Source organism: Streptomyces sp. NPDC104309 (assembly GCF_055584025.1).
In genome coordinates this window covers 284,993-342,663 of sequence record NZ_JBVJMV010000001.1, presented here as the reverse complement: position 1 = coordinate 342,663, position 57,671 = coordinate 284,993, and the positions used below count along the sequence as shown (strand labels likewise).

The window sequence follows — 57,671 nt, the reverse complement described above, 5'->3', positions numbered from 1 at the left end:
GCACCCAGCAACGGGTGCTCCCCCGCGCTCTGCCCCAGCGCCCGTGCATCACTCAACCCGACCGGCGACGACACCAGCCAGAACTGCTCATGCTGGAAGGTATAGGTGGGCAGATCCACGCGACGGGCACCGGCACCGGCGAAGTACGCCGACCAGTCAACCACCCGGCCACGCACATGAAGTTCAGCGAGAGCGGCGAGAAGGGCATCGGGCTCGCCGCGGTTCTTGCGCAGAGCGGGTACGAAGGCGAGCTCATCACCGTCCTCGGAGCCGGACGTCACACAGTCCTGCGCCATCGCGGACAGCACACCGTCCGGGCCCAGCTCCAGGAACGCGGTCACACCTTCCGCTTCCAGCGTGCGAATGCCGTCCAGGAACCGGACAGCCTCACGGACGTGGCGCACCCAGTACTCCGGGTCCTGGACCTCATCCGCCGACAGAATCTCACCCGTCACGTCCGAGACAATGGCCAGCTGCGGCGCGTTGAAGCTCAGCCCCTGCGCGACCGTGCGGAAGTCGTCCAGCATCGCGTCCATACGCGGCGAGTGGAAGGCATGGCTCACTCGCAGACGCTTGGTCTTACGACCTTCGATCTCGAAGTGCGCGGCGATCTCAAGAACCGCCGCCACGTCACCCGAAATCACGGTGGAGCGCGGTCCGTTGAGGGCGGCGATCGAGACGCCGTCGACCAGCAGCGGGAGCACCTCGTCCTCCGCGGCCTGCAACGACACCATCGCCCCACCGGTCGGGAGCGCCTGCATCAGACGACCCCGCGCGGCTACGAGAGCGGCAGCGTCTTCGAGGGACAGCGCCCCGGCGACGTACGCGGCCGACAGCTCACCGATCGAGTGACCCAGCAGGTAATCCGGCTTCACGCCCCATGACGTCACCAGCTCGAACAGCGCGACTTCGAGGGCGAACAGACCGGCCTGGGTGAACTGGGTCTGATCCAGCAGTTCACCCCCCTCGAAGACCACCCCGCGAAGAGGCGTCTCCAGGTGCCGGTCCAGCTCCGCACACACCGCGTCGAACGCCTGGCTGAAGGCGGGATACGACTCGTACAACTCACGGCCCATGCCCGCCCGCTGCGAACCCTGACCCGAGAACAGCACACCCGTCCTGCCGGGCGAAACAGAACCCTCGGCCACCCGCTCGCCGCCGAGCAGCACCACCCGGTGCTCCAGCGCCGCACGCGATGTCACCAGCGAGAAACCGACATCCACCGGCGACAGCTCCGGGCGCCCGGCAACGAACGACCGCAGCCGCTCCACCTGCCCCGACAGCCCTGCCTCCGACTTCGCCGACACCACCCACGGCACCACCGGCAATGCCACCGGAGCCACAACCGCCGCCGGCTCCTCCGCCTCCGGCGCCTCCTCCAGCACCACATGCGCGTTCGTGCCGCTCACACCGAACGACGAGACACCCGCGCGACGCGCGTCCCCCGTCTCCGGCCACGCCACGGACTCCGTCAGCAGCTCAACAGCACCCGCCGACCAGTCCACCTGCGGCGTCGGCTCGTCCACGTGCAGGGTCTGCGGCAGCACACCCTCCCGCATCGCCATGACCATCTTGATGATCCCGGCGACGCCCGCGGCGGCCTGCGTGTGACCGATGTTCGACTTCAGCGAACCGAGCCACAGCGGCCGGTCCTCCGGACGGTCCTGACCGTACGTCGCAATGAGCGCCTGCGCCTCGATCGGGTCACCCAGCGTCGTACCCGTACCGTGCGCCTCCACCGCGTCCACCTGCGAGGCCAGCAGACCGGAGTCGGCCAGGGCCTGGCGGATGACACGCTGCTGGGACGGGCCGTTCGGAGCCGTCAGTCCGTTGGACGCACCGTCCTGGTTCACCGCACTGCCGCGCACGACGGCCAGCACCTCGTGGCCCAGGCGCCGCGCGTCGGAAAGGCGCTCCACCAGGAGCACGCCCACGCCCTCGGACCAGCCCGTGCCGTCCGCACCCGCCGCGAACGACTTGCAGCGGCCGTCGGAGGCGAGGCCGCCCTGGCGGGAGAACTCGATGAACGCGCCAGGGGTGGACATCACCGTCACACCGCCGGCCAGCGCCATCGTGCACTCGCCCTTGCGCAGGGCCTGGACGGCCAGGTGGAGGGCGACCAGCGACGACGAGCACGCCGTGTCGATCGTCATCGTCGGTCCCTCAAGACCGAAGGTGTACGCCACTCGGCCGGACAGGACGCTGCCCGACGTACCAATTCCGAGGAAGCCCTCGACGCCTTCCGGCACGGAGGCGACCTGCGAGGCGTAGTCGTGGTACATCATTCCGGCGAAGACGCCGGTACGGCTGCCGCGCAGGGACGTCGGGTCGATGCCGGCCCGCTCGATGGCCTCCCAGGTCGCTTCGAGGAGGAGCCGCTGCTGCGGGTCCATCGCCAGCGCCTCGTTCGGCGAGATGCCGAAGAACGCCGGGTCGAACTTCCCCGCGTCGTAGAGGAATCCGCCCTCAGCCGTGTACGACGTGTCGTGGCTGTCCGGGTCGGGGTCGTACAGGCTGCTGACGTCCCAGCCGCGGTCGGTCGGGAACGGCGCGATGCCGTCGCGGCCGTTCACTGCCAGCTGCCACAGGTCCTCCGGGCTGAGCACCCCGCCCGGGTAGCGGCAGCTCATGCCGACGATCGCGATGGGTTCGTCCGTCGCGCCCAGCACCGCGGGGAGCCCATGGTCCAGGTCGTCCTCGCGGGGCGCGACCTCGTCCAGGATGAACTCGGCCAGCGCTTCGGGCGTGGGGTAATCGAAGACGAGCGTCGCGGGCAGCCGCAGGCCGGTCGCGGCGTTGAGCCGATTGCGCAGCTCCACCGCCGTGAGCGAGTCGAAGCCGAGCTCCTTGAACGCCTGCCCCGGCACGACGGCGTCTCGCGACGCGTGACCGAGCACGAGGGCGACCTCACCGCGCACGAGCTCCATGACCATGGCTGTACGGTCAGCCTCGCCAAGGCCACCAAGCCGGTCGGCGAGCGCCGACTCTGCCACGGCCGACTTCGCGGCACGGCGGTTCGGGACGCGTACAAGGCCGCGCAGCAGCGGCGCCACACCGTTGGACGCGGCCCCCCGGCGGAGCACCGCGAGGTCGAGCCGGAGCGGAAGCACCGCTCCCCAGCCCGTGTGCTCGGCGGCGTCGAAGAGGGCAAGGCCTTGCTCCGCCGTGAGAGCGGGGAGACCTGCGCGGGCCATGCGCTGCAGGTCGGCGTCGCCGAGCTGCCCCAGCATGCCGCCTTCGGCCCACGGTCCCCAGGCCAACGACTGACCCGCCAGACCCTCACCACGCCGCACCTCGGCCAACGCATCCAGGAACGCATTCGCCGCCGCGTAGTTCGCCTGGCCCGCCGAACCCAGCGTCGCCGCAGCGGAGGAGAACAGCACGAACATCGACAGATCCAGGCCACGCGTCAGCTCATGCAGATGCCACGCCGCGTCCACCTTCGGACGCAACACCGCACCCACCCGCTCCGAAGTCAGGGAGGACAGCACACCATCGTCCAGCACACCGGCCGTGTGCACGACGCCTACGAGCGGATGCTCGACGGATACGTCTGCCAGTACCGCCGCCAGCGCCTCACGGTCGGCCACGTCACACGCGGCCACCCGCACCGCAGCACCCAGATCCACGAGCTCCGCCACCAAATCGGCAGCACCCGGAGCCTGCTCCCCACGACGCGACACCAGAAGCAGATGACGCACACCCCGCTCCGTCACCAGGTGCCGGGCCACCAGACCACCCAGCGCACCACTGGCACCCGTCACCAGGACCGTGCCCGCACCATCAAGATCACCCACCGGCCGCCCGGCGTCGACAGCCGCCCTCGCCAGGCGCGGCACAAACACCTCACCACGCCGCACCGCCACCTGCGGCTCACCCGAAGCCACAACGGCAGCCAGCACCGCACGCGACGCCTCACCCCCATCAAGATCGACCAGGACGAAACGATCCGGGTTCTCCGACTGCGCCGTCCTCAGCAGACCCCACACCGCAGCCTGCACCGGATCCGGCACCTCGCCATCAGCACAGGCCACCGCACCACGCGTCACCACCACCAACCGCCCCTGACCAGCCCCTTCATCCACCAGCCAGCCCTGCGCCACCTCCAACGCCCGGACTACTGCCTCATGCGTCCGCGCGACCACACCCTCCCCGACACCCACGCCCAGGCCCTCGACCACCCGCAGCCCAGACGCATCCACATCCACGACCACAGGCACAGACACCGCCGACCACTCCACCCGGAACAACGCATCCCGAGCCACATCACCACCACCAGCACCCCGCAACTGCTCCGCAGTCACCGGACGCAACGCCAACGACTCCACCGATGCCACATGCGCACCCGAACCATCGGCCAACAACAACGACACACCCGAACCCGAACGCACGATCCGCACCCGCAACACCCGCGCACCCACCGCCGAGAGCGACACCCCCGACCATGCGAACGGCAGACCCGGCGAACCACCCTCGCTCGTCCCGCTGTCTTTGGACGTCAGTCCCATGGCGTGCAGCGCGGCGTCCAGCAGGGCGGGGTGCACGCCGAACCCGTCGACGTCTCCGCCCTCGGGGAGGGACACCTCCGCGAACACCTCGTCGTCGCGCTTCCAGACGGACTGCAGCCCCTGGAACACCGGGCCGTACCCGTATCCCAGTCCGGCGAGTCCTTCGTAGAAGCCCTCGACGTCCACGGCCACCGCGTCGCGCGGGGGCCATACCTCAAGCCCCTCACCCGCAGCCCCGGCCTCGGCCTCGGCCTCGGCCGACAGCGCACCCCGGGCATGACACACCCACTCGCCCTCGGCATCATCAGCCGGCCGCGAATGCACACTCACCACACGACGACCGTCCGCACCCGCCGCCGCCACCGACAACTGAACCGACACCCCACCACGCTCAGGCAGCACCAACGGCGCCTCCAGCGTCAACTCCTCAAGCCCCCCACAACCAACCCGCTCACCCGCATACAACGCCAAATCCACAAAAGCCGTACCCGGCAACAACACCGAACCCAGCACCACGTGATCCGCAAGCCACGCATGCGACTGAAGTGAGAGGCGGCCCGTCAGCACGAGCCCGTCACCCTCGGCCAGCGATATCGCCGCGCCCAGGAGCGGGTGCTCCGTGGAGTGCTGACCGACACCGGTCATGTCGCCGAGAAGCGTCGTCGGCGCCGCAGCCCAGTACCACTGCCGCTGGAAGGCGTAGGTGGGCAGTTCGACCCGGCGCGCACCGGTACCGGTGAAGTACGCCGGCCAGTCAACTCCCGCACCCTGGACGTACAGCTCGGCCAACGCGGTGACCAGCGAGCCCGGCTCCTCACGGTCCTTCCGGAGCACAGGAACGAAGGTGGCCTCGCCGGAGCCGGAGTCAGAGGTGACGACGCAGTCCTGCGCCATCGCGGAAAGCACACCGTCCGGACCCAGCTCCAGGAACCTGGTCACACCCTCCGTCTCCAGCATCCGGACGCCGTCCAGGAACCGCACAGCCTCGCGGACATGGCGAACCCAGTACTCCGGGTCCTGGACCTCATCCGCCGACAGAACCTCACCCGTCACGTCCGAGACGATGGCCAACTGCGGGACGTTGAACGTCAGCCCCTGCGCGACCGCCCGGAAATCGTCCAGCATGGCGTCCATGCGCGGCGAGTGGAAGGCATGGCTCACCCGCAGACGCTTGGTCTTGCGGCCCTCGCCCTCGAAGTGCGCGGCGATCCGCAGGACGGCCGCCTCGTCACCCGAGACAACCGTGGAACGCGGGCCATTGAGCGCAGCGATCGAGACGCCCTCGACCAGCAGCGGGAGCACCTCGCCCTCCGCCGCCAGCAAGGAAACCATCGCCCCGTCCGTCGGGAGCGCCTGCATCAGACGGCCCCGGGCCGCCACGAGAGCGGCAGCGTCTTCGAGAGACAACACCCCGGCCACGTACGCGGCCGACAGCTCACCAATGGAGTGGCCCAGCAGGTAATCCGGCTTAACGCCCCATGATGTCACCAGCTCGAACAGCGCTACTTCGAGGGCGAACAGACCGGCCTGGGTGAACTGAGTCTGATCCAGCAGCTCACCATCCTCGAAGACGACCTCGCGCAGAGGCGTTTCCAGGTGGCGGTCCAGCTCCGCGCAGACCGCGTCGAACGCATCCGCGAAGACGGGATACGACTCGTACAACTCCCGGCCCATGCCCGCCCGCTGCGAACCCTGGCCCGAGAACAGCACACCTGTCCTGCCAGCCGAGGCCACACCCCGCGCCACCCGGTCCCCGACCAGTACCGCCCGGTGCCCCAGCCCCGCACGCGACGTCACCAGCGAGAAGCCCACATCCACCGGCGACAGCTCAGGGCGCCCGGCAACGAACGACCGCAGCCGCTCCACCTGCCCCGACAGCCCCGCCTCCGACTTCGCCGACACCACCCACGGCACCACCGGCAACCCCACCGGAGCCACAACCGCCTCCAGCTCCGTCTCCACCGGCGCCTGCTCCAGCAGCACATGCGCATTCGTGCCGCTGATGCCGAAGGACGAGACGCCCGCACGACGCGGCTCACCCGTCTCCGGCCACGCCACCGACTCCGTCAGCAGCTCAACAGCACCCGCCGACCAGTCGACGTGCGTGGACGGCTCGTCCACGTGGAGTGTCTGCGGCAGGACGCCCTCCCGCATCGCCATGACCATCTTGATGATGCCGCCCACGCCGGCCGCCGCCGCGGCGTGGCCGATGTTGGACTTGATCGAACCCAGCCACAGCGGACGGCCGTCGGCCCGTTCCTGACCGTAGGTCGCGATGAGCGCCTGGGCCTCGATCGGGTCGCCGAGGCGGGTGCCCGTGCCGTGTGCCTCCACCGCGTCCACCTGCGACGCGGACAGGCCGGCGTTCGCCAGGGCCTGGCGGATCACGCGCTGCTGGGACGGGCCGTTCGGGGCCGTCAGGCCGTTGGACGCACCGTCCTGGTTGATCGCGCTGCCCCGGACCACCGCCAGGACCTCGTGGCCGAGGCGCCGTGCGTCGGAGAGGCGCTCCACGAGGAGCACGCCCACGCCCTCGGACCAGCCGGTGCCGTCCGCCGCCTCCGCGAAGGGCTTGCAGCGGCCGTCGGCCGCGAGGCCGCGCTGGCGGGAGAACTCCACGAACGCGGCCGGGGTCGCGAGGAGCGCGACGCCGCCCGCGAGCGCCATGCTGCACTCGCCCTGGCGCAGGGCCTGCGCGGCGAAGTGCAGGGCGACCAGGGACGACGAGCACGCGGTGTCGACCGTCACCGCGGGGCCCTCCAGGCCCATCATGTACGCGATGCGGCCGGATACCACGCTGGTCGCGGTGCCCGTGATGAGGTGGCCCTCGCCGCCCTCGGGGGTCTGGGCGGCGCCGGCGCCGTAGCCGGACGAGGAGGCTCCGGCGAAGACGCCGATCTGCTCGCCGCGCACCGACGTCGGGTCGATGCCCGCACGCTCGAAGACCTCCCAGGAGGCTTCGAGGAGCAGCCGCTGCTGCGGGTCCATCGCCAGGGCCTCGCGCGGGGAGATCCCGAAGAAGCCGGCGTCGAAATCGCCCGCCCCGTGCAGGAAGCCGCCTTGGAGGGTGTAGCTCGTACCGGGGTTGGCCGGGTCGGGGTCGTAGATGCCTTCCAGGTCCCAGCCGCGGGCCGTGGGGAAGCCGGTGATGCCGTCGCCGCCTGCGGCGAGGAACCGCCACAGGTCCTCGGGGCTCTCGACCTCGCCGGGGTAGCGGCAGCTCATGCCGACGATGGCGATCAGGTCGTCGTCCTCGGCGGCCGCGGTGTTGCCGGCCGGAGCGCGGGTGCCCGCGGCGGATACCTGGCGGGTGTCGGACGCGCCGTACGCGTCCCCGAGTCCGGAGGTGAGCTCGGCGTCGAGGAACCGAGCGAGGACGGCCGGCGTCGGGTGGTCGAAGACCATGGTGCTCGGGAGGCTCAGGCCCGTCTCGGCGGCAAGCCTGTTACGCAGTTCGACGGCGGTGAGCGAGTCGAAGCCGAGCTCGCGGAACGCCCGGTCGGGCTCGACTCCGTCCACCGAGCCGTGTCCGAGTACGACGGCGGCCTGGCCCCTGACGAGTTCGGTCAGTGCCTCGGTGCGCTCGGCCGCGCCCAGGTGCCCGAGCCGTTCGCCCAGCGGGGACGTGCCCTCTGCCGGGCCGGTCGTCCCGTCGGGTCCCGCGGGGGTCGTCAGCGCCTCGCGCGCCTCGGCGAGGTCACCGATCAGCGGGCGCGGGCGGGCCGCGGTGAAGACCGGCACGAAGCGCGCCCAGTCCACGTCCGCGACCGTCACCAGGGTGTCGTCGCAGTCGAGTGCCCGCTGCAGCGCGGTGATCGCGGGGGCGGGCGCCATGGAGCGGATGCCCAGGCGCAGCAGCTGCTCACCCTCCTCGCCGTCGGCCATGCCGCCGCCGGCCCAGGCGCCCCAGGCGACCGCGGTCGCGGGGACGCCGCGTGCCCTGCGGCGCTGGACGAGTCCGTCGAGGTAGGCGTTGGCGGCGGCGTAGCCGCTCTGGCCGCCGCTTCCCCAGACTCCGGCGACGGAGGAGAAGACGACGAAGGCGTCGAGGTCGTGGCCTTCGAGCAGTTCGTCCAGGTGGACGGCGCCGGCGACCTTGGCGGACAGCTCCGCGGCGAGTGTCTCCGTGGTGGCTTCGGACAGCAGCGTGGCCGTACCGACGCCCGCGGCGTGCACGACGGTCCGCAGGGCGCTCTCCTCGCCGTCCGTGTCCGGCGTGGCGGTGGTCTGCTCGATCAGTGCGGCGACGGCCGCCCGGTCGGCGATGTCACAGGCGACGACGGTCACCTGGGTGCCGAACTCCTGGAGTTCGTCGACCAGTTCGGTGACTCCGGGTGCGTCGGGACCCCGTCGGCTGGTGAGGATCAGGCGCTCCGCGCCGCTCTTGGCCAGCCAGCGGGCCACGTGGCTGCCGAGCGCGCCGGTGCCGCCGGTGATGAGTGCGGTGCCGCGGGGCGTCCACGTCGAGCCGTCGGTGCCCTCCCCTCGGGGGTCGCGGACGAGTCGGCGTACGAAGGTTCCGGAGGAGCGCACCGCCGCCTGGTCCTCGCCGCCGTCGGCGAGGACCGCGCACAGCCGACCGGCCGCGCGCTCGTCGAGCGTGGCCGGCAGGTCGACCAGTCCGCCCCAGCGGTGGGCGCACTCCAGGCCGACGACCCGGCCGAGCCCCCACAGCGCGGACTGGGCGGCACTGGTCAGCGGGTCGGAGCGGCCGACGGAGACGGCTCCGCGGGTGACGAGCCAGAGCGGCACGTCGATCTCCGCGTCGCCGAGAGCCTGGACCAGCGCCAGCGTGCCGGCCATGCCGGCTGCTACGACGGGATGGGTGGGGTGCGGCTCCTCGTCCAGGGCCAGGAGGGAGAGCACGCCGGCCGGCTGCCCGGAGTCCTGAAGGGCCTGGGCGAGTTCGTGCGCGAGTGCCGTGCGGTCGGTGGCGGCGGCGTCGATCCGCAGCGGCAGCACCGTGGCGCCGTGCGCGGCGAGGGCGTCGACCGTGCTGCGCACGAGGCCGTCCGTGCTGCGCACCGAGGGGTCGTCACCGGCGCCGCTGGGTACGGCGACGATCCAATTGCCCGTCAGCGCGTTGCCCGACGGCTGTCCCGCGGGGCCGGCCGTGGCAGGCTTCCAGCTGATGCCGTAACGCCACTCGTCGGCCGTGGAGTTGTCGCGGCTCTGCCGTCGCCAGGCGGCGAGCGCTGGGAGCACGTCGGCCAGCGGGGCGGAGTCGTCGGGGCGCACGGCGTCGACGAGCGACTGCAGGTCCTCGCGTTCGACGGCGTCCCAGAACCGGGCCTCTTCGGGGGTGTTGCCGCCCTCGCCGCCAACGACCGTCCGGTCCTCGGAGACGTGCGGCCAGTAGCGCTGTCCTTGGAAGGCGTAGGTGGGCAGGTCGACGCGGCGGGCGCCGGTGCCCGAGAAGTACGCCGCCCAGTCGACCGCCTTGCCGCGCACATGCAGTTCGGCGAGCGCGGCGGCGGACGTGTGTGTCTCGTCGCGCCCCTTGCGGAGCACGGGTACGAAGAGGGTGTCCTCGGTGCCGGATCCGGACGTGACGCAGTCCTGGGCCATGGCGGAGAGCACTCCGTCGGGGCCCAGTTCCAGGAAGGCTGTCACACCCTGGGCCTGCAGGGTGCGGATGCCGTCCAGGAAGCGGACGGCGCCGCGGACGTGGCGCACCCAATACTCCGCCGTACGGATCTCCCGTGCGGGGATCACCGCGCCGGTGACGTCGGAGACGATGGCGATCTCGGGCGCGTTGTAGCTGAGGCTCTCCGCGACGGCGCGGAAGTCGTCGAGCATGGCGTCCATGCGCGGCGAGTGAAAGGCATGGCTCACCCGCAGTCGCTTGGTCTTGCGGCCCTCGCCCTCGAAGTGCGCTGCGATCTCGAGAACCGACGCCTCGTCACCGGAAATCACCGTGGCGGACGGCCCGTTGAGGGCGGCGATGGAAACGCCGTCGACCAGCAGCGGCAGGACCTCGTCCTCCGACGCCTGGAGCGACACCATCGCCCCACCCGCCGGAAGCGCCTGCATCAGCCGACCCCGCGCCGCCACCAAGACGGCAGCGTCTTCCAGCGACAGCACCCCGGCCACGTACGCGGCCGACAACTCACCGATCGAGTGGCCCAGCAGGAAGTCCGGCTTCACGCCCCACGACGTCACCAGCTCGAACAGCGCGACTTCCAGCGCGAACAGACCGGCCTGCGTGAACTGCGTCTGATCCAGCAGCTCACCACCCTCGAAGACCACCTCACGAAGAGGCTGGTCCAGATGACGGTCCAGCTCCGCACACACCGCGTCGAACGCGTCCGCGAACACCGGGTACGCCTCGTACAGCTCCCGGCCCATACCGGCCCGCTGCGAACCCTGCCCCGAGAACAGCACCGCCAGACGTCCGGGTGCCGCCACTCCGCGCACCACAGCCGGGCCGTTGCCGAGGGAGCTCAACTCGCGTACACCGTCGATGAGTCCGGTACGACCGTCGGCGAGGACCACCGCGCGGTGTTCCAGGGCGGCGCGTCCCGTGGCGAGCGAGTAGCCGACGTCCAGAGCGGCGGATTCGTGTGCGGTGACGTTGTCCAGGTGGGCGAGAAGTTCGCTCGCCTGTGCCTTGAGCGCCTCGCCGGTCGCGCCCGAGACGAGCCAGGGGACGATCGACAGGGTCCGGTTCCGCCCGGACCCGTCAGCGGCAGGTCCGTCCTCGCGCGCGGGCGCCTGCTCGACGATGACGTGTGCGTTCGTGCCGCTCACGCCGAACGAGGAGATGCCCGCGCGGCGCGGCTGCCCGGTCTCCGGCCACTCCACCTGCTGGGTCAGCAGCTCGATGGCCCCGGCCGACCAGTCCACGTGCGGCGTCGGCTCGTCGACGTGGAGGGTGCGGGGCAGTGCCGCGTGCCGCAGCGCCATCACCATCTTGATCACACCGGCGACGCCCGAGGCGGCCTGCGCGTGACCGAAGTTGGACTTCATCGAGCCGAGGAACAGCGGTCTGCCCTCCGGCCTGTCCTGGCCGTACGTCTCCACAAGGGCCTGGGCCTCGATGGGGTCGCCGAGGACGGTGCCGGTGCCATGTGCCTCTACGGCGTCGATCTGCGCGGGCGAGAGGCCGGCGTTGGCCAGCGCGGCCCGGATGACGCGCCGCTGCGAGGGGCCGTTCGGCGCCGTCAGGCCGTTGCTCGCGCCGTCCTGGTTCACGGCCGAGCCGCGGATCACCGCGAGGATCTCGCGTCCGTTGCGGAGGGCGTCGGAGAGCCGCTCCACCACCAGGACACCCACGCCCTCGGCCCAGCCGGTGCCGTCGGCGGCGGCCGCGAACGACTTGCAGCGGCCGTCCGCCGCGAGGCCGCCCTGCTGGCTGAACTCCGCGTACGCGCCGGGGTTGTTCATCACGGTCACACCGGCCGCCAGCGCGAGGGAGCACTCGCGCTGGCGCAGTGCCTGCACCGCCTGGTGGAGGGCCACCAGCGACGACGAGCACGCCGTGTCGATCGTCACAGCCGGGCCCTCCAGGCCCAGGGTGTAGGAGACGCGTCCGGAGACGACACTTCCTGCGGTGCCGGTGACGTAGTAGCCCGCGACGTTCTCGTTCGACTGCCGCAGGCTCGTCTCGTACCCGGACGACTGGGCTCCGACGAAGACGCCGGTCGCGGTGCCACGCAGCGACGAGGGGGCGATTCCGGCCCGTTCCAGGGCCTTCCAGGACTCCTCCAGGAGCACGCGCTGCTGCGGGTCCATCGCCAGCGCCTCGCGCGGCGAGATCCCGAAGAAGCCCGCGTCGAAGTCCGTGACCCCGTCGACGAAGCCGCCCTCGAAGGTGACCGCGTTGCCGTGGGCCTCCTCGTAGAGCCACTCCAGGTCCCAGCCCCGGTCGGTCGGGAACCCGTTCACCGCGTCGGTCCCGGACTCGACCAGGTTCCACAGGCCCTCGGGGCTCGTCACCCCGCCCGGGTAGCGGCAGCTCATCCCGGTGATCGCGATCGGTTCCCGCGCCGCATCGGAGAGCTGGGTGTTCTCCCGCCGCAACCGGTCGACCTCTTTGAGCGACGCGCGCAGCGCTTCGAGAACCTTGTCAGCCGAACTAGCCATCATGCACTCCACACTTCACGCATCATCAGGATTCGCCGTCGCCCAACGCCATCTGGATCAGGCTCTCGGCGTCCATCTCGTCGATCGACTCGGTCTCGTCGCCCCCGGGCGGAGGGGTTTGCGCCCCACCGCGCCGGTCCGCGAGCTTCAGCAGGGTGTCCAGCACTCCGGCGGCCCTGAGTTGGTCAAGCGGCACTGTCGCCAGTGCACCGCGGACGGCGGCCTCGTCCAGGTCGTCATGGCCGCCGGGGCCGCCGTCGGTGCCTGTCCCGTCCCCCTCGGGGAGCAGCTTGCTCCGCAGGTACGTGACCAGCGCCGCGGGCGTCGGGTGGTCGAAGACCAGCGCGGCCGGAAGCCGCAGGCCCGTGGCCTCGCCCAGTTGGTTGCGCAGCTCCACCGCGGTCAGGGAGTCGAACCCGAGGGTGCGGAACGCCCGGTCGGACCGTACGTCGGTGGGTGCGGCGAGCCGCAGCACGGTCGCCGCCCGCTCCTGCACGAGTTCCAGGAGCAGGTGTTCCTGCTCAAGTCCGGAAAGTTCGAGGAGGTTCTGCCGCAGCGTCTCGGCGCGGTCGGCGCCGGTGGACGCGGACGCGGCGTCTGCCTCGTCCTCGGGTGCGAGCGCCGCCCGCACTTCGGGCAGGTCTCCGATCAGCGGGCTCGGCCGCAGGGTCGTGAAGGCCGTGGCGAATCGCGGCCAGTCCACGTCGACCGCGACGACCGACGCCTCGTCGTGCTCGATGGCCTGCTGCAGCGCGGTGATCGCGAGGCGGGGCGCCATCGGTGCCAGGCCGAGACGGGTCAGCTGCTCGCCGGTTTCGCCGGCGGCCATGCCGCCGTCGGCCCACTGGCCCCACGCCACGGATGTGGCGGCCCAGCCGCGGGCACGGCGGCGCAGCGCGAGCGCGTCCAGCGCCGCGTTCGCCGCCGCGTACCCGGCCTGCCGGGCGCTGCCCCACACTCCGGCGATGGAGGAGAACACCACGAACGCGTCCACCGTCCCGCCGAGCAGCTCGTCGAGGTGGGCGGCGCCCGCCGTCTTGCCCGCGAGGACGTCGGCGAACGCTGCCGGTTCGGTGTCGGCCAGGGCGGCGCTGTCACTGACGCCCGCCGTGTGCACGACCGCGCGCACGGAGGCGCCCTCGGTGTTCAGCCGCTCGATCAGCCCGGCCACTTGGTCGCGGTCGGCGACATCGCATGCCTCCACCGTCACCTTGGCGCCGAGCCCCGTCAGCTCCGCTTCCAGCTCGGCTGCTCCGGGGGCCGCGGCGCCCCTGCGGCTGGTCAGGACGAGCCGTTCCGCTCCTCGTCCCGCCAGCCATCGGGCGACGTGCCCGCCCAGGGCGCCGGTGCCGCCGGTGATCAGTACGGTGCCCTCGGGGCGCCACGGGCGTACGGCGGGCGCTCCGTTCAGCGGAGCGCGCACGAGGCGACGGCCGAACGCACCGGCCGCACGCACCGCGATCTGGTCCTCGCCCGCGCCGCCGGTGCCCGGTCCGGATGCCTCCGCCGTCCGCCGCGCGAGGATTCCGCACAGGCTGTCGGCGATCCTGGCGTCGACCCCGTCGGCCGGCAGGTCGACGAGACCGCCCCAGTTTCCGGGGCGCTCCAGGCAGACGACTCGTCCGACGCCCCAGACCTGGGCCTGCGCCACGCTCACCGTGCGGTCCGCGGTGCCGACCTGGACGGCGCCCATGGTGGCGCACCACAAGGGCGCCTGGAGCTCCACGTCGTCGAGGGCCTGCACCAGCGCGAGCGTCGACGTGACGCCGGCGGGAACCGCGGGGTGTGCCGGGTCGGGTGCTTCGTCCGCGCCTAGGAAGGACAGCACGCCGCCGATGCGGGACGGGTCCACTGTGGGGATTTCCGTACGGTTCCCTGTGCCGTTCTCCGTGCGGTTCCGCGTGCCGCTCCCCTCCAGGAGTTCACCGAGAAGCCCGGCGAACGCCTTGCGTCCGGCGTCGGCGGAGGACACCGCCATGGTCACGACGTGGGCGCCGTGCCCGGCCAAGGCGCGGCTGCAGGCGGAGACCGAGGCGTCGTCCCACAGCACCTCGGGAACCAGGACGATCCATGTGCCGGACAGTTCAGCCGACTTGGCCTTCGGCAGCGGCTTCCAGTCGACCCGGTAGCGCCAGCCGTCGACGGTGGAGCTGTCGCGGCTGTTGCGCCGCCAGGAGGCAAGGGCCGGCAGGACCGCACGCAGCGGCTCCGCCTCGGCCTTGTCCAGGGTGCCCATCAGGGCGTCCAGATCCTCGCTCTCGACGGCCTGCCAGAACTCCGCCTCGTGCGGAGCCATCCCGCTCTGCTCGGGCGCCGGGATGTCCGTGGTCTCGGGCCAGTAGCGCTGCCGTTGGAAGGGGTAGGTAGGCAGGTCCACGTGCATGGCCTCTTGCCCCGCGAACATTGCCTCCCAGTCCAACTCGACCCCGTGGACGTGGGCTTCGGCCGCCGAGGTCATGAAGCGGTGTGCCTCGTCCTCGTCACGGCGCAGGGTGCCCAGCGCGACCGCGTCGTTCTGGCCGGCCTCCTCGAAGGTCTCCTGCAATCCGAGGTTGAGGACCGGGTGCGGGCTCACCTCGATGAACACGGACAGACCATCACCCGCCGCCGCCCGCACCGCCTGCTCGAACTCCACCGTGGAACGCAGATTGCGATACCAGTAACCGCCGTCCAGACCCGTCGTATCGTCCAGCAGACCGCCGGTCAGCGTCGAGTAGAACGGCACCCGCCCCGCAACCGGCGCAACCCCCGCCAGCAGCCCCGCCAGGTCCTCCTCGATCAGCTCCACCTGGGCCGAATGCGAGGCATAGTCCACCGCGATCCTCTTCGCCCGCACACCCTTCTCCGTGCAGGACGCGACCAACTCCTCCAGTGCCTCCGGCTCACCCGACACCACCACAGAAGACGGACCATTGACCGCGGCCACCGAGATCCGTCCGTCCCAGACGGTCAGACGCTCACGCACCTCCGCCACCGAAAGCGACACCGAAACCATGCCACCACCACCGGACAACGCCAACAGAGCCTTGGAACGCAGAGCCACCACCCGCGCACCGTCCTCCAACGACAAACCCCCCGCAACCACCGCAGCCGCGATCTCACCCTGCGAGTGACCGATCACCGCCGCCGGCACCACACCACACGCCCGCCACAACTCCGCAAGCGACACCATCACCGACCACAAGACGGGCTGCACCACATCCACCCGGTCGAAGCCCGGGGCACCCTCCGCACCACGCACCACGTCCAACAGAGACCAGTCCGTGAACGGCTCCAAAGCCGCCCCACACTCCACCATCCGCGCCGCGAACACCGCCGACGACTCCAGCAACCCGGCCGCCATACCCGCCCACTGCGCACCCTGACCCGGGAACACGAACACCGGACGCACAGCCCGGCCCGCCACACCCCGCACCACATCCCCAGCAGCACGCCCCTCGACCACCGCCGACAACGCACCCGCCAGAGAACCCGCATCACCCGCGAGCACCACCGCACGATGCTCGAACCGCGACCGGCCGAGCGCCAACGCACGCCCCACCGCAGGCAGTTCCGGCAGCACACGACCGCCCTCCACCGCCAGCCGCAACCGCTCCGCCTGCGCCCGCAGCGCACCCTCCGACTTGCCCGACAGCACCAGCGGCACACCCGCACCCACCACCGGCAACACCACCGGAGCCACAACCGCCTCCGGCTCCTCGACCTCCGGCGCCTGCTCCACGATCACATGCGCGTTCGTACCGCTGATACCGAACGAGGACACCGCAGCACGCCGCGGCTGACCCGTCACCGGCCAGGCACGCTGCTCCGTAACCAGCTCCACCGACCCCGCCGACCAGTCCACCTGCGACGACGGCGCATCCACATGCAGGGTCTCGGGCACTAGGCCGTGCCGCATCGCCTGCACCATCTTGATCACGCCCGCCACACCGGCAGCCGCCTGGGTGTGGCCGATGTTCGACTTGATCGAGCCGAGCAGCAGCGGCCGGTCCTCCGCACGGTCCTGACCGTACGTCGCGATCAGCGCCTGCGCCTCGATCGGGTCACCCAGCTTCGTACCCGTACCGTGCGCTTCGACGACATCGACATCTGTGGCGTCGAGTCCGGCGTTGGCCAACGCGGCCCGGATCACCCGCTGTTGGGACGGACCGTTCGGAGCCGTCAGACCATTGGACGCGCCGTCCTGGTTCACCGCAGATCCACGGACCACCGCCAGAACCTGGTGCCCGTTGCGGCGGGCATCGGAGAGGCGCTCCGCAAGGAGCATGCCGACACCCTCGCCCCAGCCGGTGCCGTCGGCCCCGGCCGCGAACGACTTGCAGCGACCGTCGGGGGCGAGACCACGCTGGCGGGAGAACTCCACGAAGGTGCCCGGCGTCGCCATCACCGTCACGCCGCCCGCGAGCGCCATCGAGCATTCCCCCGACCGCAGCGACTGGATCGCCCAGTGCAGCGCGACCAGGGACGACGAGCACGCCGTGTCCACAGTGATCGCCGGGCCCTCCAGGCCCAGCGTGTACGAGACACGTCCTGACATCACGCTGCCCGCGGTGCCGGTGCTGAGGTACCCCTCCAGGCCCTCTCCGACCGCGCTCGCGTGCGCGGCGTAGTCGTGGTACATCAGGCCGGCGAACACGCCCGTGTCGCTGCCACGCAGGGCCAGCGGGTCTATGCCCGCGGACTCGACCGCCTCCCACGACGCCTCCAGGAGCAGCCGCTGCTGCGGGTCCATCGCCAGCGCCTCACGCGGCGAGATCCCAAAGAACGCGGCGTCGAAGTGCGTGGCGTCGTGCAGGAACCCGCCCTCGCGGGTGTACGAGGTCCCGGGGCGGTCGGGGTCCGGGTCGAAGAGCCGGTCCACGTCCCAGCCGCGATCGGACGGCAGGCCCGATATGGCGTCCCCGGAGGTGGACAGCAGCGTCCACAGGTCCTCCGGGTCGGCTACCCCGCCGGGATAGCGGCAGCTCATGCCGACGATCGCGATCGGGTCGTCGTCGTCCGCCACGCCGACCGTTCCCCGTACCTCGGCAGGCCCCTGTTGGGTACCGAGCGCCTCCGCCACCATGAAGTCGGTCAGCGCGGCCGAGCTGGGGTAGTCGAAGACCAGCGTCGCGGGCAGCCGCAGGCCGGTGACGGCGCTGAGCCGGTTGCGTAGCTGCACCGCGATCAGCGAGTCGAACCCTAGGTCGTTGAAGGCGTGCTGCGGCGCGATCGCGTCGCCGGAGGTGTGCCCCAGAGCCTGGGCGACCTCGTCACGCACCAACTTCAGTACGTACTGGTGGTGTTCGGTTTCGGGGAGTGCGAGGAGCGTACGCGCGAAGGACTCGGACTGATCCGCGCCCGACGCCGCCACCCGCCGACTCGGCACCCGCACCAACCCACGCAACAACAACGGCGTCAACTCCGGACGCGCCCGCAACGCCGCCACATCCACCCGGACCGGCACCACCACCGACGCATCCACACCCCCCGCCACATCGAACAACCCCAAACCCTGACCCGACGACAACGGCACCAGACCACCCCGCGCCAACCGCCGCAGATCCCCCTCACCCAACTGCCCCGTCATCCCACTCGCCTGCGCCCACAACCCCCACGCCAACGACTGACCCACCAAACCCTCACCACGCCGCACCTCGGCCAACGCATCCAGGAACGCATTCGCCGCCGCATAGTTCGCCTGCCCCGCACCACCGAACACACCGGCCGCAGAGGAGAACAGCACGAACAACGACAGATCCAGGCCACGCGTCAACTCATGCAGATGCCACGCCGCGTCCACCTTCGGACGCAACACCGCACCCAGACGCTCCGAAGTCAGGGAAGACAGCACACCATCGTCCAGGACACCGGCCGTGTGCACGACACCCATCAGCGGATGCTCGACGGATACGTCTGCCAGCACCGCCGCCAGCGCCTCACGGTCGGCCACGTCACACGCAGCCACCCGCACCGCAGCACCCAGATCCGTAAGCTCTGCGATCAGCTCCGGAGTCCCCGGCGCCTGCTCCCCACGACGCGACACCAGCAGCAGATGACGCACACCCCGCTCCGTCACCAGGTGCCGGGCCACCAGACCACCCAGAACGCCACTGGCACCCGTCACCAGAACCGTGCCCGCACCATCAAGATCACCCACCGGCCGCCCGGCGTCCACAGCCGCCCTCGCCAGGCGCGGCACAAACACCTCACCACGCCGCACCGCCACCTGCGGCTCACCCGAAGCCACAACGGCAGCCAGCACCGCACGCGACGCCTCACCCCCATCAAGATCGACCAGGACGAAACGATCCGGGTTCTCCGACTGCGCCGTACGCAGCAGACCCCACACCGCAGCCTGCACCGGATCCGGCACCTCAGCCCCACCACAAGCCACCGCACCCCGCGTCACCACCACCAACCGCCCCTGACCAGCCCCTTCATCCGCCAGCCAGCCCTGCGCCACCTCCAACGCCCGGACTACTGCCTCATGCGTCCGCGCGACCACACCCTCCCCGACACCCGCGCCCAGATCCTCGACCACCCGCAGCCCAGACACATCCACATCCACAACCGCAGGCACAGACACCGCCGACCACTCCACCCGGAACAACGCATCCCGAGCCACATCACCACCACCCGCACCCCGCAGCCTCTCGGGCGAGATCGAGCGCATGGCCAGCGAGTCCACCGACGCCACCGCGGCGCCCGTACCATCGGCCAGCAGCAGGGACACCTCTGCGTCGTGGCGGCGGAGCCGGACGCGCAGGGCGCGGGCGCCGACCGCGTGCAGGGAGACGCCGGACCACGCGAACGGCAGCTCGACGGCGCCCTCGCCGTCCTCGGTGCGGCCCTGTGTGCCGAGGCCGATCGTGTGCAGCGCGGCGTCCAGCAGGGCGGGGTGCACGCCGAACCCGTCGACGTCGGTGTCGCCGGGCAGTGCGACCTCGGCGTAGAGGTCCTCGCCGTGCCGCCACGCCGACCGCAGCCCCTGGAAGAGCGGGCCGTAGGCGTAGCCGGTCTCGGCGAGGGTCTCGTAGTGGGTGTCGACCGGGATGGCCTCGGCCCCGGCCGGCGGCCACTGGGCGAGGGTCTCCGCGGTGGGCGGGGCGGTGGACAGGTTCTGCCGGCTGACCGTTCCGGTGGCGTGGCGGGTCCAGCCGTCGTCCTGTGCGTCGGCTGGGGCGGAGTAGAGGTGCACCGTGCTGCGGCCCGAGGGGTCCGGAAGCGTGGCGGTCACCTGGATCGCGACGGCACCGGCGTCCGGCAGGACCAACGGCGCCTCGATGGTGAGCTCTTCGAGCAGGTCGCAGCCGAGCTGGTCGGCGGCGTGCAGCGCGAGGTCGACGAACGCCGTGCCGGGCAGCAGGACCGAGTCGAGCACGGTGTGGTCGGTGAGCCAGGGGTGCGTGTCGGACGACAGCCGACCGGTCAGTACCAATCCGTCGGTGTCCGCCAGGGTCATCGCCCCGGACAGCAGGGCGTGGCCTGCCGGGCGCATGCCCGCCGAGGAGACGTAGGTGATCGCCCCGTCGGCCGGGGCGAGCCAGTAGCGCTGCCGTTGGAAGGGGTAGGTGGGCAGGTCCACGTGCGTGGCCTGCTGCCCCGCGAACACCGCCTGCCAGTCCAACTCCACGCCGTGGACGTGTGCTTCCGCCACCGAGGTCATGAAGCGGTGTGCCTCGTCCACGTCGCGCCGCAGGGTGCCCAGCGCCACCGCGTCGTTCTGGCCGGCCTCCTCGAAGGTCTCCTGCAATCCGAGGTTGAGCACCGGGTGGGGGCTGACCTCGACGAACACCGTGTGCCCGGCGTCGAGCGCCGCGTGCGCGGCCGATGCGAACTCGACCGTGGAGCGCAGGTTGCGGTACCAGTAGCCGTCGTTGAGCTCGGCCGTGTCCAGCAGGCCGCCCGTCACCGTGGAGAAGAACGGCACCGTGCTCGAACGCGGGGAGACGCCCTTCAGCGCGTCGGCCACCTCGTCCGCGATGGACTCGACCTGGGCCGAGTGCGAGGCGTAGTCCACCTCGACGCGTTTGGCCCGCACGCCGACGGCCTTGCAGGATTCGACCAGTTCGGCCAGTGCGTCCGACTCGCCGGAGACGACCACCGAGGTGGGGCCGTTGACGACGGACACCGAGATGCGGCCGTCCCAGGCGGTCAGCCGTTCACGTACCTCGTCCAGGGGCAGCGAAACGAACACCATGCCGCCCCTGCCGGAGAGTTGGAGCAGCGCCCGGGCGCGCAGGGCCACCACCCGCGCGCCGTCCTCCAGCGACAGGCCACCGGCGACGCAGGCCGCCGCGATCTCGCCCTGGGAATGACCGATGACCGCCGCAGGCGCCACACCGCAGGCCCGCCACAGCTCGGCGAGGGAGATCATCACCGCCCACAGGACCGGCTGGACCACGTCGGCGCGGTCATAGCCCGGGGCGCCCTCCTCGCCGCGTACGACGTCCAGCAGACGCCAGTCCGTGAAGGGCTCCAGCGCCGCCGCGCACTCCGCCATCCGCGCCGCGAACACCGGCGAGGACTCCAGGAGCCCGGCGGCCATGCCCGCCCACTGCGCGCCCTGGCCGGGGAACACGAACACCGGGCGCACGGGTCCGTCCGCGGCGCCGTGTACCAGGTTGGGGGCCGCGCGGCCCGCCGCGAGGGCCGCAAGGCCGGAGCGGAAGCCATCCGCGTCCTGTGCCACGACCGCCGCACGATGGGTGAAGCGCGCCCGAGTCGTCGCCAACGCCTGTCCAAGCAGGGCTGGTTCGAATTCCTGCGTGCCGTCGATGAGTTGCCGCAGCCGCTCAGCCTGGGCCCGCAGAGCGTCCTGCGATCTGGCGGACAGCACCAGGGGCACGTCCCCGCTCACGACGGGCGCGAGAGCGGCGACGGGTGCCGACTCCGAGGCATGCTCCGGGGCCTGCTCCAGGATGACGTGGGCGTTGGTGCCGCTGATGCCGAACGAGGAGACTCCGGCCCGGCGCGGCTCGCCCGTCACCGGCCAGTCGACCGGCTCGGTCAGGAGCTCGACCGTCCCTGCGGACCAGTCGACCTGGGGCGTCGGCTCGTCCACGTGGAGGGTGCGCGGCAGCACGCCGTGGCGCATCGCCATGACCATCTTGATCACGCCGGCGACGCCCGAAGCGGCCTGCGCGTGGCCGATGTTCGACTTCAGCGAGCCGAGCAGCAGCGGCCGGTCCTCCGGGCGCTCCTGACCGTACGTCGCGATCAGCGCCTGCGCCTCGATCGGGTCACCGAGACGGGTACCCGTGCCGTGCGCCTCCACCGCGTCCACCTGCGACGCCGACAGACCGGCGTTCGCCAACGCGGCCCGGATCACCCGCTGCTGCGCCGGACCGTTCGGAGCCGTCAGACCGTTGCTCGCACCGTCCTGGTTCACCGCGGAACCACGTACCACCGCGAGAACCCGGTGACCATTGCGCCGCGCTTCCGAGAGCCGCTCCACCAGGAGCACGCCCACGCCTTCGGACCAGGCGGTGCCGTCGGCGCCGGCGGCGAAGGCCTTGCAGCGGGCGTTGACGGCGAGGCCGCCGTGCCCGCTGAACTCCGTGAAGACTCCAGAGTCGGCCATGATCATGGCGCCGGAGGCCAGCGCCATCGAGCACTCGCCCGAGCGCAGCGCCTGGATCGCCAGGTGCAGCGCGACCAGCGAGGAGGAGCAGGCCGTGTCCACCGACACCGCGGGCCCTTCCAGGCCGAAGGTGTAGGCGACGCGCCCGGACACGACGCTGCCCGCCGTCCCGGTCAGCACATGCCCGGCGACGCCTTCCGGCAGTTGCGCGAGCGAGGTGGCGTACCCGGAGGACGAAGTGCCGGTGAAGACGCCGGTCCGGCTGCCGCGCACCGTGGCGGGGTCGATGCCCGCGCGTTCGAAGACCTCCCAGGAGGCTTCGAGGAGCAGCCGCTGCTGCGGGTCCATCGCGAGCGCCTCACGCGGCGAGATGCCGAAGAACGCCGGGTCGAACTCCGCGGCGTCGTAGACGAATCCGCCCTCCTGGGGCAGGCCGTCGCCCCCGCCGTCCGCGGTGGTCGGCAGTCGCCAGCCGCGGTCTGTGGGGAAGGCCGCTATGCCGTCCGTCCCCGTGGCTACGAGCTGCCACAGGTCCTCCGGCGAGCTGACGCCGCCGGGGTAGCGGCAGCTCATCGCCACGATGGCGATGGGTTCGTCGCTGTCCGCCGTGCCGGTGCGCACCGCGGCCGCGGGCGTCCCGTCCGTGCCGGGCGCCTCGACCAGTTCGGCGTGCAGACGGTCGGCCATGACGGTCGGCGTCGGGTAGTCGAAGATCAGTGAGGCGGGAAGCCGCAGGCCGGTGGCCACGCCCAGGCGGTTGCGCAGTTCGACGGCCGTGAGCGAGTCGAAGCCGAGGTCCTTGAATGCCCGGTCCGGGCGCACGGCGCCCGCCGACGCGTGCCCGAGCACCGCGGCGGCCTGGCCGCGCACCAACTCCACGAGTGTGTGCCGCCGTTCGGCCTCGTCGAGTCCGCGCAGCCGTTGGACGAGGGTGGAAGCGGACTCTTCCGCGGCGGCCGCACCGCGCCGCCTGCCCTGCCTGCGTGCGCCCGCGAGCCCGTCGAAGAGGGCGGGCCGTGCAGCCCTGCCGCTCAGGACGGCCGGGTTCGGCTTCATCGGCACCAGAAGCGCGTCGTCCACGGCCAGGGCGGCGTCGAAGAGCGCGAGGCCCTCCTCCGCCGTCAGTGCGCGCAGCAGCCCGCCGCGCGGGGTGCGTCCCGCGCCCGTCCCGCGCAGCTGGTCGATCATGCCGCCGGCCTGCTCCCACGGGCCCCAGGCCAGGGAGGTCGCGGCGAGGCCCTGGGCCCGTCTGGCCTGGGCCAGGGAGTCGAGGAAGGCGTTCGCGGCCGCGTAGTTGCCCTGTCCCGGCGCCCCGAGCAGTCCGGACGTCGAGGAGAAGAGGGCGAACACGCGCAGGTCGAGGTCGCGGGTGAGCCGGTGCAGGTGCCAGGCCGCATCGAGCTTGGGCCGCAACACCGCCTCCAGACGGTCGCCGGTGAGCGAGGAGATGACACCGTCGTCGAGGACTCCGGCTGCGTGGACCACGCCGGTCAGCGGGTGCTCGGCGGGGATGCCGGCGAGCAGCACGGCGAGCGCGTCGGCGTCGGCGGCGTCGCAGGCCGCCAGGGTGACGTCGGCGCCGAGTCCGGTGAGTTCGGCGGCCAGTTCCCGTGCGCCCGCGGCGGCCGCGCCGTTCCGGCTGGTGAGCAGCAGGTGCCGGACGCCGTGCGCGGCGACGAGGTGCCGTGCGAGGACGGCTCCGAGCGCTCCCGTGCCGCCGGTCACCAGGACGGTCCCGGTGCCGTCGAGCGGCTGCGGCACGGTCAGCACCACCTTGCCGGTGTGGCGCGCCTGGCTGAGGAACCGGAAGGCCTCCGGGGCGCGGCGCACGTCCCAGTCGCGCACCGGCAGCGGGCGAAGCGCCCCGCGTTCGAAGAGCGCGACCACCTCGGCCAGCATCTGTCCGATCCGCTCGGGTCCCGCCTCGATGACGTCGAACGCCCGGTAGTCGACGCCGGGGTGTGCGGCGGCGACCGCTTCCGGGTCGCGGACGTCGGCCTTGCCCATCTCCACGAACCGGCCGCCGCGCGGCAGCAGCCGCAGCGAGGCGTCCACGAACGGCCCTGCGAGGGAGTCCAGTACGACGTCGACGCCGCGTCCTTGGGTGCCGGACCTGAACTGTTCCTCGAACTCCAGCGTGCGCGAGGACGCGATCCGTTCGTCGCTCAGACCCAGTTCCCTGAGGGTGTCCCACTTGCCCTGGGAGGCCGTGCCGTAGACCTCGGCGCCCAGGTGCCGCGCCAGCTGGACGGCAGCCATGCCCACGCCGCCCGCGGCGGCGTGCACGAGCACCGATTCGCGGGGCCGCAGCGCGGCCAGGTCGACCAGGCCGTAGTAGGCGGTCAGGAACACGATGGGGACCGAGGCCGCCTGGGTGAACGACCAGCCGTCGGGGATCCTGGCGACCATCCGGTGGTCGGTCGCCGCGGTCGGCCCGAAGCCGCCGCTGAGCAGGCCCATGACGCGGTCGCCGGGCGCCATCCCGGTGACGTCGGGGCCGACCTCGACCACGACGCCCGCGCCCTCGATGCCCATCGTGGCGCGTCCCGGGTACATGTCGAGCGCGATCAGTACGTCGCGGAAGTTCAGCCCTGCGGCGTGTACGGCGACGCGTATCTGGCCGCTCTCCAGGCCGTCGAGGACCTGCGGGTGGGGCAGCAGGCCCAGGCCGTCGAGAGTGCCCCTGTTCTCGCTGTCGAGCCGCCAGGCGGGGACGCCGGCCGGCGGCAGCAGTGCGCCGTCACGCCCCCCGCGCACGAACCGCGGTGCGTGCAACGTCCGTCCGCGCAGGGCGAGTTGCGGCTCTCCGCTGGCGAGCGCCGTCCGCAGGGCCGGTGCGTCGAGTGCGTACGGCTCTTCGGCGTCGAGCAGGACGAATCGGTCCGGGTTCTCCGACTGGGCCGAACGCAGCAGGCCCCACACGGGGGCGGCGGCCAGGTCGGGTGCCGCCGCCACGCCACCGTCGGGGCCGGCGGCACCGCTGGTCAGCACCAGCAGCCGGGCGGCGTCGAACCGCGGGTCGGCCAGCCACTGCTGCACCAGGGCGAGGGCGCGGCGCGCGGCGCGGTGCGCGGCGGTGTCGTCGTCCGCCCCGGCAGGGCGTCCGGTGAAGTCGGCGATCACGACGTCGGGCACATCGGCACCGCCGTCGACGGCGTCGCCCAGCGCGGCGAGGTCCACGAAGGCGTCGAACGCCTCGAAGGCCGCGGGCCGCCCGTCCTCGTCGGCCGCGAGCGCGACGGCCCACCGCGCCTCGTCGGACGTCCGCTCCGCCCTCGGCGCGGCTTCGGCGACCTCGGTCCAGCCCAGCTGGAACAGCCCGTCCATGGCGGCCGTGGCCTGGGTTCCGAACTGTTCGGCGGACACCTCGCGCAGCACCAACGACTCGACGGCCGCAACGAGTTGACCCGCGCCGTCCGCCAGGTGCAGCGACACCGCGTCCCGTCCCGCCGGGCTGATCCGCATCCGGAGCGTGGTGGCGCCGGTGGCCCGCAGACAGACCCCTCCCCAGGAGAACGGCAGCCAGCCGCGCCCGACGGCGTCAGCCGGTTCCCCGGCCGTATCCCGCTCCGCGGCGCCGCCGAGCAGCCCGCTCACCGCAAGGGCGTGCAGTCCGGAGTCGAGCAGCGCGGGGTGCACGCCGAAGCCAGCCACGTCGAGATCGGCCACCGCCACTTCGGCGAGCACCTCGTCGCCCCTGCGCCAGGCCCTGCGCAGCCCCTGGAAGGCCGGGCCGTAGCCGAACCCCCGCGTGGAGAGCTGCTCGTACACGTCATCGACGCCGATCGGGGTGGCGTCCTGCGGCGGCCATGCCCGCAGCGTGTCCCGTACGAGCGCGGCGGCGGCGTCCTCCGCTGCCGCGTCGGCCGGCGCGAGGAAACCCGTGGCGTGCTGGGTCCAGTCGCTCTCGTCCTCGTCGTCGGGCCTGGAGTGCACGCCGACGGACCGACGGCCGTCCGCCTCCGGGGCGCCGACCACCACCTGCACCTGGACCCCGCCGGACGCGGGGAGCGCCAGCGGCGCCTGCAGGGTCAGCTCTTCCACCGCTTCGCAGCCGACGCGTTCGCCCGCGTGCAGCGCGAGGTCGACGAAGGCCGTGCCGGGCAGCAGCACCGCACCCATGACGGCGTGATCGGCGAGCCACGGCTGCCGCTGCGCAGACAGCGAACCGGTGAACAGGAACTCGTCGGTGTGCGCGAGCCCCACCGCGGCACCGAGCAGCGGATGCTCCCCCGTGCGCAGCCCGAGCCCGGTCACGTCGCGGGGCGCGGCCCAACTGCTCCTCGGCCAGTAGCGCTCGCGCTGGAAGGCGTAGGTGGGCAGGTCCACGCGACGGGCACCGGCACCGGCGAAGTACGCCGGCCAGTCGACTGCCCTGCCGCGTACGTGCAGTTCGGCGAGGGCGGTGAGCAGGCTCTCCGGCACGTCGCGGTTCTTGCGCAGAGCGGGTACGAAGGTGAGCTCATCGCCACCCTCGGAGCCGCCGCTCACGCAGTCCTGCGCCATCGCGGACAGCACACCGTCCGGACCCAGCTCCAGAAACGCGGTCACACCTTCCGCTTCCAGGGTGCGAATGCCCTCCAGGAACCGGACAGCCTCGCGGACGTGCCGGACCCAGTACTCCGGGTCCTGCACCTCTTCAGCAGACAGAACCTCGCCCGTCACGTCGGACACGATGGCCAACTTCGGCGCATTGAACGTCAGCCCCTCCGCGACCTCGCGGAAGTCGTCGAGCATCGCGTCCATACGCGGCGAGTGGAAGGCATGGCTCACCCGCAGACGCTTGGTCTTGCGTCCCTCGCCCTCGAAGTGCGCGGCGATCCTCAGGACCTCCGCCTCGTCACCAGAAATCACCGTGGAACGCGGGCCGTTGAGCGCGGCGATGGACACACCGTCGACCAGGAGTGGCGAAACCTCGTCCTCTGCCGCCTGGAGCGAGACCATCGCGCCACCCGCCGGAAGTGCCTGCATCAGTCGGCCCCGGGCCGCCACCAGCGCGGCAGCGTCTTCGAGAGACAGCACTCCAGCCACGTGCGCGGCCGACAACTCACCGATCGAGTGCCCCAGCAGATAGTCCGGCTTCACACCCCACGACGTCACCAGCTCAAACAGCGCCACTTCCAGCGCGAACAGCCCCGCCTGCGTGAACTGCGTCTGATCCAGCAGCTCACCCGCACCCTCACCGAACACCACCTCACGAAGAGGCATCGCCAGGTGACGGTCCAGCTCCGCACACACCGCATCGAACGCATCCGCGAACACCGGATACGCCTCGTACAACCGCCGGCCCATACCGGCCCGCTGCGAACCCTGACCCGAGAACAGCACCGCCACCGGCTCGTCCTCGCCTGTGGTGGAGCCCACCGCGTCGGCGGTGCCGGGGTCCTCCGCCAGTGCGGCGGCGCGACGCAGCAGGGTCTCGGTGTCCTTGCCGATGAGCACGGCCCGGTTCTCCAGCGCGGTCCGGGTCCGCGCCAGCGAGTAGCCGATGTCCACGGCGTCGAGGCCGGCGCCGTCGGCGTGCGCCAGCAGGCGTCCGGCCTGGGCGGCGAGCGCCGGCAAGGACTTGGCCGAGAGCAGCCACGGAACGACCGGCAGGGACACCGTCGCAGGCTCGGTGGCCTGCTCGGTCTCCGGCGCCTGTTCCAGGATCACGTGCGCGTTGGTGCCGCTCATGCCGAACGAGGAGACGGCGGCGCGGCGCGGCTCGCCCGTCTCGGGCCACTCCACCGGCTCCGTGAGCAGCTCGACAGCCCCGGCCGACCAGTCCACGTGGGAGGACGGCTCGTCGACGTGCAGGGTCTGCGGCAGCACGCCTTCGCGCATCGCCATGATCATCTTGATGACGCCCGCCACGCCTGCGGCGCCCGCCGTGTGACCGATGTTCGACTTCAGCGAGCCCAGCCGGAGCGGCCTCCCGCCGGTGCGCTCCTGGCCGTACGTTGCGATGAGAGACCGCGCCTCGATGGGGTCACCGAGGCGAGTGCCCGTGCCGTGCGCCTCCACCGCGTCGACCTGCGCGGCGGAGAGGCCCGCGTTGGCGAGGGCGTCCCGGATCACGCGCTGCTGCGAGGGGCCGTGCGGAACGGTGAGCCCGCTGCTCGCGCCGTCCTGGTTGATCGCCGAGCCTCGGATGACGCCGAGTACGCGGTGGCCGTTGCGGCGGGCGTCCGAGAGGCGCTCGACCAGCAGCATGCCGACACCCTCGCCCCAGCCGGTGCCGTCCGCCGCCTCGGCGAACGCCTTGCACCGGCCGTCCTCGGCGAGGCCCCGCTGCCGGGAGAACTCCAGGAACGCGCCCGGGGTGGCCATGACCGCCACGCCGCCCGCGAGCGCCATGGTGCATTCGCCCTGGCGCAGCGCCTGGGCGGCCCAGTGGAGTGCCACCAGCGACGACGAGCACGCGGTGTCCACGGTCGCGGCGGGGCCCTCGAAGCCGAGGGTGTAGGCGATGCGGCCGGACATGACGCTGGCGGCGCTGCCGATGGCCAGGTAGCCGCCGAGTTCGGCCGTGTCGTTGTGCAGGAGCGAGGCGTAGTCCTGCGCGTTGGATCCGATGAACACCCCGGTCCGGCTGCCGCGCAGGGATGCGGGGTCGATGCCCGCCTGTTCGAAGGCCTCCCAGGAGGTTTCGAGGAGGAGTCGCTGCTGCGGGTCCATCGCCAGTGCCTCGCGCGGCGAGACACCGAAGAACTCGGCGTCGAAGTCACCGACGGAGCTCAGGAATCCGCCCTGATTGGCATAGGACGTGTCCGGGTTGTCCGGGTCGGGGTCGTAGAGCCCCTCGACGTCCCAGCCGCGGTCGTCGGGGAAGTCCGATATCGCGTCGACGCCGTCGGCGACCAGCCGCCACAGCTGCTCGGGCGAACGGACGTCACCGGGAAAGCGGCAGCTCATGCCGACGATGGCAATCGGCTCCTGCTCCTCGGACTCCACCTCTTGGAGCCGCTGCTTCGTCTGGCGAAGCTCAGCGGTCATCCACTTCAGGTGGTCCAGGAGTTTCTCTTCACTCGCCATCGAAACAGCACCGCCCCTTGAGAAAAGCTTGGTTTGCACACGCGTTCACGGGTTCCGGTCAGAACTTCCCGAACTCGCGTTGGATGAGGTCGAACATCTCGTCCGATGTCGCCGACTCGAGGTCGGAGTCCATCGCCGCGGCCTCGGGCTCGCCCGCTTCGGGCGGCGGCGACGCCATGCGGATCTGTGCTCCGCTCCACGTCGTCAGCAGACCCTGCAGCCGCTCTGTGATGTCCACGCCGTCGACGTCATCCGTGGACAGACCGGAGAGCATCCGCTCCAGCTCGTTGAGCACGGCGGCGACCGAAGTCGAGGCCTCCGCCGAGAGTTGCTGCGCGAGCTCGGCGCGCAGATGCTGCGCCAGCGCGGCAGGGGAAGGGAAATCGAAGAGCAGGGTGGTGGACAGCCGCAGCCCGGTGTGCCGGGCCAGCCGGTTGCGCACCTCGACCGCCATGAGCGAGTCGAAGCCCAGCTCGACGAAGCCGCGCCGGGGCCGGACCGCGTCCGCCGTGGCGTGCCCCAGCACGTCCGCCGCCTCCGTGCGCACCAGCTCCAAGAGAATGCGATTCTGCTGCGACTCGTTGGCCTGCGCGAGCCGTGCGCGCAGCTGGGCCGCCGCGTCGCGGCCACGGCCGTCGCCGTCCGCGCCGCCGTGGTCCTGCTCCAGAGCCCGTTGTACGTCGGCCAGTTCGCCCAGGAGCGGGCTGGGCCGCCGTGCCGTGAAGGCGGGGGCGAACCGCTGCCAGTCCACATCCGCGACCGTGAGGAGCGTCGCGTCGTCCGCCAGCGCCTGGTGGAGCGCGCCGACGGCCGACTCGGGTGCCATCACGGCGAGACCTCGCCGGCTCAGTTCCCCGCTGGTCCCTTCGGCCATGCCACCCTCGGCCCACGGTCCCCAGCTGACGGAGGTCGCGGTCAGGCCACGAGCGCGACGATCCTCGGCGAGGGCGTCGAGGTGGGCGTTGGCCGCGGCATAGGCGGCCTGACCGCCGCTGCCCCACACGCCGGCGATGGACGAGAACAGCACGAAGGCGTCCAGGCCCTCGCCGTCGCCCAGATACCCGCCGCTGCCCGGGGCACTGAACAGGGCGTCGAGGTGCGTGGCGCCATCCACCTTCGCCCGCAGAACCTCGGTGAACTCCTCGGCGCTCATGTCGGACAGCGCCGTCACCTGCCCCAGGCCGGCGGCGTGGACGACCGAGCGGACCGGCGTACCGGCCTGGCGAAGCCCCTCCACCAGCCCGGCCAGCGCCTCCCGGTCGCTCACGTCACACGCAGCGACCTCGACCGCGGCGCCCAACGCCTCCAGCTCGGCCACCAACTCGACCGCACCTGGAGCCTCCGGACCACGACGGCTCGTCAGCACCAACCGCTCGGCACCGTTACCGGCCGCCCAACGGGCCACATGCGCTCCCAGCGCACCGGTCCCGCCGGTCACCAGGACCGTGCCACGCGGCGACCACCCACCCGACGCCGTACGACGGTTGCCAGGCGCACGCTCCAGACGCCGCCCATACACACCCGAGGCACGCACCGCCAGCTGATCCTCACCACCCGCATCGGAGAGAACGCCGCACAGCAGCCCCAGCGCCGCCTCGTCCACCACCTCGGGCAGATCGATCAACCCGCCCCACCGATCAGAGTGTTCCAGCGCGGCCACCCGCCCCAGACCCCACACCTGCGCCTGCACCGCATCCACCGGACCGCCCCCCGGCCCCACCGCCACAGCACCCCGCGTCACACACCACAACGGCCCCGACACCCCCATGTCGCCCAACGCCTGCACCAGCCCCAGCATCGCAAGGCCCGGCTCGGTCTCCCTCGGCCCCAGAAGCGACACCACGCCGACCTCACCGGAGAGCCCCGTCACCCTCGCGCCCAAGGCCTCGCGGTCGACCACATCGCCTGCGCCCACCGGCACGACCACCACCTCGGCACCGCGCGTCAGCAGAGCGGCGACCACCGGGTGATCGACGTCGGCGTCCCTGCACACCACGACCCACTGCCCCGACACGGCCTCGGCGGCGTCGTGCCCGGTCGGCTTCCACGTCACCTGGTAGCGCCAGGAGTCCACACCGTCCGCCGCACGGACCGGGGCCGGCTCCTTGAGCCAGAAGCGCTCGCGCTGGAAGGCGTAGGTGGGCAGGTCTACACGGCGAGCTCCGGTGCCGGCGTAGTACGTCGCCCAGTCAACCGCCACGCCACTTACGTGCAGTTCAGCGAGGGCGGTGAGCAGGCTCTCCGGCTCGTCACGACTCTTGCGCAGAGCGGGTACGAAGGTGAGCTCCCCGCCCTCGGAACCGGACGTCACGCAGTCCTGCGCCATGGCAGACAGCACACCATCCGGGCCCAGCTCCAGAAACGCGGTCACACCTTCCGCTTCCAGCGTGCGAATGCCGTCCAGGAAACGGACAGCCTCACGGACGTGGCGCACCCAGTACTCCGGGTCCTGGACCTCATCCGCCGACAGAACCTCACCCGTCACGTCCGAGACAATGGCGACCTCGGGCGCATTGAAGGTCAGGCTCGCCGCGACCTTGCGGAAGTCGTCCAGCATCGCGTCCATGCACGGCGAGTGGAACGCATGGCTCACCCGCAGCCGCTTGGTCTTACGACCCTCGCCCTCGAAGTGCGCGGCGATCCGCAGGACCTCCGCCTCATCACCCGAAATGACGGTGGAGCGCGCGCCGTTGAGCGCAGCAATCGAGACGTCCTCGACCAGCAGCGGCAGCACCTCGTCCTCCGCCGCCTGCAACGACACCATCGCCCCACCCGCCGGAAGCGCCTGCATCAAACGCCCCCGCGCCGCCACCAGAACGGCAGCGTCTTCGAGAGACAACACCCCAGCCACGTACGCAGCCGACAACTCACCAATCGAGTGACCCAGCAAATAGTCCGGCTTCACACCCCACGACGTCACCAGCTCAAACAGCGCCACTTCCAGCGCGAACAGACCCGCCTGCGTGAACTGCGTCTGATCCAGCAGCTCACCACCCTCGAAGACGACCTCGCGAAGAGGCGTCTCCAGGTGAAGGTCCAGCTCCGCACACACCGCGTCGAACGCATCCGCGAACACCGGATACGCCTCGTACAACTCCTGGCCCATGCCAGCCCGTTGCGAACCCTGCCCCAAGAACAGCACACCGGTCCTGCCCTCGGCGGCCACGCCTCGCACGGTCCGCTCGCCGATCAGCACCGCCCGGTGCTCCAGCGCCGCACGCGACGTCACCAGCGAGAATCCGACATCCACCGGGGTCGCCTCGGGGGACTCGGCGACGAACGACCTCAGCCGCTCCACCTGCGCCACCAGTGCCGCCTCGGACTTCGCCGAGACCACCCAGGGCGCCACCGGCAACGTCACCGAAGCCTCGGTCGGCTCCGGCGCTTCCGCCTCCGGTGCCTGCTCCACGATCACATGCGCGTTCGTGCCGCTGACGCCGAAGGACGACACCGCCGCGCGGCGCGGCTCGCCCGTCTCCGGCCACTCCACCGGCTCCGTGAGGAGCTCGACGGCGCCGGCCGACCAGTCCACGTGGGAGGACCGCTCGTCGACGTGCAGCGTCCGCGGCAGTACACCGTTGCGCAGCGCCAGGACCATCTTGATGATCCCGGCGACGCCGGCGGCGGCCTGTGTGTGACCGATGTTCGACTTCAACGAGCCCAGCCACAGCGGGCGTTCGCCGTGCCGCTCCTGGCCGTACGTCGCCAGCAGCGCCTGCGCCTCGATGGGGTCGCCCAGGGCGGTGCCCGTGCCGTGCGCCTCCACCGCGTCGACGTCCGCCGCCGAAAGGCCCGCGTTCGCGAGGGCCTGGCGGATGACGCGCTGCTGGGACGGTCCGTTCGGCGCCGTCAGGCCGTTGCTCGCGCCGTCCTGGTTGACCGCGCTGCCCCGGACCACCGCCAGGACCTCGTGACCGTTCCTGCGGGCGTCCGAGAGGCGCTCCACCAGCAGCATGCCGACGCCCTCGGACCAGCCCGTGCCGTCCGCCGCATCCGCGAAGGACTTGCACCGGCCGTCCCCGGCCAGGCCGCCCTGGCGGGAGAACTCGGCGAACGTCACGGGGGTGGCCATCACCGTCACGCCGCCGACCAGCGCCATGGAGCACTCCCCCGCGCGCAGGGCCTGCGCCGCGAGGTGCAGCGCGACCAGGGACGACGAGCACGCCGTGTCCACCGTCATCGCCGGGCCCTCCAGGCCGAAGGCGTACGAAATCCGGCCTGAGAGCACGCTCGTCGCGTTGCCGGTCAGCAGGTGGCCGCCCAGGCCCTCCTCTTCACCGGAGTTCGGCCCGGACGCGTAGCCCTGGCTCGCCGCTCCCGCGAAGACCGCGACCCGGCTCCCGCGTACCGAGGTCGGGTCGATGCCCGCGCGCTCGAACGCCTGCCACGCCGTTTCAAGGAGCAGTCGCTGCTGCGGGTCCATCGCCAGCGCCTCGCGCGGCGAGATCCCGAAGAAGTCGGCGTCGAACTCTCCCGCGTCATGCAGGAACCCGCCCGAGCGAACGAACGTGGCCGCCGGGTCCGTCACCCAGCCGCGGTCGGCCGGGAACCCGGTGATCCCGTCGTTCCCCGACGCCAATAGCGCCCAGAGGTCATCGGGGGACCGGACCCCGCCGGGCAGGCGGCAGCTCATGCCGACAATCACGATCGGGTCGTCCCCATCGGTCGTCGTGGCCGCGGGGAGCATCTCCCCTGCGGTCGCCGCACCGTCCCCGACGATCCGCGAACGGAGGTGGTCCGCAAGGACCTTGGGGGTCGGGCAGTCAAAGACCAAGGTGGTGGCGAGTTCGAGGCCGGTCTCCTTGCGCAGGCCGTTCCTCAGCTCCACGGCGGTCAGGGAGTCGAACCCCAGCTCCTTGAAAGCCCGGTCCGCGGACACCTTGGCCGCGTTCGCGTGCCCCAGGACGGCCGCGACCTGCCGCCGGACCAGATCGAGCAGGACCGTGTCCCGTTCGGCGCCCGACAGGCCGAGGAGTCTCGTCCGCAGCTCGGACTGCTCGGCGTGGACGTCGGCGTCCGCGTCGGTGCCGGTACCGCCGGCCGCGTTGCGGTCGTCGGCCAGCTCGCCGAGAAGGGCGCTCGGGCGCAGCGCGGTGTACGTAGCCACGAACCGTGTCCAGTCGACGTCGGCCACGGTGACGTGCGTGTCGCCCTCGGCAATCGCCCGCCGCAGGCCGTCCATCGCCTTGACCGGAGACATCGCGGCCAGGCCACGGCGGTTCAGGTGCGCGGCAGCCTCACCCTCGGCCATGCCGCCCTCGGCCCACGGTCCCCAGCTGACGGAGGTCGCGGTCAGGCCACGAGCGCGACGATCCTCGGCGAGGGCGTCGAGGTGGGCGTTGGCCGCGGCATAGCCGGCCTGACCGCCGCTGCCCCACACGCCGGCGATGGACGAGAACAGCACGAAGGCGTCCAGGCCCTCGTCGTCGCCCAGATACCCGCCGCTGCCCGGGTCGCCGAACAGGGCATCGAGGTGCGTGGCGCCATCCACCTTCGCCCGCAGCACCTCGGCATAGTCGTCCGCCCCTGTCTCGGCGAGAGCGACGAACTTGTTGACACCGGCGGTGTGGACGACGGAGCGGACCGGCGTACCGACCTCCTTCAGCCCTTCCACCAGCCCGGCCAGCGCTTCCCGGTCGCTCACGTCACACGCAGCGACCTCGACCGCGGCGCCCAACGCCTCCAGCTCGGCCACCAACTCGACCGCACCTGGAGCCTCCGGACCACGACGGCTCGTCAGCACCAACCGCTCGGCACCGTTACCGGCCGCCCAACGGGCCACATGCGCTCCCAGCGCACCGGTCCCGCCGGTCACCAGGACCGTGCCACGCGGTGCCCAACCACCGGACCCGGCATGGCTGTTACTGGGGGCGTGCAGCAGGCGACGCCCGTGCATACCCGAAGCGCGTACGGCGAGCTGGTCCTCGTCGCCCGCACCGGAGAGAACGCCGCACAGCAGCCCCAGCGCCGCCTCGTCCACCACCTCGGGCAGATCGATCAACCCGCCCCACCGATCGGAGTGTTCCAGCGCGGCCACCCGCCCCAGACCCCACACCTGCGCCTGCACCGCATCCACCGGACCGCCCTCAGGCCCCACCGCCACAGCACCCCGCGTCACACACCACAACGGCATGGACAGCTCCGCATCGCCCAGCGCCTGCACCAGCGACAACGTGCCCAGCGCCGTACCCTCCCGCCCCAGGGCCAGCAACGACACCACACCGGCGAACTCGGAGGCGTCCTCGGCGAGCCGCGCGGCCAGCGCTTCACGGCTCACCTCACCGCCCTCCACCAACCACTCCACGACTTCTCCGCCGCGCGCACGCATCCCCGCCACCACCGGGTGATCCGCACACGCCGACGGCGAAACCACCAGCCACCGCCCGGACAGCCTCTCGCCGCCCAGGCCGCCGGGCACCAGCTCCCACGCCGTCCGATATCGCCACGCGTCAGCCGACGACGACATCGACGGCGCCACGCTCTCCGGCCAGTAGCGCTCACGCTGGAAGGCGTAAGTGGGCAGGTCGACACGGCGGGCGCCGGCGTCGGCGAAGTAAGCGGTCCAGTCAACCGCCCTGCCGTTCACGTGCAGTTCAGCGAGGGCGGTGAGCAGGCTCTCCGGCTCGTCACGACTCTTGCGCAGAGCGGGTACGAAGGTGAGCTCCCCGCCCTCGGAACCGGACGTCACGCAGTCCTGCGCCATGGCAGACAGCACACCGTCCGGGCCCAGCTCCAGGAACGCGGACACGCCTTCCGCTTCCAGGGTGCGAATGCCGTCCAGGAACCGCACCGACTCGCGGACATGGCGCACCCAGTACTCCGGGTCCTGGACCTCATCCGCCGACAGAACCTCACCCGTCACGTCCGAGACGATCGACACCTGCGGGACGTTGAACGTCAGCCCCTGCGCGACCGCACGGAAATCGTCCAGCATCGCGTCCATGCGCGGCGAGTGGAACGCATGGCTCACCCGCAGACGCTTGGTCTTGCGTCCCTCACCCTCAAAATGCGCGGCAATCTCAAGAACCGCCGGCTCATCACCCGAAATCACCGTGGAACGCGGGCCATTGAGCGCCGCAATCGAGACGCCGTCGACCAGCAGCGGCAGCACCTCGTCCTCCGCCGCCTGCAACGACACCATCGCCCCACCCGCCGGAAGCGCCTGCATCAAACGCCCCCGCGCCGCCACCAGAACGGCAGCGTCTTCCAGCGACAGCACCCCGGCCACATACGCAGCCGACAACTCACCGATCGAGTGCCCCAGCAGGAAGTCCGGCTTCACACCCCACGACGTCACCAGCTCAAACAGCGCCACTTCCAGCGCGAACAGACCCGCCTGCGTGAACTGCGTCTGATCCAGCAGCTCACCCTCACCGAACACCACCTCACGAAGAGGCCGGTCCAGATGACGCTCCAGCTCCGCACACACCACATCGAACGCATCCGCGAACACCGGATACGCCTCGTACAACTCCCGGCCCATACCCGACCGTTGCGAACCCTGACCCGAGAACAGCACACCGGTCCTGCCCTCGGTGGCCACGCCCCGCACGGTCCGCTCACCGAGCAGCACCGCCCGGTGCTCCAGCACCGCACGCGACGTCACCAGCGAGAAGCCCACATCCACCGGCGACAGCTCAGGGCGCCCGGCAACGAACGACCGCAGCCGCTCCACCTGCCCCGACAGCCCCGCCTCCGACTTCGCCGACACCGCCCACGGCACCACCGGCAACCCCACCGGAGCCGCAACCGCTACCAGTTTCTCCGCCTCCGGTGCCTGCTCCACGATCACATGCGCGTTCGTGCCGCTGATCCCGAACGAGGAGACACCCGCTCGACGCGGCGCGCCCGTCTCCGGCCAGGCCACGGGCTCGGTCAGCAGCTCAACAGCCCCTGCCGACCAGTCGACCTGCGGCGTCGGCTCGTCCACATGCAGGGTCTGCGGCAGCACACCGTGCCGCATGGCCAGCACCATCTTGATGATCCCGGCGACGCCGGCGGCGGCCTGCGTGTGGCCGATGTTCGACTTGATCGAACCCAGCAGCAGCGGCCGGTCCTCCGGACGGTCCTGACCGTAGGTCGCGAGCAGCGCCTGCGCCTCGATCGGGTCACCCAGCGTCGTACCCGTACCGTGCGCCTCCACCGCGTCGACGTCCGCAGCCGCCAGGCCCGCGCTCGCCAACGCCGCACGGATCACCCGCTGTTGGGACGGACCGTTCGGAGCCGTCAGGCCGTTGCTCGCGCCGTCCTGGTTCACCGCAGATCCACGGACCACGGCAAGCACCTCGTGGCCCAGGCGCCGTGCATGGGACAGGCGCTCTACCAGGAGCACGCCCACGCCTTCGCCCCAGGCCGTGCCGTCCGCCGACTCGGCGAACGCCTTGCAGCGGCCGTCGGGAGCCAGGCCGCCCTGGCGGGAGAACTCGATGAACGCGCCGGGGGTGGACATCACCGTCACGCCGCCGGCCAGCGCCATCGTGCACTCGCCCGACCGCAGGGCCTGGATCGCCCAGTGCAGGGCGACCAGCGACGACGAGCACGCCGTGTCCACCGTCACCGCAGGACCCTCAAGGCCGAGCGTGTAGGAGACGCGGCCGGACAGGACGCTGGCCGAGCTGCCCGTGGCGCCGTAGCCGGCGGTGGACTCGGTCGCGGTGTCCATCAGGTGCGCGTAGTCCTGGCCGTTGGTGCCGGCGAAGACCCCGGTACGGCTGCCGCGCAGCGACGTCGGGTCGATGCCCGCCCGTTCGACGGCCTCCCAGGTCGCTTCGAGGAACAGCCGCTGCTGGGGGTCCATTGCCAGGGCTTCGCGCGGCGAGATGCCGAAGAATTCCGCGTCGAAGTCGGGGGCTTCGTGGAGGAATCCGCCCTGGCGCGTGTACGACGTGCCCACGCCTTCGGGGTTCGGGTCGTAGAGGGATGCCAGGTCCCAGCCGCGGTTCTCGGGGAGCTCGGAGACTCCGTCCGCTCCGGTGGCCAGCAGCTCCCACAGCTCTTCCGCCGAGCCCACGCCGCCGGGGAACCGGCAGCTCATGCCGACGACGACAATCGGATCGCCGTCCGCACCGCCCACGCCATCCTTGGCGCCGGTACCCTCCGAACCGTACGGCGACGGCCTGTTGTCGCCGTTCTCCGTCAGTTCCGACCAGAGGTGACGTGCCAGCGCCTCCGGGGACGGGTGGTCGTACACGAGAGTCGTCGGCAGGCTCAGCTCGGACACCGCGTCGAGCCGGTTGCGCAGTTCCACCGCACTCAGGGAGCTGAACCCCAGGTCCAGGAACGCCCTGCCCGGCGGCACCGCCTCCGCGGACGCGTGGCCGAGGAGCGCGGCGGCCTCGCCGCGGATCACGTCGAGGACGAGGCGCAGGCCGTCCTGTTCGGACATGCCGCGCAACCGGGAGGAGAGCGCCGACGAGCGGCGGTCGGTCTCCGCCTCCGGACGGCCGGTGGTGATGTCCTGGGCGGCGTCGCGGAGTTCGGGCAGTAGATCGCGCAGGAGCGGGTTGGGCCTCCGGGTCGTGCCCCGTTCGGCCGCCCGTTCCCAGCGGACGTCCGCGACGGTGAGGGTGGTCACGTCGTCCTGAAGCGCCTGCCGCAGTGCCACGAGGGCGAGTTGGGGGTCCATCGCGCCGACTCCTGTGCGTGCGAAGCGCTCCTCCTGGCGCTCGCCGAGGCCGCTGCCCCGCCAGTGGCCCCACTGGAGCGAGGTGGCCGTGAGGCCGTGGGCCCTGCGGTGCTGGGCCAGCGCGTCGAGGAACGCGTTGGCCGGGGCGTAGTTCCCCTGGCCCGCGCCGCCGAGTACACCGGCGACGGACGAGAAGAGGACGAAGGCGGAGAGGTCCGTGCCGAGGTCACGGGTGAGTTCGTGCAGGTTCACCGCGGCCCGTACCTTCGCCCGCAGGGCACGGTCGAGTTGGCCGGTGGTCAGCGTGTCGAGCAGTCCGTCGTCCAGGAGCGCCGAGCTGTGGAAGACCGCCGTCAGGGGCAGCTCGGCCGGGACCGACGTGAGCAGTGCGGCCAGCGCGTTCCGGTCGCCCGCGTCGCAGGCGGCCAGAGTGACCTTGCTGCCTTTGGCGCCCAGTTCCGTCGCGAGGGCCTGTGCGCCGGGGGCGTCCTGGCCCCGCCTGCTGACGAGCAGCAGGTGCTCGCAGCCCTGGTCGGCGAGCCAGCGGGCGACATGGGCGCCGAGCGCGCCGGTCCCGCCGGTGATCAGCACGGTGCCGCGTGGCGGTGTCCACGTCGTGGCCGTGGGGTCCGCCGCGTCCGGCCCCGGCCGGTCGGGGGCGAGTCCGGGACGGTACGGGGCGTGCGCCAGCCGGCGGGCGTGCAGGCCGGTGGCGCGGACGGCCAGCTGGTCCTCGCCGTCGGCGGCGGCGAGCACCCGGCGCAGGCGGTGCGCCGACCGCTGGTCCAGCTCTGCCGGAAGGTCGACCAAACCGCCCCAGAGCTGGGTGTGTTCGGCACTGATGACGCCGCCGAGTCCCCAGAGCAGGGCCTGCGTCGGATCGGTCACCCGGTCGGTCCGCCCCACCGAGGCGGCTCCGCGGGTCGCGATCCACAGCGGGGCCTTGTGGAGCGACTTCTGAAGGGCCTTCTCCTCGGTGTGGCCGAGGGCCTTCACGAGGGTGAGGGTACTCGCGAAGCCGGCGGGCACCGCGTCCGCGCCGGGGTGGGCGCTTGTGTCCAGGGCGAGCAGCGAAAGGATGCCGGTCACCGCTGCCAGTTCGCCGCCGCCGTCAGCGTCGGCGTCCGCGAGCGCGGTGCGTATCCGTGCGGCGAGCGCCTCGCTGTCGTGTCCGGTCCCGACCCGCACGACCCGGACGTCGGCGGGGGCGAGCGCGCTGACGCACTGCTGTACGTACTGCTCGATGTCCGAGGCGTACTCGGCGACGTACTCCGCGTCGGGCTCCGGAGCGATCACGACCCAGGTCCCGGAGAGGACCCCTGTCCCGGCGGACTCGGAGATCCGCTGCCACGTCACGCGGTAGCGCCAGGCGTCGACCGTGGCGAGGGCCGTGCGCTGCTGCCGCCACGCGGCGAGGGCGGGCAGCGCGGCGGCGAACGACTGCTCCGTGTCCACCGCGAGCGTCCGGGAGAGTACCTCCAGGTCCTCGCACTCGACCGCCGCCCAGAACGTGCCGTCCTCGGGGGCGGCATCTGCCGCCGCTCCGCCGCCGGAACCGTCGGCGGTTCCGGCGGGGTCGGTGCTGTGCGGCCTGCTCACCGCGTCGAGCCAGTAGCGGCGGTGCTGGAAGGCGTACGTGGGCAGGTCCACGACCCGGTGCGGCCCGGTCCCGGCGAGCACGGCGCGCCAGTCGACCTCCACACCCTGCGCCCACGCCTCGGCGAGGGAGAGGAGCAGCCTGCGGGTCTCGTCCTCGGCCCGGCGCAACGTACCCAGCGCCACGGCGTCGCTGCCCAGCGAGTCGAACGTCTCCTGCAGCCCGAAGCCGAGGACGGCATGCGGACTCACCTCGACGAACACCCGGTGCCCCGCCGCGAGCGCGGCCCGCGTCGCTGCCTCGAACTCGACCCTCGACCGCAGGTTCCTGAACCAGTAGTCCGCGTCGAGCTCCACCGTGTCCAGCGGCCCGCCCGTCAGCGTCGAGTAGAAGGGCACCGCCGCGGACCGGGGAGCGAGCCCCGTCAGCGCCTGCGTCAACTCCTCCCGTACGCCGTCGATCTGCGCCGAGTGCGAGGCGTAGTCCATGGGGATGCGCCGCGTCCGCACGCCGGCCGCCGCGCACTCGCCCTCCCACTTCTCCAGGGCGTCCAGGTCGCCGGAGACCACCGCCGAGCCCGGCCCGTTCACCGCGGCCAAGGACAGCCGCGACCCGTACCGCACCACGCGCTCGCCGACCCAGTCCGCGTCCCGTGCCACCGACGTCATCCCGCCGCGGCCCGACAGCGGCAGCGTCACCCGGCGCCGCAGCGCCACCAGCCGCGCCCCGTCCTCCAGCGACAGGCCGCCCGCCACCACGGCGGCCGCGATCTCGCCCTGCGAATGGCCCAGTACGGCGCCCGGCACCACTCCCACCGACCGCCACACATCGGCCAGCGACACCATGATCGCCCACAGCACCGGCTGCATGACGTCTACGCGGTCCGACGACGGCGCGCCTTGCGCTCCCCGCACCACGTCCAGCACCGACCAGTCCACGTACGGAGCCAGAGCCGCTCCGCACTCCTTCAGCCGCGCCGCGAACACCGGCGAGGACTCCAGGAGTCCGGCGGCCATGCCCGCCCACTGCGCGCCCTGGCCGGGGAAGACGAACACCGGCCGCGTCGCACGGCCCGCCACGCCACGCACCACGCCGGGAGCCGAGCCGCCCTGCGCCAGCGCCGCCAGGCCGGCCCGGAAGTCCGCCTGCCGCTCGGCGATCACGGCCACGCGGTGCTCCAGCTGGGCCCGCGTCGTCGACAGGGACCAGGCCACGTCGGACACGTCGACCGCGTCGTCGGGTGCCGCCAGTTCGGCCTCCGGACGGTCCTCCAGGTAGGCCAGCATCCGCGCGGCCTGGCCTGCGACGGCCTCCGGCGACTTGCCGGACAGCACCCACGGCAGGACGTCGCTCGTCACCGGCGCCAGAGGGCCGCCTGCTGCGTGGGCGGACCCGCCCCCGTTCGCCGCGCGCTCCTCGGTGGCGCTCTGCGAGGCGCTCTTCGAGGCTCCCTCCTTGGCGCGTTCCGAGGGCGCCTGCTCAAGGATCACGTGGGCGTTGGTTCCGCTGATGCCGAACGACGAGACGCCCGCGCGACGCGGCTCCCCCGTCTCCGGCCACGCCACCGACTCCGTCAGGAGCTCGACGGCCCCCGCCGACCAGTCGACGTGCGAGGACGGCTCGTCCACGTGCAGGGTGCGCGGCAGCACACCCTCCCGCATCGCCATGACCATCTTGATGACGCCCGCCACGCCGGCGGCGGCCTGCGTGTGACCGATGTTCGACTTCAACGAACCCAGCCACAGCGGGCGTTCGTCGCGCCGCTCCTGGCCGTACGTCGCCAGCAGCGCCTGCGCCTCGATGGGGTCGCCCAGCGTCGTACCCGTGCCGTGCGCCTCCACCGCGTCGACGTCCGCCGCCGAAAGGCCGGCGTTCGCCAGCGCCTGGCGGATGACGCGCTGCTGCGAGGGACCGTTGGGGGCGGTCAGGCCGTTGCTCGCGCCATCCTGGTTCGCGGCCGATCCGCGGACCACCGCGAGCACTCGGTGGTCGTTGCGGCGGGCGTCCGACAGGCGCTCCAGGAGCAGCATGCCGACGCCCTCGCCCCAGCCGGTGCCGTCCGCCGCGTCCGCGAACGCCTTGCAGCGGCCGTTCGCGGCGAGTCCCCGCTGCTTGCTGAAGTCGATGAACGTCGCCGGGGTCGTCATCACCGTGACCCCGCCCGCGAGCGCCAAGGCGCATTCGCCCGACCGCAGCGACTGCATCGCCAGGTGCAGGGCGACCAGCGACGACGAGCACGCCGTGTCCACCGTCACCGCGGGACCTTCGAGGCCCAGCGTGTACGCCACCCGGCCGGTCACCACACTGCTCGCGGTGCCGGTGCCCAGGAAGCCGTCCACGCCCTCGGGCACCGCCCCGAGGCTCGCCGCGTGGTTGTGGTACATCACCCCGGCGAACACGCCGGTCCGGCTGCCGCGCAGTGACAGCGGGTCGATCCCGCCCCGCTCGACGGCCTCCCAGGTCGCTTCGAGGAGCAGCCGCTGCTGCGGGTCCATCGCCAGCGCCTCACGCGGCGAGATCTTGAACAGCTCGGCGTCGAAGTCGCCCGCGCCGTGCAGGAACCCGCCTTCTTGCGTGTACGACGTGTTGGGGCGCCGTATCTCCGGGTCGTAGAGGGAGTCGACGTCCCAGCCGCGGTCCGCGGGGAACTCCGTGATCCCGTCCCGGCCCGCCGCGGCCAGTTCCCACAGCTCCTCGGGGGAGCCGACGTCGCCGGGGTAGCGGCAGCTCATCGCCACGATCGCGATCGGCTCGCGGTCCTTCTCCTCCACGGCACGCAGTCGCTCGCTCGTCTCGTGAAGCTCGGCGGTCACCCGCCGGAGATAGTCGCGGAGCTTGTCCTCGTTCGCCATCAGCGAGTCACCTGCCGAACCTGTTGTCGATGAAGTCGAACAGCTCGTCGTCTGAGGCTGTGTCGAGGGTGTTGCCCACGTCGTCCGTCGTCACCGCCGCCTGCCCGCGCGCCTCGTTCCACTTGGCCACGAGCGCGTTCAGCCGGGCGGTGACCTCGGCCACCGGCTGCTCGTCGGCCGTGTCCAGAGCGGCGAACGCGGCTTCCAACTGGTCGAGTTCGTCGAGCACGGAGCGGGCCGCGGCCTTCGCCGGGGCGGCATCGCCCAGGATGTGCTCGGCGAGCACCATCGGCGTGGGGTAGTCGAAGACCAGCGTCGCGGGCAGCCGCAGGCCGGTCTCGGCGTTGAGCCTGTTGCGCAGTTCGACGGCGGTGAGGGAGTCGAAGCCCATCTCCGTGAAGGCGTCATGGGGTTTGACGTCCGCCCCCCGGGCGTGCCCCAGCACCTCCGCCACGCGGTCGCACACCAACTGGAGGGCGAGCCGCTCGCGTTCGGCTTCGGGCAAGGGACGCAGCCGGTCGGCGAACGATCCGCCGCCGCCACCGGAAGCGGAGCTCCCGTCGGCCGCACGCGGGGCCGCCCTGCGGACCAGCGAGCGGAACATGACCGGCAGCGGCGTGCCCGCCGACTGCCGGCGCAGCGCGGCCAGGTCCAGCCGGACGGGGACGAGCACGGCTTCCGGCAACGCACCGGCGGCGTCAAAGAGTTCGATGCCCTGCTCGGCCGAGAGCGGCGGAACGCCGGACCGGGCCATGCGCTGCGCATCGGCGTCGTCGAGGCGGCCCAGCATGCCGCTCTCCGCCCACGGGCCCCAGGCCAGCGACTGACCCACCAGACCCTCACCACGCCGCACCTCGGCCAACGCGTCCAAAAACGCATTCGCCGCCGCGTAGTTCGCCTGCCCCGCACCACCGAACACACCGGCCGCAGACGAGAACAACACGAACAACGACAGATCCAAACCGCGCGTCAGCTCGTGCAGGTGCCAGGCCGCGTCCACCTTCGGACGCAACACCGCACCCAGACGCCGCGGGGTGAGGGAGGACAGCACGCCATCGTCCAGGACACCGGCCGTGTGCACCACGCCTACGAGCGGGCGCTCGACGGGTACGTCTTCCAGCACCGCCGCCAGGGCATCACGGTCGGCCACGTCACACGCGGCCACCCGCACCGAGGAACCCAGCCCCTCCAGCTCCGCCACCAACCCAGCCACACCCGGAGCCTTTTCACCACGACGTGACACCAGGAGCAGGTGGCGTACACCTCGCTCCGTCACAAGGTGCCGGGCCACCAGACCACCCAGCGCACCACTGGCACCGGTCACCAGGACCGTGCCCTGACCGTCCAGGTCACCCACCGGCCGCTCGGCGGCGACAACGGCCCGGGTCAGGCGCGGCACGAACACCTCACCTCGCCGGATCGCCAGCTGCGGCTCACCCGAGGCCACGACGGCAGACAGCACCGCTTGCGGTGCCTCATCCCCATCAAGGTCGACCAGGACGAAACGGTCCGGGTTCTCCGTCTGCGCCGTACGCAGCAGGCCCCACACCGCCGCCTGCACCGGATCCGGCACCTCGCCATCAGCACAGGCCACCGCACCCCGCGTCACCACCACCAACCGCGCCTGACCGGCCGGCTCCACCGCCAGCCAACCTCGCGCCAACTCCAGTGCCCACACGGTCGCTTCATGCGTCCGCGCAACCACACCTTCCGCGCCGCCCGCGCTCAGATCCTCGACCCGCACCTCAAACTCGCCCGCGTCCACGTCCGCAGGCACAGCCAGCACAGACCACTCCACCCGGAACAACGCATCCCGAGCCACATCACCACCACCCGCACCCCGCAACTGCTCAGCAGTCACCGGACGCAACGCCAACGACTCCACCGACGCCACATGCGCACCCGAACCATCGGCCAACAACAACGACACACCCGAACCCGAACGCACGATCCGCACCCGCAACACCCGCGCACCCACCGCCGAGAGCGACACCCCCGACCACGCGAACGGCAGACCCGGCGAACCACCCTCGTCTGCCTGGAATCCCGCATCCGAGACAGCCATCGTGTGCAAGGCGGCATCGAACAGCGCCGGGTGCAGTCCAAAGCCGCCGGCCTCAAGACCGTCGGGGAGGGCCACCTCCGCGAACACCTCGTCGTCGCGCTTCCAGACGGACTGCAGCCCCTGGAACACCGGCCCGTAGTCGAGTCCTTGAGCCGCCAGACGGTCGTACACATCGGCCGTGTGCAACTCGACGGCATCACACGGAGGCCACGCCTCAAGCCCGTCACCCGCACTCACAGTCCCGGCGTCGTCCGACAGCACGCCCTCCGCGTGCCGCGTCCATTCGGCACGCGTGTCCTCGGAGGAACGCGAGTACACGGTGAGCGCCCGGCGTCCGCTCTCGTCATCGGGAGCACCCACCACGACCTGCACCTGAGTGTCGACCCGCTCCGACAACACCAGCGGCGCTTCCAACGTCAGCTCGTCCAGCGATCCACACTCGACGTACTCGCCGGCGTGCAGCGCCAGATCGACAAGTGCCGTGCCGGGCACCAAGATCGTGCCCTTGACAACGTGATCGGCGAGCCAGGGGTACCTGGCGGTCGACAGCAGGCCGGTAAACACCACACCCGCGCCCCCGGCCAGCGGAACGGCAGCACCCAGAAGTGGGTGCTCGTCCGGACTCTGCCCAAGACCACTTGCGTCGCGGTCGTACGTACGCTCATCCGTCAGCCAGTAGCGCTGGTGCTGGAAGGCGTAGGTGGGCAGGTCGACACGGCGGGCGCCGGTGCCGGCGTAGTAGGCGGTCCAGTCAACTGCCCTGCCGCGTACGTGGAGTTCAGCGAGGGCGGCGAGCAGACTCTCCGGCTCGTCGCGGTTCTTGCGCAGGGCGGGTACGAAGGTGAGCTCATCGCCGCCCTCCGAGCCGCCGCTCACGCAGTCCTGCGCCATCGCGGACAGCACACCGTCCGGACCCAGCTCCAGAAACGCGGTCACACCTTCCGCTTCCAGGGTGCGAATGCCGTCCAGGAACCGGACAGCCTCGCGGACGTGCCGGACCCAGTACTCCGGATCCTGGATCTCCTCGACCGACAGAACCTCACCCGTCACGTCGGACACGATGGCCAACTTCGGCGCAATGAAGGTCAGCCCCTCCGCGACCTCGCGGAAGTCGTCGAGCATCGCGTCCATACGCGGCGAGTGGAACGCATGGCTCACCCGAAGACGCTTGGTCTTACGACCCTCACCCTCGAAGTGCGCGGCGATCTCAAGAACCGCTTCCTCGTCACCAGAAATCACCGTGGAACGTGCGCCGTTGAGCGCAGCAATCGAGACGTCCTCGACCAGCAGCGGCAGCACCTCGCCCTCCGCCGCCTGCAACGACACCATCGCCCCACCCGCCGGAAGCGCCTGCATCAGACGACCCCGAGCCGCCACCAGAACGGCAGCATCTTCGAGCGACAGCACCCCGGCCACATACGCGGCCGACAGCTCACCAATGGAGTGGCCCAGCAAATAGTCGGGCTTCACACCCCACGACGTCACCAGCTCAAACAGCGCCACTTCCAACGCGAACAGACCCGCCTGCGTGAACTGCGTCTGATCCAGCAGCTCCCCACCCTCAAAGACCACCTCACGCAGGGGCCGGTCCAGGTGACGGTCCAGCTCCGCACACACCGCGTCGAACGCGTCCGCGAACACCGGAAAAGCCGCGTGGAGTACACGCCCCATACCGACCCGCTGCGAACCCTGACCCGAGAACAGCACACCCGTCTTGCCGGGCGACACCGAACCCTCCACGACCCGCTCACCGAGCAGCACCGCCCGCTGCTCCAACAACGCACGCGACGTCACCAACGAGAAACCGACATCCACCGACGACAGCTCCGGGCGCTCGGCGACGAACGACCGCAGCCGCTCCACCTGCCCCGACAGCCCCGCCTCCGACTTCGCCGATACCACCCACGGCACCACCGACAACCCCACCGGAGCCACAACCGCCGCCGGCTCCTCGACCTCCGGCGCCTGCTCCAACAGCACATGCGCGTTCGTACCACTGATGCCGAACGACGAGACACCCGCACGCCGCGGCTCGCCCGTCTCCGGCCAGGCACGCTGCTCAGTGACCAGCTCCACCGACCCCGCCGACCAGTCCACCTGCGACGACGGCGCATCCACATGCAAGGTCTCGGGCACCAGCCCGTGCCGCATCGCCTGCACCATCTTGATCACACCCGCCACACCGGCAGCCGCCTGCGTGTGACCGATATTCGACTTGATCGAGCCCAGCAACAGCGGCCGGTCCTCCGCACGCTCCTGCCCATACGTCGCGATCAGTGCCTGCGCCTCGATCGGGTCACCCAGCGTCGTACCCGTCCCGTGCGCCTCCACCGCGTCCACCTGCGACGCCGACAGACCCGCACTCGCCAACGCAGCCCGGATCACCCGCTGCTGCGACGGACCGTTCGGAGCCGTCAGACCATTCGACGCACCGTCCTGGTTCACCGCAGAACCACGGACCACCGCGAGAACCTGGTGACCATTGCGCCGCGCGTCGGACAGGCGCTCCACGAGGAGCATGCCGACACCCTCGCCCCAGCCGGTGCCGTCGGCCCCGGCCGCGAACGACTTGCAGCGACCGTCAGCAGCCAGACCACGCTGACGCGAGAACTCCACAAAGGTGCCCGGGGTCGCCATCACCGTCACGCCGCCCGCGAGCGCCATCGTGCACTCGCCCTTGCGCAGGGCCTGGATCGCCCAGTGCAGCGCGACCAGGGACGACGAGCACGCCGTGTCCACCGTCACCGCGGGACCCTCAAGGCCCAGCGTGTAGGAGACGCGGCCGGAGACGACACTGCCGGAGTTCCCGATGCCGAGGTACCCCTCGACGTCGTCCGGCGCCGTCCTCAGCCGGGACGCGTAGTCGTGGTACATCACGCCGGCGAAGACGCCGGTGCTGCTGCCGCGCAGCGAGCCCGGGTCGATGCCCGCGGACTCGATGGCCTCCCAGGACCCTTCGAGCAGAAGCCGCTGCTGCGGGTCCATCGCCAGCGCCTCACGCGGCGAGATCCCGAAGAAGCCCGCGTCGAACTGCGGGGCGTCGTACAGGAACCCGCCCTCAGTCGCGTACGACGTACCCACCTGGCTCGGATCGCTGTCGAACAGCCCTGAGACGTCCCATCCCCGGTCGGTCGGGAACCCGGAGATCCCGTCCCCTCCCGAGGCCACCAGCCGCCAGAGGTCGTCCGGCCCGGCGACCGCACCCGGGTAGCGGCAGCTCATGCCCACGATGGCGATCGGCTCGTCGTCGGCTACCGCCACCGCCGCGCCTACAGTGATCTCTTCGGCGGTTCCCAGCGCCTCGGCCAGCACGAAGTCGGCCAGCGCCGCAGGGCTCGGATAGTCGAAGATCAAGGTGGCCGGCAGGCGAAGGCCGGTCGCCGACACGAGCCTGTTCCGCAGTTCGAGCGCCGTGAGCGAGTCGAAGCCGAGCTCCTTGAACGCCTGTCCCGCCACGATCGCGTCCCGGGACGCGTGCCCCAGCACTATCGCGACCTGCGCCCTGACCATTTCGTCGACCAAGGCGGCCCGTTCGCTCGTGGGCACCGCCGCGAGACGCTCCGCAAGCGTCGATCCGCTGCCACCGGCACGGGCCGCGCGCCGCCAGCTGCCCTGCACGAGGCCCCGCAGCAATGCGGGCAGCGCTCCTGCGCCGGCGCGCCTGCGCAGGGCGGGGACGTCCAGCTTGACGGCCAGGAGGGCGGCCCGATCCGTACCGTGGGCCGCGTCGAACAGGGCGAGACCGTCTGCGGGGACCAGCGGCACCACGCCGTCCCGCGCCATGCGCTGCGAATCGGCGTCGCCGAGCCGCTCCAGCATGCCGCCTTCGGCCCACGGGCCCCAGGCCAGCGACTGACCCACCAGACCCTCACCACGCCGCGCTTCCGCGAGTGCGTCCAGGAACGCGTTCGCCGCCGCGTAGTTCGCCTGCCCCGCCGAACCCAGCGTCGCCGCCGCCGACGAGAACAGCACGAACAGCGACAGATCCAGGCCGCGCGTCAACTCATGCAGATGCCAGGCCGCATCCACCTTCGGACGCAACACCGCGCCCACCCGCTCCGGAGTGAGGGAAGACAGCACGCCATCGTCCAGGACACCGGCCGTGTGCACGACACCTACGAGCGAGCGCTCGTCGGGTACGTCTTCCAGCACCGCCGCCAGGGCATCACGGTCGGCCACATCACACGCGACCACCCGCACCGAGGAACCCAGCCCCTCCAGCTCCGCCACCAACCCAGCCACACCCGGAGCCTGGTCACCACGACGCGACACCAACAACAGATGCCGTACACCCCGCTCGACCACCAGGTGCCGGGCCACCAGACCACCCAGCGCACCACTGGCACCGGTCACCAAGACCGTGCCCTCACCGTCCAGGTCACCCACCGGCCGCTCAGCAGCTACAACCGCCCGCGCCAGCCTCGGCACGAACACCTCACCACGCCGCACCGCCACCTGCGGCTCACCCGAAGCCACCACAGCGGACAGCACCGCCTGCGACGCCTCATCCCCATCCAGATCCACCAGCACAAACCGGTCCGGGTTCTCCGTCTGCACGGTCCGCAGCAGACCCCACACCGCCGCCTGCACCGGATCCGGCACCTCGCCATCGGCGCAGGCCACCGCACCCCGCGTCACCACCACCAACCGCCCCTGACCGGCCGGCTCCTCCGCCAGCCAGCCCCGCGCCAACTCCAGTGCCCGCACGGTCGCTTCATGCGTCCGCGCAACCACGCCCTCCGCGCCGCCCGCGCTCAGGCCCTCGACCACCCGCAGCCCAGACGCATCCACGTCCACGACCGCAGGCACAGACACCGCCGACCACTCCACCCGGAACAACGAATCCCGAGCCACATCACCACCACCCGCACCCCGCAACTGCTCAGCAGTCACCGGACGCAACGCCAACGACTCCACCGACGCCACATGCGCACCCGAACCATCGGCCAACAACAACGACACACCCGAACCCGAACGCACGATCCGCACCCGCAACACCCGCGCACCCACCGCCGAGAGCGACACCCCCGACCACGCGAACGGCAGACCCGGCGAACCACCCTCGGCCGGCTCCGGAGCAACCCCGGCAGCGAGTCCGACCGCGTGCAACGCCGAGTCCAACAGCGCGGGGTGCACACCAAACCCGTCGACATCCGCCCCCTCGGGCAGAGCGACCTCGGCATAGACGTCGTCACCCTGCCGCCACACCGACCGCAGCCCCTGGAACAGCGGTCCATAGCCAAGACCTTGGTCCGCCAGACGGTCGTACACGTCAGCTGTCTTCAACTCGACGGCGTTACGCGGGGGCCACACCTCAAGCCCCTCACCCACAGGCTCGGTCTCGGCCGACAGCACACCCCGGGCATGACACACCCACTCGCCCTCGGCATCATCAGCCGGCCGCGAATGCACACTCACCACACGACGACCGTCCGCACCCGCCGCCGCCACCGACAACTGAACCGACACCCCACCACGCTCAGGCAGCACCAACGGCGCCTCCAGCGTCAACTCCTCAAGCCCCCCACAACCAACCCGCTCACCCGCATACAACGCCAAATCAACAAACGCCGTACCCGGCAACAACACCGAACCCAGCACCACGTGATCCGCAATCCACGCATGCGACTGAAGGGAGAGCTGTCCGGCAAACAGCCAGCCGTCCCCGTCCGCGAGCGAGACGACCGCATCCAGCAGCGCGTGCTCCACAAGCCGCGCTCCGAAGCCCGTGCCGTCGACGGCATCCGCCGGAAGGGACTTCAGCCAGTAGCGCTCGTGCTGGAAGGCGTAGGTGGGCAGATCGACCCGGCGCGCACCGGCACCCGCGTAGTACGCCGACCAGTCAACTCCCGTGCCGCGTACGTACAGTTCGGCCAGCGCGGCGACCAGCGAGCCCGGCTCCTCACTGCCCTTGCGGAGCACGGGTACAAAGGCGAGTTCCCCGCCCTCAGAACCGGATGCGACACTCTCCTGCCCCATCGCGGACAGCACGCCGTCCGGACCCAGCTCCAGGAACCTGGTCACACCCTCCGCTTCCAGCGCCCGGACGCCGTCCAGGAAGCGGACCTCCTCACGCACATGCCGGACCCAGTACTCGGGCGAGCAGAGGTCCTCGGCCGAGACAACCCATCCCGTCACGTTGGACACGAGCGCCAACTGCGGGGCGTTGTAGGTCAATTCCTGCGCAACCGCCCGGAAGTCGTCAAGCATCGCGTCCATACGCGGCGAGTGGAAGGCATGGCTCACCCGCAGCCGCTTGGTCTTACGACCCTCACCCTCAAAATGCGCGGCAATCTGAAGAACCGCCGCCTCATCACCGGAAATCACGGTGGAGCGCGGGCCGTTGAGCGCGGCGATGGACACGCCCTCGACCAGCAGCGGCAGCACCTCGTCCTCCGCCGCCTGCAACGACACCATCGCCCCACCCGCCGGAAGCGCCTGCATCAAACGCCCCCGCGCCGCCACCAAGACGGCAGCGTCTTCGAGAGACAGCACCCCAGCCACGTACGCAGCCGACAACTCACCGATCGAGTGACCCAGCAAATAGTCCGGCTTCACACCCCACGACGTCACCAGCTCAAACAGCGCCACTTCCAACGCGAACAGACCCGCCTGCGTGAACTGCGTCTGATCCAGCAGCTCACCCTCACCGAAGACCACCTCACGAAGCGTCCGGTCCAGATGACGGTCCAGCTCCGCACACACCACGTCGAACGCGTCCGCGAAGGCCGGATATGCCTCGTACAACTCCCGGCCCATACCGGCTCGTTGCGAACCCTGGCCCGAGAACAGCACACTCGTCTTGCCCGCCGACGCCACACCCCGCACGGCCCGGTCCCCGACCAGTACCGCCCGATGGCCCAGCACCGCACGCGACGTCGCCAGCGAGAAGCCCACATCCACCGGCGACAGCTCAGGGCGCCCGGCAACGAACGACCGCAGCCGCTCCACCTGTCCCGCCAGAGCCGCCTCAGACTTCGCGGACACCACCCACGGCACCACCGGCAACCCCACCGGAGCCGCGACCGCCGCCGGCTCCTCCGCCTCCGGCGCCTGCTCCAGCACCACATGCGCGTTCGTGCCGCTCACACCGAACGACGAGACACCCGCGCGACGCGGCGCCCCCGTCTCCGGCCACGCCACCGACTCCGTCAGCAGCTCAACAGCACCCGCCGACCAGTCCACCTGCGGCGTCGGCTCGTCCACGTGCAGGGTGCGCGGCAGCACACCCTCCCGCATCGCCATGACCATCTTGATGACGCCGGCAACGCCGGCGGCCGCCTGTGTGTGACCGAGGTTCGACTTGACCGAGCCGAGCAGCAGCGCGCGGTCGCCCGACCGTTCCTGGCCGTACGTGGCCAGCAGCGCCTGCGCCTCGATGGGGTCGCCCAGCGTCGTGCCCGTGCCGTGTGCCTCGACCGCATCGACGTCCGCAGCCGTCAGGCCCGCGCTCGCCAACGCCGCTCGGATGACCCGCTGTTGGGACGGGCCATTGGGCGCCGTCAGACCGTTGGACGCACCGTCCTGGTTGACGGCGGAGCCGCGCACGATCCCCAGCACCTCATGGCCCAGGCGCCGCGCACGCGACAGGCGCTCCACCAGGAGAACGCCCACGCCCTCGGACCAGCCCGTGCCGTCCGCGCGCGCGGCGAACGACTTGCAGCGGCCGTCAGAGGCGAGGCCGCGCTGGCGGCTGAAGTCCACGAACGTGCCAGGGGTCGCCATCACCGTCACGCCACCGGCCAGCGCCATCGTGCACTCGCCCTTGCGCAGCGACTGCACCGCCAGGTGCAGGGCGACCAGGGACGACGAGCAGGCCGTGTCGATGGTCACGGCGGGGCCTTCGAGCCCGAAGGCGTAGGCCACGCGGCCGGAGACGACGCTGCCCGAGTTGCCGACGCCGATGAACGCCTCGACGCCGTCGGGTACGGAGCCGAGCCGGGCCGCGTAGTCGTGGTACATCAGGCCCGCGAAGACGCCCGTACGGCTGCCGCGCAGTGACGTCGGGTCGATGCCCGCACGCTCGAACGCCTCCCAGGAGGTCTCCAGGAGGAGCCGCTGCTGCGGGTCCATCGCCAGCGCCTCACGCGGTGAGATCCCGAAGAACGCCGGGTCGAAGTCGCCCGCCCCATAGAGGAATCCGCCCTCTTCGGTGGCCGACTTGCCGTCCTGGCCCGCGTCGGCCTCGTAGAGACCGCCGAGGTTCCAGCCGCGGTCGTCCGGGAAGCCGGAGACGCCGTCGGTGCCGGTGGAGACGAGTTGCCAGAGGTCCTCGGGGCTGGTCACGCCGCCCGGGTAGCGGCAGCTCATCCCCACGATGGCGATGGGTTGCTGTTGCTCGGCCTCCATGTCGCGGAGGCGCTGTCGCGTGCGGCGCAGATCCGCGGTCGTCCTCTTCAGGTAATCACGGAGCTTCTCTTCTTTGTCCACTCAACCCAACCCGTCGCGGCGGTCAGCAGGTGAATATCGGCCCACCATCAAACGGTCCGTCAACGAGCCTCAATTCGTCATCGATGGGCACCAATGAGCGTCATTGAGCTCGGTCCCGTGGAGTGGCACGACTGGCGCGTTCCGACCGGAATACCTGAGTGGTTTCTTCGGTGAATTCGCAGCACCGCGCACTCCGAAATGATCCTCCCTACTCGGGGAATCTACGGGTGGCTCGTCGAACCGGACAACCCCTAGGCGGTTGCCGCAGCCCCCTAAGGGCTGCCCCGTAATCCCTGGCGGCGAGGTGCCGTAGCTGTCGTCGCGTGCCCGCCAGGGGTTACGGGACAGCCCTCAGCCGGGAACCCCGTACCCGGAGTGCGTACCCCGGGCGAGGAGGAGTGCGCCGCGCAGGGAGGAGAGCCCACCGAGTGCGGCGGAACGGACGGGGGCGAGCCGGTGGCCGGGCCTGGTGAGGGCGGTCGCGGCGGCTGCCACTCGGTCGGTGAATCCGGGGAGTCCGTCGGCGAATCCGCCGCCGATCAGGGCCAGGGAGGGGTGCACGAGCTCGTTGAGGTTGACGACGGCGACGGCCAGGGCGGCGCAGCTTTCCTGTACGGCGGCGACGGCCCAGGGCTCGTCGTCGCGCAGGCCTTGCCCGAGGTCGTCGAAGGTCGTGGTGGTGCCGCGCAGCCGTGCCGCCCTGCGCAGGGTGGCCGGGCCGGATGCGATGGCCTGTACGCAGCCACGGCGGCCGCAGTCGCAGCGCGGTCCGGTCCTGTCGACGATCACGTGGCCGACTTCGCAGGAACCGCGGTCCGCGCCGGGGCAGGGCCGGCCGTCGACGACCATGCCGCCGCCGATGCCGGTGCCGACGCCGAGGTAGACGAGGTTCCGGCAGCCCGCCGCGTCGGCCTCGGCGAGGGCGGCGAGGTCTCCGTCGTCGGCCCAGGCGACCTCGCTCCCGGGGAACAGGGGGTGGAGCGCGCCGCGCAGGTCGAGTCCCGTCCAGGAGGGGCGGTTCGGCCAGGTGGTCACCCGGCCGGCGCCGTCGACGGTGGCGGGCATGGCGATACCGACGGAGGCGACCGGGCCGGGCGTACCGGCGAGGAGCGCGCGGACCTGCGTGGCGAGGGCTGCCAGGTCTTCGCATGCGGTGCTTTCGGGGCTCGGCCAGGGGAACACGGCTTCCTGGGATTGCGTGCCGCTCTCGGCGCGCAGGGCGACTTTCGTGCCGCCGATGTCGATTCCCAGATATGTCACCGTGTTCTCCATGGCCGGGTTCCCTCGTCCGTTATTCGCCGGAAGTGTTTCCGGTGGCGGGCACGGCGAGAATGTCGAAGGAAAGGGTGAGGTGACGAGCGGTCATGCCTTTGTCGACGGTGATGCCGAATGCGTACCTGTCGATTCGGGTGGTGGCGCTGAAGCGGATTCCTTCGGCCCCGCAATCCGGATGTTCGACGGCGAGTTCGACGGGATGAGCGGTGGCCTTGACGGTCAGTTCTCCGCGCAGGACGTATCCGGTGCCCGTGTCCTGGAGGGCGTTCGAAGCGAAGGTGATGTGGGGGTGCGTTGCGGTGTCCAGGTACTTGGGTGAGCGCACGACCTTGTCGCGGGTTCCGTTGTCGGTCGTGAAGCTGTCGGCGGCGATGACGGCCGTGGCCGACGACTGCGCGGGCTCGGCGAGGATGTTCACCTGGCCCGAGGCGAGGGCGAACGTTCCGTGTACGGCGCCCAGGCCGAAGAAGTGGCGTGTGGTGAAGGCGATCGTGCTGCGTCCGGCGTCGATGGTGTAGGTGCCGGGTGCGGGGGTGGTGCGCTGGTCGTCTGTGGTGTGCGGCATGTGAATCCTTGGGGGAGGCCGTCGGTTCCGCGGCGGCGGGGCGGGGGCGGTTCGGGGCGGTGGGTCAGCGGCGTCCGAGAGGGGTGCGCTCGGTCGTGGCGCCGTCGTTGCGCAGGTCCACGGGGAGGTCCTTTCGGCGCTTGACGTTGAGCTTCCGGTAGACGCGTGTCAGGTGCTGCTCCACCGTACTTGCGGTGATGTGCAGTTTCCCGGCGATCTCGCGGTTCGTGCAGCCCATCACGGCCAGTGCGGCGACCCGCCGTTCGGAGCCTGTGAGGGAGGTGATGCCGTCGGCGCCCACGGGTGCCGTCTCGAATCCGCCGATGTCGCCGGAGGCCGCCATGAGTTCCTTGCTCAGTGGGCCCGCGTTGCACAGCTTCGTCACGTGCCAGGCCCTGCGGAAGACCATGCGGGCCCGCCGGTGTTCGTCGAGTGCGTGATAGCTGCGGCAGAGGTCGACGAGCACCCTGGCCTGTTCGTAGCCGTCGCCGCAGTCCTCCAGGAGGTCCAGTGCTTCGGTGAGCAGTTCGGGCTGTCTGCTGACGGGGCCGAGCGCGGCGAGGAGGCGCAGTGCCGAGCCGCGGGCGCGTGGGTCGTCGGCGCCGGCTCTGGTCAGCTCGTCGTAGACGAGGCGCTTGGCCTGGTCCGGGTTGCCGAGGCGCAGCCAGGCCTCGGCGGCTCCGGTGCGCCAGGGGATGAGCGCCGACGCGTCCAGGCCCCAGGTACGCATGAGTTCGCCGCAGGACAGGAAGTCGGCGAGGGCGGCGTGCGGGTGGTTGGTGGCGAGGAGGTAGTGCCCGCGGGCGTGGAGGTAGTGCAGTCCGTAGCGGCTGCGGAACATGGCGTCGGTCGCGGAGTGCGTGAGGCACTTCGCCGCTTCCTCGTAGTCGCCGGTTCTGGTGGCGGCGAGGACGAGGCTGCCCAGCGGCAGGCCGATGGCGACTCCCCAGGCCTTGGGCGCGAGGTGGGTCAGTGCCTGGCGTGCGTGGTCGGCGCCGGCCGTCAGGTCACCCTGTCTGATGGCCACTTCGGCGCGCATGGCGGCCAGCGTCGCGGTGCGCACCGGGGTCTGCCGGGGGGTGGCCGGGTCGTTGAGGCGGTCGCACCAGTCCGCGGCGCTGCCGGGGCGCCCGGCGCAGATCAGTACGGACAGGGCCAGTTGGACGGCCTCTTCGGTCCAGGGGCTGCGGCGGCCGACGCCGGTCTCCGCGAGGATCTGTTCGGCGCGGTCGGCGGCCTGCTGGTCGGGGCCGCGAGTGATCAGGTCGCCGAGGGCGGCGGCCGAGCGCCACCACGGGTCGCTGAGCGGAGTGAGCAGGTGGCCGATGTCGCCGCCGCGGGCGAGGGGGTGGCGGCTTCTGCGGGCGAGCGGGGGGTGGGTGGCGGCCAGCCACCTTTCGATGTCGCGTGGTTCGTCGCGGGATTCGGTCCGTTGGTCGCCGGCGGTGCCCCTGAGGTGTCTGAGGACAGTCTCGGCCTCGTCGGTCCTGCCGTGCCAGAGCAGGTGCCTCAGGAGGACGAGGCGGTCGCCGTGGCCGAGCCGGCCGCTGCGTACGGCGGCGACGAGCGGGGTGAGGTGGCGGGCCGCGGCGGAGGGGCTGAGTTCCCATTCGGCCTGGGCGAGGCGTGCCCTGATGGCCAGCCTGTCCTGCTCGTCGGAGCTGGACCGGTGGGCGAGTTTGAGGCACTCGGTGGCCAGCCGCGGGTCCTCGTCGAGCATCGCCTGCTCAGCCGCTTCCAGGAGCACCCGCACCGCCCAGGGGCCGTGGGTGTGCCGGGCTTCCACAAGGTGCCGGGCGACGGTCATCGTGGGTGCGCCCCGGTCGTGCATCAGCTGGGCGGCGCGGCGGTGCAGGGCGAGGCGGTCCTGCGGGGAGATGTCGTCGATGACCGCGGCGCGGGCCACCGGGTGGCGGAAGGCGCGCTTGTCGATGAGTCCGGCGGCGTCCATGTCGTGCAGGGCCCGGCTGACGGTCTCCGTGTCGAGCCCGGCCAGCTGGCTCAGTTCGTCGACGCCGCCCCCTTCGCCGAGCACGGCGAGGGAGCGGGCCACCTGGAGCACGGCGGGCCTGTCGCGGTACAGGCAG

At 71.5% G+C, this 57,671-nt stretch carries 5 protein-coding genes and 1 pseudogene (2 of these 6 running past the window's edge); all 6 read right to left on the bottom strand.

What is annotated here, in order from left to right; all coding sequences use genetic code 11:
* On the bottom strand, nt 1-12,593 hold the beginning of the coding sequence (locus ACZ68L_RS01240) for a type I polyketide synthase (protein WP_469573171.1). The gene continues 17,218 nt to the left of window position 1, outside the view; the window shows 12,593 of its 29,811 coding nt (coding positions 1-12,593); its start codon is at nt 12,591-12,593; the stop codon falls past the left edge of the window.
* A gap of 25 nt (nt 12,594-12,618) precedes the next feature.
* A complete protein-coding gene (locus ACZ68L_RS01235) occupies nt 12,619-29,175 on the bottom strand; it encodes a type I polyketide synthase (RefSeq protein ID WP_469573169.1) in 16,557 nt (5,518 codons plus the stop codon).
* A 61-nt stretch (nt 29,176-29,236) separates the two neighbouring features.
* Nucleotides 29,237-53,702 (bottom strand): annotated as a pseudogene (locus tag ACZ68L_RS01230) (SDR family NAD(P)-dependent oxidoreductase); the annotation flags it as partial.
* Nucleotides 53,703-54,095: 393 nt separating this feature from the next.
* On the bottom strand, nt 54,096-55,016 hold the full coding sequence (locus ACZ68L_RS01225; RefSeq protein ID WP_469573167.1) for an ROK family protein: 921 nt from the start codon (nt 55,014-55,016) through the stop codon (nt 54,096-54,098).
* A gap of 19 nt (nt 55,017-55,035) precedes the next feature.
* Complete coding sequence (locus tag ACZ68L_RS01220) at nt 55,036-55,584, bottom strand: YceI family protein (RefSeq protein WP_469573166.1); 549 nt, start codon at nt 55,582-55,584, stop codon at nt 55,036-55,038.
* Between the two features lie 64 nt (nt 55,585-55,648).
* Nucleotides 55,649-57,671, bottom strand: the 3' portion of a protein-coding gene (locus ACZ68L_RS01215; protein ID WP_469573164.1) for a helix-turn-helix transcriptional regulator. The gene runs 815 nt beyond the window's last position; only the last 2,023 of its 2,838 coding nucleotides appear in the window; the start codon falls outside the window, past its right edge — the gene reads right to left on this strand; its stop codon occupies nt 55,649-55,651.

Excerpts from the sequence above, each read along its gene's own strand:
- ACZ68L_RS01235 (WP_469573169.1), bottom strand. The coding sequence starts at position 29,175 with ATGGCGAGTGAAGAGAAACTCCTGGACCACCTGAAGTGGATGACCGCT.
- ACZ68L_RS01225 (WP_469573167.1), bottom strand. The coding sequence starts at position 55,016 with ATGGAGAACACGGTGACATATCTGGGAATCGACATCGGCGGCACGAAA.
- ACZ68L_RS01220 (WP_469573166.1), bottom strand. The coding sequence starts at position 55,584 with ATGCCGCACACCACAGACGACCAGCGCACCACCCCCGCACCCGGCACC.